Below are 57,473 nucleotides of genomic sequence, written 5' to 3' on the forward strand. Positions count from 1 at the left end.
GTAGTCACCGATCTCGGTGATGCCCGCTGCAGTGTTGGACACACCGAGAACGGGAACGCCAGCGTCCTGCGCGATCGGGTCTGTTTGCTTTGCCGTGTTCGACAGCGTCGGGCCGATGATGACACTAGCGCCAGCGCTAATGAAGCTATCGAAGACCTGGATGGCTTCCTTGGGGTCGGTCGCGTCGTCCTCGACAGTGAGGTCGTACGTGACGCCGCCAACCTCGTTGAGAGTCTTGACCGCAAGTTCGAGTGCATTCTTCTGACCAGCGCCGTACTGGGCAGCGGCACCGGTGAGGCTAAAGGAAGCACCGATGGGAATTGCAGAATCGATGACGCATTCTGCACCAGTACCGGTCCCGGTCAATTCGCCGCTAGCGGTCGATCCCGACTCTCCGGCAGCGCTGCAGGCGGTAAGAGCAAGCAATAGGGTGGAACCGCAGACAGCGGCGGAAAACAGTTTACTTTTCATAAGTGGACCTCCTTGGCCAAGGTGCATGAGCCACCTAACACCTAGGCAAACTCACCTGTGTGAGTCTAGCTTTTCCGCGCTTGCCCCCGAAACACCAGCCTCGCATTCGGGTTGTCAGCTTTTCGACAATTTTCACTGAAAGGCTCAGCAAATGACCGAACTGCTTATCGTGATCGTGGTCGCGCTCATCGTGATTGCCTCTGCGACTCTCCTCGGCCCTCGCTTCGGAGTTGCTTCACCCCTCGTTCTTGTTGCCATTGGTGTTGCGGCAAGCCTCTTGCCAGCATTCGATTCGGTGCAGATTGATCCTGAGCTGATTCTTCAGGGCATCCTTCCGCCATTGCTGTATTCGGCAGCGGTGTCCCTGCCGACCATGAACTTCCGGCGGGAGTTTGGGGCCATCGGCGGGCTGTCCGTGGTGCTAGTTGTGGGCACTGCGCTCATCCTTGGCGTGTTCTTCATGCTCGTGATTCCGGGGCTCGGGTTTGCGTGGGGGGTCGCCTTGGGCGCCATCGTGAGCCCCACGGATGCCGTCGCGGCATCCATCATCAAGAAGACACCAGTCTCGAAGCGGGTTATCGCCATGCTCGATGGCGAAAGCTTGCTGAACGATGCGACTGCCCTTGCGCTGCTGCGGGCCGCGATTGTGGCGACAGCAGCAACGTTCTCCTTTTGGGGTGCGGTTGGCTCCTTCTCCTATTCGGTCCTGATCGCCCTCGTCATTGGTGGTGCGGTTGGGTGGCTGAACCTTGTTGTTCGCAAACGCATTACTGATCCCACCGTCAACACGGCGATCTCGTTCACGGTTCCCTTTATTGCGTCGGTGCCTGCCGAGTTATTGGGTGCCTCGGGACTGGTCGCCGCTGTTGTTGCAGGAATTGTGACCGGCATCCGGGCACCACGATTGTTCTCGCCCCAGAATCGGCTTTCGGACACTCAGAACTGGCGCATGATCGAGCTCGTTCTTGAGGGCGCGATTTTCTTGATGATGGGTCTTCAGATTTCGGCCATTCTGACGGATGTCGAAAACGATGATGCAGGAATAAGAAATGCGGTGCTGATCGCGGCCGGGGCTCTCGTGATCACAGTCGTGGTGCGTGCAGCGTATGTCGCTCCCCTTCTCGCGTTCTTGGCCCGCCGTTCGAAACGGCACGAGTCAATGAAGTCGCGAATGGAGGTGGTGCAAGAGCGGCTGAATGCACCGAAGGACATTCAGGATGCGGCAGAGCGCGGCAGCAAACACAATCCGGCACGATCGGAACGCTATCTTCAACGCGTGACAGGTCTAGTCACTCGGTCGCTGGCCGATATCGAGTACTTTCGGCGTGAACCCTTGGGTTGGCGCGAGGGCACCACCGTGGTGTGGGCTGGCATGCGCGGCGCGATCACGGTGGCTGCGGCTCAGACGCTGCCCTCTGACACTCCTCAGCGTTCGACCCTCATTTTGATTGCGTTTGCGGTGGCAGCAATGTCACTGCTCGTTCAAGGTGGCACGATTGGCGCAGTCGTGCGACGGATCTCGCCGAAGGTCGATCAGGTAGCGGTCGCGGAGCGAGCACAGGAAGAACGCACCCGCCTCTTTGCCCTCCTGAAAGCAAGCGCGAGCACCATCCCGCCGCGGCTGGATGTTAACGGTGCTGTCGTTGATAGCGATGACGCCTACGCACCGCTGGACGCTGATTTTGATGACGAGAAACGCCACCGACTGGCGGTCATTGATGCTCAGCGCACGGCTCTGCTCGACGCGCGCGATAACGGCATTTTTGATGCCGACCTGTTGGAGAATGCGTTGGCGAATCTCGACGCGTCTCAGATCGCGCTCGAGATGCGCGGCAAGCCAACCGCCTGATCTATTCGGCGACAGCGTGCGTGAACGCGGTCACCATCTCGACGATGGGCGTACTGAGACCGTCAAGCGCATCATCAAGGGTGGGTGCTGGATACGACTCGGCCCCATTCCAATCCGATTTGAGGATGCTCTGCCCATCAGCCCAGAAGGTGTTTGTCACGTGACCGTCCAACACAAGTGACACTTTCTGCGCTGCGATTGAGTTGCTTCCCACCTGAATCTCTTCGGTCGCACCGCGAATGAACTGTGCAGCGACGACAGTGTCGGGGGCTCCCTCTGCGAACTGCCCGAAGTCACGGCTCTCTGCACGTGACTGGAGAAAGGAGGCGAGGAGCACGTGCGCTAGATAGCTGGGGATCGCTTCGCCGAACTCAGCATTGAGCGTGTTTTGTTGGCTCTCCAGCCACTTTTCGCGGGTGCTCTCGGTCTCGACTCCCGCGAGGTGGTCAGTGAAACGGAATTTGGTCCACTCCAAAGGAGATGGCGCGAACCACGTCGTTTGCTCAAGCTGGATGAGAGGCCCGTCTGGACTCTGAAATGCCAGCAGCGTGGTGATGCGGTCCGCGTTCAGGCGGCGAAGCAAGGCGCCCGACTTAACGCCGCCGACATAAAATGACTCGACTGCTACTGACATGGATGAAACGTAGCATTCCCTAGAATCGCCACAACAGTGTTGACGAGCGGGTGACGCGATCGTGAGCATTGTTGAGTATGGACTAAGCGTCACTTTTGGCGCATGCTGGCGTCATGGAACCAACCACTGCACGCCCCGATCGCACGCTCATCGTGATCCTTTCCGTCATCGCCGCAATCGTGGTGATTGCGCTCGTGGTGGTGTTCACTCGGGGCGGCGCTTCAGAAATAGACCCCACGACACCTGAGGGTGTCGTGCAGTCATACTCGCTGGCTGTTGTTGAGAGCGACTATTCGGCGGCACGCGATTTTTTGTCGACCGAGCTGCGAGAGAATTGCGAGAGCGCCGACCTGAACACGATTCAGGGGCTGCGGATGACCGTCATTTCGACAACCATCAACGAGGACACCGCGGTGGTGCGAGTCTCGATGGAACGCGGCAGCGGTGACTTCGGCGGCTCCGGCTACGTTTCTGAGGAAGTATTCACCCTCGTTCTCGAGAGTAGAACGTGGCGGATTGAAACAACTCCGTGGGATCTGACCCTGTGCTACAACCAAGGAATAGGCGAATGAGCTCGATGAGATCGACTCCCACTCCCCCGCCCAACGTGATTCCGGCGGTCGGCGGCGTGCAAACGGTGCGTCGCGTCATCACCTACCTTCTGCTCGCAACGACCGTGATCATCGCGGCGAGTGGTGTCAGCGGCCTTCTCGATCGACTGTTTTCGGCTAACCGCCTCGAGGTCAGTTTTGATAACTATGGCTTGGCGACCTCGTTGGCTTCTGCCCTGATCGCTGGCCCTCTTGCCGCGGTGCTGTGGTGGTTGATCTGGCGGGACGCAACGATGACCCGCGACCGGGCATCCGTCATGTGGCCTGTTTATCTCACGATCATGTCGACGGTGGCTCTGCTGGTGTCGACAATTGCGCTCTTCACGTGGGCAGCGGAAGCTTTTGTGAATGGCTGGCAGCCGTACGGGCTCGCTGTGGGTATCGTGTGGGCACTGGTGTGGCTGTGGCATTACTGGATGTGGCGACACCCTAGCAAGGCACCGACCCGACTGCCGGGTGCAGCCCCCGCAATCGCGTCCCTCGTTGGCCTGACTTACGCTGCCGGTGGTGTGGTGTGGGCTCTTAGCCAACTAATCGATTCTGCGGTTGATGCTGCACTCGGCTCAGTCGTGATCAGCGATCCGGTGTGGCAGCTGGTGTTGCAGGGGCTCGTATGGGCCGTCGGCGGTGCGCTGTTGTGGTGGTGGCATTGGTTCCGTGTTGGCGTGCGGGAGCAGGCTCAGGGTTTCTCGAATGTGCTGCTCGTCTTCATTGCGGGAATCGCGTCCATTGCGGTCTTCGCTGCGGGCATCATGGTCGCGCTCACCGCCATTCTTGAGCTGGTAACGGCGTCGACGCAGCCTTTCGCTGTCACGCTCGAGTCTCTCGGAATCGCAATTGCTAACGCGGTCGTCGGTGCTCTCGTGCTGGTTTATCACGCTCGTGTTGTCGCCGGACGTTCCGCCGGGGTGCGTTCAGCTACGCGGCTTGCGAGTGCCGGTGTTTCGCTGGCGTACGCGGCGTCAGGTGTTGGTGTGATGGTGAATGCGCTGCTCGCTACCTCGAGCAATTCGCTTATTGAGGGGAACATCCGCAGTCTGCTGCTGAGCGGTCTCAGCGCTCTGATAGTGGGCGGCGTGCTGTGGTGGATGTTATGGAAGCCACTGCAGGCGTCACTCCCTGAGCGCGTTTCCGCTCCAGGGCGCCGCGTCTATTTGGTGATCATTTTTGGCCTCAGCGCACTCGTGGCGCTCATCACGTTGCTCGTGATCGGCTTTCAGCTGTTCTCGTTCTTGCTCGATGGTGGCAGCGGTGAAAGCTTTGTTGAGCGTTCACGTCAAGCCCTTGGGCTGCTCACGGCCACCCTCCTCGTTGCCGCCTACCATTTCGCGATTTGGCAACGCGACCGCGCCTCCAGCGTCACTGAAGAGGTCGTTCGTCGAATCAGTCACGTCACGCTCGTGGCCTCCCACGACAACGCCGAGCTTGTGGATGCCGTGCGTGCCGCAACCGGAGCCCGCGTGACGGTTCTTCAGCGCGCAACGGCCTCGCCGCTTGAGCCCGGCAGCGCGGAAATCGTTGCCGCCCTCGACGGAATCGAGGCCAGCAACGTTCTCGTCGTGGCGGGCGCTAAGGGCAAGATTGCGGTCATCCCCCTGAAGGGCTGAAGCGTCGCTAGCTGAAGCGGTAGTCAGCCGAAGCGCTAGCCAGCTGAAGCGATAGTCGGCTAAGCCCGAACCGGTGGTTAGCGGAAGTTCAGCCCACCGTTGATGTCGAGAACCTGCCCCGTCACGTACGACGACAGATCAGACGCAAGGAATGTGGTGACGCCAGCGACGTCTTCCACGGTTCCCGCGCGCCCCAACGGCACACCGGCGATGATTCCGGGCTGCGCGCTGCTGGGCGTGAAGTTGTTGTGGAACGGAGTGTCACCGATGAAACCGGGCGCGAGCGCATTGACGGTGATGTTCGACGGGGCAAGCTCTTTCGCGAGGCCCCGAGTGAAGCCAACGATTGCTGACTTCGCGGTCGCGTAAGCAACAGCACCGGCGCCACCACCATTTTCAGAAGCAAGCGACGACATCATAATGACGCGGCCGGCGCTCGACTGCGTCAGGTACGGGATCGCAGCCCGAGAGACGAAGAACCCGCTCGTGGCGTTGACATCCATCACCTGGTGCCAGTGGTCATCGCTCATCTCGGCGATGGTGTGACGGCCCACGAGGTTCCCCGCATTGTTAACGATGATGTCGAGGCCACCAAGAGCTTCCGCAGCGGCGTCCACGACGGCTGTTGCCTGGGCAGAGTCGGTGAGGTCACCCTGCACCGCGACCGAAGTGCGGCCGAGGGCGACGATCTGGGCCACGACGTCGGCGGCTGCATCCTTGCTATTGGCATAGTGCACGACAACGTCGGCGCCCGCTTGAGCGAGGCCGAGCGCGATTGCGGCACCGATTCCTTGACCTGATCCTGTGACGAGTGCGCGGCGTCCGCTGAGGTTGATCTGCATGGTGTCTCTTTCTCTTGAACTTCGGGTCGCGTGGGCGAAGCTGTGCGCTCACACGGGTGCAATTGACGTACAAAAATCAGGCGAATACGGCGTGGTATATCGGTATAACAAGGCTACACGATGGCGTTTTGCTCACCGCTGCCAGTGTGCCCCAGCGAGCGTGTTCTGTCACTGGCAAGAACTAGAACGCCATCGATGCGGCGGGGAATCGCGGTGTAGTTCTCGCGAAGTTCCTCGGGCAGCACCGCTTCTGGCGCATCCTGAAACGCGATCGGTCGCAAGAATCGCCGGATCGCACTCACTCCAACCGAGCTGTGCTGCGAATTTGTCGACGGCCAATTGCCACCGTGGTGCTGGGCCCACGACACGCGCACCCCGGTCGGGAATCCGTTGAAAACGAGACGGCCAACGGTCGGCGCGATCTTGTCGCTCAGCTCCTGCACCACCTGAGGTTCGTCGTGACCGTGATGGATAGTGGCCGTCAGCGAGCCGGGCATCACGTCGATGGCACGGGACACCTGCTCAAGCGAGGTGTAGCGCACCACAACGAGAACGGGGCCGAAGGCTTCTTCTGCGGTAGCTGCAGTGAAGTCATCCGCCGAAATTTCAAGCAGGGTCGGCGTCGCACGGATGCCCGCATCACCGTTAGTGCCTGCAGCGATGATTCGCGCGCTACCGCCACCCGTGATCCGGCCGAGGATGTCGGTGAGCGAACTCGAGATGCGACTATTCAGCAGCACCAGGCCTCCAGCCGCGGTGGTTCGCTCACGGAGGCCGTCGAGGATCGCATCGCCGCTCGGTCCACTCGGCAGCAGTGCCACACCGGGTTTGGTGCAGAACTGGCCGGCGCCCAACGTAAATGATCCGAAGAGGCCCTCGGCGATGGCCGCCCCGCGCTCCTCGGCTGCTGCTTCGGTGATGACGAGCGGATTGAGGCTGCTGAGTTCGCCGTAGAACGGGATCGGCGTTTCGCGGGTGGCGATGATCTCCATCAGTGCTTCTCCCGCTCCGAGTGAGCCGGTGAAACCGACCGCCGCGATGTGCGGGTCGGCCACGAGATCACGCCCGGATTGCGTGCCAAAGATGATGGAGATGGTGCCGTCTGGGGCCCCGTAGCGCGTTGCGGCATCCGCCAGCGTACGGAACGACAAGCGCGAGGTGAGCGGATGCGAGCTATGCGCCTTGATGACAACGCTGTTGCCTGCTGCTAGCGCCGAGGCGGTATCGCCGCCGACTACCGAAAAGGCGAAGGGAAAGTTGCTCGACCCGAACACGGCAACGGGGCCGATCGGGATGAGCATGCGGCGCAGCTCCGGCCCGTGACCGAGCGGGGTGTCCCCCGCGTAGTCGATCGTTGCTTCGAGGTAGCTGCCTTCGCGGAGTGCTTCGGCGAAGAGGCGGAACTGAAACTGAGAGCGACCAAGTTCGCCATTCAAACGGCCCTCGCCGAGGCCCGTTTCGGCATCCGCCACGGCCACGAGTTCGGTGCGGCGCTCTTCGAGTCCGTCGGCAAGTGCTTCAAGCAGACCTGCTCGCCATTCCCGGCTGCTCGTTCTCAAAGTCTCGAACGCTGCCTGAGCGGATGCCGCCAGTGCCGCTGTCTCGGCCGCAGAGGTCAGCTCAATATCGGTGTCCTGCGTGATGCCAGTGGTGGGATTAGTCGTTGTCAGCATGATTCTCCAGGGTCGATTGTTGGCTGGTGTGCGGGAGCCGACGAAGCGCCAGTCGGCCCTAATTTGCCGCCGCACGCGTGTGTTCGTTTAGGCTGACCTCCATGACCCAGTCGCTCGACGCTACGTTTCCGTCCCCGCTGCCTCCGCAGGCGGACAGTCCCACGCGCACAGATCAGATCATTGACGCACTTCGGTCCGCGATCGTTTCGGGGGCGCTGGAGCCCGGTCAGGTGCTCGTCGAACGCAAGATCGCCGAGCAGCTCGGTGTCTCGAAAACACCGGTCCGTGAAGCGTTGATCGTGCTCGAGCGTTCGGGCTTGTTGGACGTTCAAGCTCGACGAATCTCGGTTCGCCGCTTGAGCTTCACTGACATCCGCCACATTTACGAAGAGCGCGTGCTGCTGGAGCCGTGGGCCATTCTGGACGCCGCACGAAGTGGACGAGAATTTACCGTCGCCGGGCAGGCCCTGGTCGATGCACGCACGTTCGCCGCCGCAAACGACAACGCGTCGACGGCGCTCGCCAACCGCCGCTTTCACCGCGGCATGTATGCCAATAGTGAGAACGAGTTCATCGTCAATTCGCTCGATCGCTTGCAAGATCTCACGGCTCTCGCCGTCGCCGCCGTGCTGTGGGAGAACTGGCCGCGACGCGAGATTGAAGCCAGCGAGCACGAAGCGATTTATGCCGCAGCGAGCAGCGGGGATGCCACCAAGGCCGCCCAGCTCATGAAGGACCACATCGGCGCATCTATCGACCGCGTCACGCAGCGCGAGCTCGGACTGTAACGGGTTCATTCCTACCCCGGCAGTAGTTCATGGTAGCTCTTGAGGAGCGCCTCGTCGGGCGGGTAGGTGCCGCGCAGCGGGCTGCCATCTTCCACTTTGGTGAGAATGAACTCCTCGAGCTTTTCTTGCTCGAGAGCGTCGCGCGCCACTGATTCGACGAGGTGTCGCGGGATGCACACCACGCCGTCGCGGTCGCCCACCATGATGTCGCCGGGATAGATGGCGACTTCGGCGCACGCGATGGGGATCTGAAAGTCGACCACGTGGTGTTGCGCAAGATTGGTGGTCGGCGAGGCGCCTGCCGAAAACGTGGGCAGGTCGAGCTCTTCAAAGCCGACCATGTCGCGGAATGAGCCGTCACTCACGATGCCGGCAGCGCCGCGAAGCTTGAGACGGGTAGCCAGGATGTGCCCGATCGAGGCCGCTCGCTTTTTGCCGCGCGCGTCAATCACGAGCACTTGGCCTTCGCTGACGGACTCAACTCCGATGCGCTGGGGGTGGTCGTAGTCCTGAAAGATCGACGGCACGTCAATGTCTTCGCGCGCGGGAATACAGCGCATCGTGAACGCCTCCCCCAGCAGTCGCTGTCGGGACGGGTTCGAAAACTCTAGGCCTTCGAGATACGTGTTGCGGAGCCCTCGCGCCATGAGCTGCGTGGTGATCGTTGCAGTGCTCACAATGCCCAGTGCGACTGTGGCCTCCGGGCTCAGAGGAGCGGTGGTTGCCTCCGGCGGTTTCCCGAATTCATTGCGATTCGCTGAATTGGTGTGCATTCTCAAAACCCTCCATTAGGCCGACATCCGGGCTCAGTATACCGATATACCAAGATGTCGTTCTACTGAACAGCGGAGGTGGGCTGCTCGATCAGGGTTGAGGAACGGTGATGCCCGGCTCTTTGGCTCCGAGTCGAGCCCGCACTTCGTGGGCGGCATCGACCAGCGCACGCACGACATCCGTTGGCCACTGCGAGCTCGTGCGCGACGCCGGCATCGTGACTGAAATTGCCGAATTGACCCCACCGGTAGCGCTCGTCAACGGCACCGCAACACTGCGCGAACCGGCGAGATACTCTTCATCGTCGACGGCATAGCCGCGCTTTTTCGCGACAGCGATTCGCTCCCGCAAAGCAGGCAAGTCGATCACGGTCTTGTTGATCAGACGAGGTTCCGGGATCGCCGCCAGACGCCTCCCCGCTTCCTCCGGCTCCAGGTTGCTCAGTAGCGCGATTCCTGGCGCTGTGGCGTGGGCAGCCAGCCGGATTCCCACCGACGAACCGAAGAGCGCGCCCTCGCTGGAATGCTGGCTAATCGCGAAGTACGCGCTATCGACACCGTCTAAGCGAGCCAATTGAACGGTCTCCCCCAGAGCGGTCGCGAGCTGGTCGAGCACGGGCTTGGCGGCATTCGCAATGTGATTGTGACCGGTGTACATCTGGCCGACTTGCCATGCCCTCAAACCGAGCGAATACTGCCGGGTTGACGGGTCATGTTCGAGCCAGCCCGACTTCTGCAGAGTGTTCAACAGACCGTGGGCACTTGAGCGCGGCAAGCCGAGCGAGGTGAGGATCTCAGTGAAGCTGACGAATCCCTTTGCCGCGACGAGGTCGACTATCGCCAGTGCTCGGTCGGCAGACTTCACCGAATGAGCTGTGGATACCGTGGGCTGGAGTTGCATGTTCCGGAGTTTACAGATGTGAACTCGTTGCCGCGCATTGTTGCGACACCGTGTCGAACGACCGCGAGAGAGGATTTAAAGACAGCGACCGATGTTGTGTGGTATCTTCGGCGTTCACAAGCATGAACGTGAATTAACAACAATGATTGGTTGGATATCAATGTCGATGTCAAAAATCGCCTCTAGCGGGCTCTTGCACAAGCCTTCGCGTCGCGTCAGGGTTTCGGGACTCGCCATAGCCGTCTCCGCGGGACTTCTCGTCAGTGGCTGTGCGCAGTCCGGCGAAACTTCTACTGATTCTGCCGCGGGCAGTTCGGGTGATGCGTGTGACATTTCGTCGACGTACCCGAGCGGTGCGATCGAATTCATCGTGCCGTGGGCTGCCGGCGGAGGCACCGACAGCGTCTCTCGCTTCGTCGGAATTCAGTTGTCTGACCGTTTGGGAGTTCCCGTCAACGTCGTCAACCGTGACGGCGGTGGTGGCGTTATCGGTCACACGGCCATCGCTAACGGCAACGCCGACGGCTCCGTGATCGGTATGACCACGGTGGAAATCACCATGATGCACTGGCAGGGTCTCACCGACCTCAGCTACGAAGACATCACCCCGATCGCTCAGGTCAACTCTGACCCCTCTGGCATCACGGTTGCCGCTGACGCCCCGTGGGACACGATCGAAGACCTTCTCGATGATGCCCGCGCTAACCCCGGCGACATCGTCGGCTCGGGAACAGCCATTGGCGGAATTTGGGACCTAGCTCGCGCCGGAATGCTCCTTGAAGCTGGCATGGATGTCAACGACATCCGTTGGGTACCGAGCGCTGGTTCCGCCCCCGCCCTTCAAGAGCTCGCTGCTGGCGGTATTGATGTCACGTTCGCCAGCCTCGCTGAGAACGCCACGATGATCGGTGCCGGCGAAGCTCGCCCGCTCGCCATTATGGGCGAAGAGCGCGACCCGAACTACCCCGACGTTCCGACTCTCAAGGAGGTCGGAATCGACTTCTCGATGGGTTCCTGGCGTGGAGTTTCTGGCCCCGCCGGAATGGACGAAGACATCGTTGCTGAACTCGAATGCCAGGTTGCCGACATCGTGGAGAGCGACGAGTACGTCGAATTCATGACGACTGCCGGATTCGGCGTTGACGGCAAGGACACAGCCGCGTTTACTGAGTTCATCGTCAACGAGGATGAAGCTAAGGGAACGATCATGGAAGCAGCAGGACTGACCGGATGACTTTCGACACCGCTCCGGAGGTAGAGGAGTCGGTGGGCAAGCCCGAAAACAGCTACGACCTCGCCAGTGGCGTGGTCGTAGTTGTTTTCGGCTCGGCCATCCTTCTCGCCGTTCGCGATTACCCCACACTGCCGAGCGGAGAGCTCGGCCCCTCGCTCTTCCCCGGCATTATTGGCGGGCTCATGATTCTCATGGGCGTGCTGCTTCTGGGGCGGTGGTTCAAAGCCCGCAAGACGGTTCGACCGGCGAAAGAAAAGGGCGAAGCTGTCGTCTGGAGCAGGTGGATCAATGCCGGGCTCATCATCGGTGCGGTCATCTTCTATCTTCTCGCCGTCGACTTCCTCGGTTTTCTCACGACCGTCAGTGTGATGACGGTCGGACTGATCTTCCGACTCGGCACGAAGTGGTGGGTCGCCATTACGGCCGGCGTACTCACCACGCTCGTGGTCTGGCTGATCTTCAACAAGGTACTTCTCGTGCCGCTTCCACTCGGATTCTGGGGTTAGAACATGGTCGACAATCTCTCCCAGGCGCTCAGCATGGTGGCGAGTTGGGAACTGCTCCTCGTCGTGCTTGCTGCCGGCGTCTACGGAATCTTCATCGGTTCTATTCCCGGCCTCACCGCAACCTTGGCTGCGGCGCTGCTCGTTCCCTTCGCATTCTTCCTCGACCCGCTTCCCGCCATTGCGTCGATCATCACCATGTCGGTGATGGCGATCTTCGCGGGTGACATCCCGTCGGCCTTGGTGCGGATGCCGGGCACACCGGCCAGCGCCGCCTACGTCGAAGATTCCTACCGCTTGACCCAGAACGGCCGGGGCGCTCTCGCGCTCGGAGTCGGCCTGCTGGCGTCGGCGACCGGCGGAATCTTCGGTGGGTTGGTGCTGATTTTCGCTGCACCACAGCTTGCCAAGGTGGCGCTGCTCTTCACGTCATACGAGTACTTCTGGGTCGCAATTCTGGGCCTGACGGCCGCGGTTATTATTTCTCGCGGTTCTCAAGTCAAGGGCACCATCGCGCTGCTCATCGGGCTCTTCGTGTCGACCATTGGTCTGGACATCTCGGTGGGCTTCCCCCGCTTCACGTTCGGCAGTAGCGACTTGCTGGGTGGCATCAACTTCATCCCGGCAATGATCGGTCTGTTCGGCTTGTCGCAGGTGCTGCGCAACGTCATCAGCCCTCCCCCGGCAGCGCTACCGATTCGGATCGAGTCGAAGGGTCTGCTGCGCAATGCCGCAAGCACCCTGTGGAACTACAAAAAGACAGCCGTGGGCGGCAACGTCATCGGCAGCGCGATCGGCACCCTGCCGGGCGCCGGCGGAGATATCGCCGCGTGGGTTGCCTACGCGGTTACCAAGAACGGCTCGAAAGAGGGCAAGAACTTCGGCAGCGGCAAGGGGCACATCCAACCGATTGTTGGTGCGAGTTCTGCCAACAACGCCGGAGTCGGCTCGGCCTATATTCCGACACTCGTATTCGGCATCCCGGGAGACACGATCACCGCCATTCTGCTCGGTGTGCTGCTCGTCAAGGGCGTACAGCCGGGGCCGTCGCTGTTCGATAGTCAAGCGCCCTTGTTGTACTCGATTTTCATCGTATTCATCGCGGCGAACATCTTGATGATCCCTCTCGGCTACCTCGCCATTCGCGGCAGCGGAATGCTACTGCGCGTGCCGAATTCGGTGCTCATGCCGATCATCGTGGCGTTCTGTGTTGTGGGTTCGTTCTCAATCAACAACGGCCTGCTCGAAGTGGGAATCATGCTGATCTTCGGCATCCTCGGCTATCTGCTGGAACAGGCGAAGTTCCCGCTCGCCCCGGTAGTGCTCGGGTTGGTTCTTGGGCCGATTGTGGAAAAGAACTTCATGCAGAGCGTCATCAAGACAGAGTGGGACCTTACGCAGTTCTTGACCCGCCCGATGAGCGCCGCGCTGATGATTCTCACGATCATCGTGTTGCTCTACCCCGTGCTGCAGAAGCTCATCGGCAAGCTGCTGCGATACCGCAAGCCCCTCTAGACCCGAGTAGTCCGCGACGCTAGACCCGAACAGTCGCCGACACACTCGCGAGCGAAAAGAAGCCGCCCACCCTCCAGCTGGTTACTGGGAGTGGGCGGCTTTTCGTTGCGCATCGGGTCAAGCGGTGGGATCAAGAAGCGTGGCGCCGGTGAATCTCTTCGATGATGCGAATCACTTCGACCGAGTCTCGAGGATCCACCGGAAGCGGCTGCCCCCGCAGCAAAGAGTCGGCGAGCAACCCGTAGTAGGTGTCGTACTGCCCGCGAACGGCAGGAACCTTCGACAGGTTATCTCCAATGCCACTAACACCCCACGAGCTCGACGGTTCGACGCCGTAGTCAGCATCGCTCGGCAGTGCGCCAGCGATAAGCGCTGGCTCTTGCCCGTCCAACCCCCACTTTGTGTACGCCGAGGCAGAGCCAAGGACATGGAATCGGGGGCCGACCTGGGCGGCAAGCCCATTCATCCACAATTGAGAACGAACCCCGGTCTGATGAAGCAGCGAGACGAAGACATCGTCGTCGGCAGCGCCACCCGGGCGCTGAGTTGCCACCTCTGAGTACACCTCGGTCACGCCCCCAAACAGCTGGATTGCTTGGTCGATGAGGTGTGCCCCCAAGTCATAGAGGATGCCGCCGCCTTCTGCCGGCGTTGCCTCTGCTTTCCACGACTTAGTGACGTCGGGCTTCCACCATTCGAAACGTGATTCAAATCGCCGGATGTCGCCAAGTTCGCCGGACGCGATGAGTGAGCGAAGCGTAAGAAAGTCACCATCCCATCGTCGGTTCTGAAACACAGTGATCGGGAGCCCGAGTTCTTCAGCCCGGTCGATGAGACCAAGTCCCTCCGCTTCGGTAACCGAGAACGGCTTATCGATGACAACAGCGAGGCCGGCATCGAGTGCGCTGTGCGCCAACGAGACATGTGTACCGGAAGGCGAGCCGATGATCACAAGATCGAGTTCGGCAGCAAACAGCTCATCAGCGGAGGCGACGATTCGAGCGTCGGGATAGAGGGACGCTGCGACTGCCGCCCGTTCAGCGTTGGCAGTCACGATGATATCGAGCGAGAAATCCGGGTTCGCTTCGATAAAGGGAGCGTGAAAGACGCGCCCCGACGTGCCGAACCCGATTACTCCGGTGCGCATAACGGTCATGCGGAGTACCGTCCCGGACGGAAGTCCTTGAGTAGTGGACTCTCGATGCCGAGCGCAATTTCGCGCGCGAGTAGCTCCGGCACAAATAGGCCCTGCGTCGCACCGCTATGGCTGAAGGCAACGAAGTATCCGGAGATTTGCGTGAGCTCACCAAACACAGGGTCACCACCGCCGGGGATCGGCTTGCGTCCGGCGCCAATTGACTCGACTTCAAGCGTGGGGTTTCCCTCCAGCACTTTGCTTGCTTCTGCGAGCAAGCCCTGCACGGTGGATTCCAGATATTCGAAAGTGCCGTCGTCATGCACGGTGATTTCTTCCTCCGACCATCCAGAATCGAGCGCAAGCCCGCCTTCTGGTGTGGGGCGCACTGCGATCCGCGGCGTATTCAGCACGGCCTTGAGTTTCGTGTCGACGGGCTTGGTGAACAGCAGAAGGGCGACTGGACTTTCGTCACCCATCGGAACTCCGAGGTCGCGCATCGCGTACGGCACTGACGGTCCCGTTGCCAAGAGTGCGGCATCCACGTCGATGACGTGCCCGTCGGCAGTCGCGACGCCGGTGACCTTGTCATCGGCAACCACAATGCGTGATTCTCCGGCATTCTCGATGACAGTGCCGCCCAACGCCACGAAGTCTTCGACAAGGAGAGCGATCACACGAGGCAGATCAACCCAACCCTCCCCCGGGTTGAAAACTGCGCCCTCTGCTGAGACGGCGGAGAGATCAACGCCGGGCGCAACGGTGGCGACCTCGTCGGCCGAGAGCCACCGCCCGTCGTAGCCAATGGAGTGCTCGTAATCGAGTACGGATCGCAGCTTGTCGCCGGCACCGTCGACCTCCCAGGTCAGACCGCCATCGAACTTCAGAAACTCTGCTGCCTCAGGGCGCTGAGCCAAGAAAGTCCGCCAGCGGTCGATGCCCATGACACGAAGCTCGTGATACTCCCGCGAGCGAAAATTCGCTGAGTTGAGCCAGGCAAGCGAACGGCCGGATGCGCCATTCGAGAGCGGACCGTCGTTGATAAGCGTGACTTCGACTCCGAGCTTCGCGAGCTGCAGGGCGGTCGAAACGCCGAAGATGCCTCCTCCGATGATTCCAACGCGTTTGGCTGTTGAGGAGAAATTCATGGTGATGTTGCCTTTCTGAGGCGGATACAAAAGTTGAAAGAAACGGCTAAAGCACTTCGGAAAGGAAGCGCTGCAGTCGCGGACTTTGCGGGTTGTCGAACAACTCCGCCGGAGGCCCGGCTTCGACTACTCGGCCCTCGTCCATGAAAACGACCTGGTCGGCGACCCGACGCGCAAAGTTCATCTCGTGGGTGACGACCACCATGGTCATCCCCCGCTTGCCGAGATCTGCCATGAGGTTAAGAACACCCTTAACCAACTCGGGGTCAAGTGCGCTGGTCACCTCATCGAAGAGCATTACTTCTGGCTCCATGGCCAAAGCTCTAGCGATGGCAACGCGCTGCTGCTGGCCGCCCGACAAGTCGCGTGGACGGTGGTCGCTGCGCTCCGCGAGGCCCACTTCTGCAAGACGGCGATTCGCAAGCTCTTTCGCCTGAGCCGAGGACATCTTCTTCACGTGACGAAGAGAAAGAGCAACGTTCTCCAACGCAGTGTGATCTGGAAACAGATTGAAGTGTTGAAACACGAGACCAATACGGCGACGCAGTTCGTCAGGCTTGACCGTCAGTGTGCTCTCGCTCTCCAACAGAACGTCGCCGCTCTTGGGCTCATGCAGCCGGTTGAGGCCGCGAAGGAGAGTTGACTTTCCTGATCCCGATGGGCCGATCACACACGTGGTTGTGCCGGGCGCAACCGTAAAGTCAACGTTCTTCACCACATCAATGGGACCGTACGCGAGCGTCAGGTCGAGGAGTTCGAGCCTGGACCCCCGAAACTGTTGAACGTCTCGTGGGGTGCTGGTGGCATCCGTTGTGCTCATCGTGTTGTCTCCTGGGGGTGGATGATCGTGGGGTCAAGTTCGTCTACTTCGTCAAGCCCGCTTCGTGGCGGAGTGGGCTTGCGCCTTCCGGTGCGGAAACGGTTGTCGAAGTAATTGACCAAGTGCGTCAGCGGAACGGTGATGATGAGGTAGCAGACGCCTGCCGCCACAAGCGGTGACAGGTTGCCGCTGAGAACCGCTGCGTCTTGGCCGACGCGGAAGAGCTCACGCTCTGAGACGAGAAGGCCGAGGAAGTAGACGAGGCTCGAGTCCTTGACGTTCGAGATGAACTGGTTAACAAGGGCGGGAAGTACTCGGCGGATTCCTTGAGGAATCACGACCAGTCGCATCGCCTTGCCGTAGCTCATTCCGAGAGCGCGGCAGGCTTCGAGTTGACCTCGATCGACGCTCTGAATACCCGAACGGAATATTTCACCGATGTAGGCGGAGGAGATCAAGCTGACCGCAAGAATTCCCAGCGGGTAGGGCGAGGGACCAAAGATCTCTTGGCTGATACGGGCGAAACCTTGACCGATAAGCAGGATGGTCAGGATCGCGGGCAAGCCGCGGAAGATGTCGGTGTAAATACGAGCGGGAATCCGAAGCCATTTAGACGTTGATACGCCCATGACTGCAATGATCATGCCGACGACCACACCGATGACGGTGGCGGCGAAGCTGATGATGAGGGTGTTCTTGAGCCCTGTTCCGAGCAGCTGCGGGAGAACCTGCAGCATGGCGTCGAAATCAAGGAACGTGCGGCTGATGGTGTCGAACCAGTCCATTACGGTCTCTCAGACGTGTCGTGGTGAAAGGGGACGTAGGGGCAGCGGGCGATCGCTCGCCACCCCCACGCGATGAACTAGTTAGCCTTCGTCTGTTCCGGTGCGCTCGGACTCAGGAAGGTACATGTCTTGCATCGGGGAACCCGGGAACCACTTTTCGTGCAGTTCCATCCACGTTCCGTCTTCCATCGCTGCGGCTAGTGCCACGTTGATCGCGGCGAGGAGTTCATCGTTCCCCTTTGCTACGACGAAGCCGGCGGGCGCATCAAAGGAGGGGATGTTGATGGCGAGGATCAGATCGTCGTACTGCTCGCCGTAGGTCTTGGCACTTTCGTAGTCAGCAAAGTGGCCCGCGATTGTTCCGCTGTTCAAGGCCGAGACGCCCGCGTTGTTATCGGGAAATTTCACCAGTTCACTTTCCGTGAAGTTGGCAACGGCGTAGGCCTCTTGAAGGGTGCCTTGGACAACACCGATCCGTTCGCCGGCGAGGTCCGCTTCATCTTGGATGCTGTCGTCGGCTGTGATGATCGTGAGGAAGCCAGCGAGGTAGCCGTCGGAGAAGTCGACAGTCTCTTTGCGCTCGTCGGTGGTGCCGATAGCTGCGGCGCCCACGTCGTACTGGCCGTTGGCGACCGACGAGAGAAGGCCGGAGAAGTCCTGGCCGGTGAAGACAACGTCGTAGCCCATGCGGTCTGCGACATCTGTGAAGAGTTCAACGTCGAATCCCGAGAATTCACCATTCTCATCGGTGAAGGTATACGGCTTGGCATCGCCAACGCTTGCTACCCGAATCTCTCCGGGAGTGATCAGGTTGAAACCGTCGTCATCTGATTCGCTCACGGCGGGAGTTGAGCCTGCGCTGCAGGCTGCGAGGGCGAGGACTGCGGTGGCTGCGAGGGCTACTAGGCCCGCACGCCGGCTGTGTGTGCTGAGTGTCATTGCGTGAATCCAATCTTGATGGCGGAAAGCCATTTGGTTGGCGGAACAGTCCCGGTTGGGCAATCCCGATGATCCTTGTTGCCTGCCAGATTTGTTATTCCGGCAACGATACAGACGGTGAACCCTTGCAGATCACCGTTGATCGTTTCTTACACATGCATTGTTGAGTCCGGTCTCAATTGGTAGGGTGAGACCGGACTCACTCAATTGAGTAGAGACGTTACGGTATCCATAGAGACGCGTCAACTCCCGCAATAGATTGTTAACAAACGAAGGACAGCATGAACGAACCGACCGGTCGTCGTCGAGACGTTACCGTCGCCGACGTTGCGCGCGAAGCGAAGGTCGCAAAAGCAACTGCTGCTCGCTCACTCGGCGGTTACGGTGCCGTCAGTGACGACGTACGTCAGCGCGTTCAGGCCGCGGCAGATTCTTTGGGTTACCACGCCAATGGACTTGCACGAAGCATGAATACCGGGCGGTCAAACACCATCGGCGTCATCGTCGGTGACATCGAGAACCCCTACTTTGGGTTGGCGATGAGAGGGATCACTGACACTGCCAAGGCAGCAGGCTACGACGTAATTCTTGCCAACACCGGTGAGCAGCTTGACGCTGAAATTGATGCAGCCCGGGTTTTCGTGGAAAAACGCGTAGATGGGTTCATCGTTGCGCCGGCCTCGTTCACTCTTACCGATCATCTCAGCGACATCGTGAGGTCGGGGCGACCACTCGTTCTGCTCGATCGCCACGTTGTCGACCTCGACGTTGACGTCATCGAGGTCGACAACGAGAAAGTAGCTCACGCGGCAGCGCAACACCTCATCGACCGCGGCCATGAACGTATTGCATTCATTACGACTCTCGAACTCGGATCCAGCCCGTATCAAGCCGGCGACGAACTCGGCGTTTCTTCTGTTTCAGCGCGCGTTAATGGCATCTTGGCTGCGATGAACACCGCCGGTGTCGACAACCCGGAACGCTATCTGCGATTTGGCGCAAACAGCGGTTCTGGCGTCAAGGGAGTGACCCGCGAACTCATGCAGCTCGCTGAGCCACCGACAGCCATAATCGCGTCGGACAGTTTGATCGCTATGGGAGTGCTGGGTGAGCTGCGCGAGCTCGGCCTCACGGTTCCCGACGACGTCTCATTCATCATGTTTGACGATTTCGAATGGGCAACTCTGATTTCTCCAGCGCTCACGGTGATCGCCCAGCCCGTCTACGAAGTAGGTGTCGCTGCGGCCACGAGACTAATCGCCCGAGTTGAAGGGCGCGTAACCGGGGAGCCGGTTCAGCTATTTCCCGCGGCTCTTGTCCACCGCGAGTCGGTTGCTCCGCCCCGAAACCTTTAGCGGTCGCCAGCCGCGATGACTTCGGCTTCTTCGGTGATGTCGATTTCTGCGCCATCCGCTTTCCGTAGGCGTTTGCGACCCAAGATCACGATGAGGGTCGCAACGAGCACGGAGCCCGCTGCGGCGTAGAACGGGGTCGCCGGTGAGATGGCGGCGGCAAGAATGGTGGCGGCGGGTGGGGCGATTGCTCCCCCGAGGAAGCGCACGCCCGAGTAGGCGGATGACGCTACCGAGCGTGGCAGGTCGGTGGCTTCCATGACGCATTCGGTGAGCACGGTGTTGAGCACGCCGAGCAGCATTCCGCCGACGACGACACACACGATGAGGCCGGGGCCGGAGCCGATGAAGAGCGCGGCCGCCACGAGGTCGAGCGCGAGCAGCGGCAACACGAGTCGCAGCACGAGGGTGCGCGGCAGGCGGTGCGTGAGCAGCGGCGCGACCCACACGGAGGTGACGGCGAGCGAGAGTCCCCAGCCGAAGAAGATGAAGCCGAGGGTCATGGCGCTGCCGAAGCCGAGTGGAACCAGGGCGAACGGCGTGTAGGCGAGCAGCACGAAGAACGCGATGTTGTAGAACAGCGCGGCGGCGGCAAGCACTCCGAGGGCCGGGTTGGCCAGAGCGCGGAAGGGTGCTGAGAGCGGCGTTGGGGTTGGACGCACAGCATCCGCCTTCATGACGGTCACAATGCCGATGAAACCGATGGCCATGAGGGTGGCGGTGCCGAAGAACGGGCCGCGCCAGCTGATGCCGCCGAGGAGGCCGCCGAGAAGTGGCCCGATCGCGATGCCCAGGCCGAGGGCTGCTTCGTAGAGGATGATCGCCGAGCTCGTGCCTCCGGATGCCGCACCCACGATGGTCGCCAGAGCCGTCGAAATGAAGAGGGCGTTACCGAGCCCCCAACCCGCGCGGAAGCCGATGACCCATTCGACGTTGCCCGACAGCCCTGCGGCGAAGGCGAACAGCACGACGAGCGCGAGGCCGATGAGGAGGGTGCGTTTGGCGCCGATGCGGCTCGAGATCCAGCTCGTGAAGAACATGGCGAGACCCGTGATGAGCAGGTAGCTCGTGAAGAGCATCTCGGTTTCGGTCGCTGTTGCCTGAAGGTCTTGGGCGATGGCGGGCAGGATCGGGTCAACGAGGCCGATGCCCATGAAGGCAATCACGGAGGCGAAGGCGACAGCCCAGACGGCACGCGGTTGGTGCAGGATGCTGCTGGTGGTGCTCGCGTTGGGGTTCACGGTTTCAGACGTTGGAGCGCCGGTGTCGGATGCGGTGGTGCGGGTCATGATTGTCCTTCTGGGGGTGCGGTGACGGGGGCGCCCGGTGCGAGGTCGGCTGCGGCATCCGCTCGTTGCCCAATGATTTCGACGGCGCGACGCAGCACGGCCACGTCGTCGGTGTCGAGGTCGGCGAAGAGCGGGAGCATGGCTCCGGCGAGTTCGTCGCGCCAGGCGATGAGGGCATCCGCACCGGCGGTGGTGACGGCGATCTGGGAGGCGCGGGCATCATCCGGATCGGCAAGGCGATTGATCCAACCGCGTTCGGTGAGGTTGCTGACGAGCTTGGTCGCGGTCGGCTGGGCGACGCGGCTGAGTTCGGCAAGTTCGCCGAGGCGCATGGGGCCGCCGGAGTTGAGCACACTGAGGGTGCGCCACACTGCGGGCGATTCGGAGCTGCCGGTGGCGCGCGCGGCTAACCGCGTGAGGCGCTGGTTGACCGAGACGAGGTCACCCAGCAGGGAGAGAAGCGAAGTTGGCATCCCCCCACTATACATAGCCCGGCTATGTATATAATTTGCGAGCTAGACAGTAAACAAAAAGTCTTTACACTCACCTCGGGGATCGTTGGGCCGAGCAATGCAACCACTTCCAAGTCTGGGGTCGCAAACAGACGCAAGTATCCGGAGACGTCACGAACGAGCGTTGGTGCCAAAGATTCTTCTGACGCAGCGCGAGAAAGAGAATCCGTCCTGCCGCGGCTGTGCATTGAGTTCGTCTTCAATCGCTCTCAACCAAACGTGGGCCATCCTCCGTCGCACATCCATATTCAGAGCGACTGCAAACCCCGCTAGCGCCAACAGAAGATAGAGGACACCCAAAATAACCACGACGACGAAGGCTGCACGGTCGCTTGCGGTCAAAATGGCCGCGATCGCTATCGCTATCCCGATAATTGAGACGATGACTGACGCAAGCGAAACCATCAACTGAGAACTCGCTGGCTCCGCCCAACGCCGCAAACCGGACAGAACGGCCAGACGGGCATCTGGCAGCACCTTGGTCGACTCCACGAAATTCTCTATCTGTGCACTAGTTGGCCAGTCGTTCATACCCGGCCAATGCTCAATCGCGTCCGCCGGAAATTCACTGGGCATCCAAGGCACGTACCGCCCAAAGCTTCGAGCGTCGCGCTTTCGTCGCTTGCGAGCGCTCTTAGACCCGCTCATGGTCTCCGGAGCAATATATTCAGCCATTTCGCAATCCCATTCTTGCCGAAACCCCAATAATCGTGACCGACTTCCGGGCCCTCGTAAGCGCAACATATAGATTCCTCGGATCCTCAAATTTAGCGAGATTCGCAATAATTACATGATCGTATTCGAGGCCCTTTACGAGCAGAGTCGTTGACGCGACCCGAGTCCCGTGCACTCTACCTGTATGCCGAATGCGATCTCGAATGAGTCCAAGTTCCACTAGCGGAGCGGCTCCGCCCTCGGAAGTGGCACGTATCGATTCCAGAGTGTCTCGCCAAGCCTCCCATCGATAAACTTTCGCCTTCGAATCGGCGACGATGCCCCGAGCTGCTTTAGCCAACTCGTCGAATGAAGGCTGTCGGCGCAGCAGGTCTAAGTGTTCAAGTGCTGAATCCAGTCCGTCTCGCTTGTAATGCGTCACCGACTCGTTGGACCGCAACTTGCCAAGGACAGCAGAGTCGATCCCACCCAAACCGATACAGCACGCTTTCGCAAAATTGGCGAGCCAATAAGCCATAAGGTGCGACGAAGGTTCTGGAAATGAGCTCAGGTGCTCGGCCATAAAACGACCGCCGATGTCTTCCATAACCGAAAAGGATCCGCCTAAACGGCTCGCATGAGCCGCCGCATCCGGGCGCCACTTGTCCAGCAGTACAACCGACTCCTCGAAATTTCGGTTGGCATGCGCTACTGCACCCAAGGCCCCTTGCCCGCTCGAAACGAACCGCAAACCTGGCACTTTCACTGATGTCAGATCGAATACCCCGCCACTGACCAAGCTAGGACGCAAATCCAACAGCCACCGCCCAAGTTCGGGATTAGTTTCGGCCCAACGATGAGGCTCATACTCCATGGTTTTTAGCGGGAAGTCGTCGAATACCTCAGCATCCCAGTCGACAAGTGTGTCCGAGAACCCGAAAATGCCCTGAAGGCGGTCTCCGAAAACTATGGTCTTGGGAATGGCCGTGCAGATGGACCGAATGAACGCGTGTTGACGCTCGCTGCAGTCTTGATACTCATCCACGAAAAATGCACCAAAACTATGTGAATGCATCTCTCGAATAGCCTTTGAATTTACAACTCTGGTCGCTCCGTCGATGTACTTGCCAGAATCAGACCAATCCGGAATCGACGGTACCGCGATGCCTCCTAGCGTGCCGTACGCGCGAAGGAGCTGAAATGCCCAGCTCGTGATCGTGTCTACATGAAATGCCGGTCTACCGACCTTCATCTTCTTCAATCGCGTTCTCAGAACATCAACTCCAGCATTCGTATGAGTCAGAATGAGAGAGCGCATTCCTAACTTGCTGGCAGCTCGAACGCTCGCAGCAAGCAAGTGCGTTTTACCCGTGCCCGCAGGCATCTCGAGCGAGCATGGTGCTTCGTTGAGGAGATTTTCTGCCGAAGCTTCGAGATCCAAATTACACGTCCCGCCCGGACAAAATTTCGGCGTTTGGCCCGTACGCGAAATCCCTAACCTCCAGCAATACATCGCCGAATCTGCTGCCGGGTGAAGCGAAATTGTGCTGGTAGATCCACTCGCCGAGAGCTCGACCACTATCTACACTCTTGAACCAACTAAACCTCACGGCGGCGTCCGCCACCAACTCACGAGCCCCCGGTAGATTTATTTCACCAGCCAGAAGCCACTCCTCGATGTCTATTGAGCGATAGATTTCTGGCAAATGGCAGCGATGAAGATCATCGAGAATCGCTTGTTCAGCCCCTCGGATCGATACCGCTAACTGCAACAACGATGAAAGGGCGCAGCCGTTGAGCGACTCAATAAGGGAAAGCTCAGTGTTTTTGCCTCTTGGCCAACGAATAATTTGAACGCCAGCGGCGAGAGCCTTGGCCACGGCGGCATCCACGTTCCGATCATCATTGTCAAGAAATGCACCGGAGTGGAATCCCAGCGCGTGCAATGCTGCAGCTCGGGGTGCCGCCTCAGACCCGCCTTGTCCATCTTGGACCACGACGCCTTCACCGGCCGACACCGAGAGCCCCTCCAGCACTCGATCACGATCCCAACATTCCAACAGCCCCTTCACTAGGCCCTCCTCGGTTTTCCCCTCCACTACAAGAACACGCTTTGCCAAAAAGGAAGATGGGCGTTGACGCCGAAGACGAAGAGCAGTGCCGCCGCTTGCAGGCAACGCGAGGACCCTGGTAGCGCCGTCCAAATTTCGAACGATCGCAAGGTTGGGCGTGGAAGCTTGCTCTACGACTACAGAAGAATGGGTGGTCATGAATATTTGGGAATAGGACGAATCCCCTCGAAGGTGCTGAATTAGCCGCACCACCCGGTGCGGCTCCAGGCCGTGTTCTATCTCATCGATCAGAAGCACAGTCCGGGCACCGGCAGCTAGTTGTTGAATCGCAATCCCTGCTAGACGTTTCGTACCAAGACCGTAGTTTGTTAAGGGCACAGCCCCTTCGAATAGGGCAAGATTTCCGCCGCTCGACATAGATGCATCAAGTCCCGGCATTATGTCGGTGAAGGTGCCGCTTCCCACCTCGTTCACCTTTGCTTGGATATTCTTGGTGAGATCGCTAAGGTCAGCGTCCTTGAGCGTAGCGATCGACTCTCGTGCGGCCCGAGCGGCGGCCGCAAGAGCGCTTTTTGCCTCGCCGTCGCTTGACGATAGTCGCCCCAACGCGGAGGTACGAGTCCAGCGCAGGTGAGAATCTACTCGATCATCGACCTTGAACGTGGCGAACTCACGGCGATGGTAAGCGCGCAGCTCGGCTGATTCGCCCTCATCATCCAACCGTTCGATTGTCCAGACAGGTTCGAGCGAATCGTCAACACGAAGCTGCACGATGAGGCACGGATCCGTGCCGTCGACTGGATCCTGCGTGACCGTGCCCGCGCCGTCGATCCCACTTAAATGCAAGCCGAAAGCGCTCTCCTTCAAAAGACCTCGCGGAAGGTCGGAAACCACTGCTTTGATGACGATCGGCGTGGATGCGTCGCTAGCGAAGAAATCGGTATCGTTCAGCGTAGGATTCCAGCGATCGCCTAGTACTAGGTGAATCGCGTCGAGAATCGTCGATTTACCCGAGTCCCCATTGCCTACTAAACAGACCAAGTTCGAGTCCTGAGGCACCAACCAGTTTAGAGACTGGATTCCACGGAAATTCTGAACTTCGAGCTTTCGCAATCGCACTGATAGTCCTCCGGCTCGAGCATCGCGACACATGAGTGATAGTCGAGAGCTTAGTGTCACGTGGAGGCACCTTGCGAGAGTGAAATCTCTCCGTTCGATGCTCGTCCAATTCAATGACTGATCCTCCAGAGCAGTACCATGCAACACATTGGCATCCCTCGCCCTGCCAGCAACTGCTAGGCGCGCTTCGGGAGATGAAGAAAATAGGCTCAAGATATGACGCAATTGATCGTGCTCGATACGGTATTCGATGCTCCTGTTGCTGAGGTGTGCGCGATGTCGTTGAGCGTGAAGGTGCACCTCGATTCGATGACGCACCACCGCGAAAGAGTCGTCGCCGGCCGCAACACTGGGCATTTCGTCGAGGGTGATGTCGTCACATGGTCGGCACGCCATTTCGGCCTACCTCTAAGCCTCACGGTGCAAATTTTTGATGTGGATGCTCCGCACCGGTTCGCGAATAAACAAGTCCACGGGCCGTTTGCCGCCTACCACCACGAGCACCTCTTCGAGGAGATCGACGGCCGCACCCACATGCAAGATCGACTGACCTTCGCAGCACCGTTCGGGCCGCTCGGGCGTCTCGTAGAGAAGCTGTTCCTTCGTCACTACATGCAGACGCTGCTCGATGAGCGCAATACTGCCCTACTTGATACAGTCACCCGCTAGTCGAAATTGCAAAAACTTCGAAGATGGTTCGGCAGAATCTTAGTTACCCAAACGACGCACAGTCCTCATGAGTGTGAAAGATTGACTGGGGCACCAAGGGCTACATGGATATCTACAGGAAAGACTTCATCGCGTCTGCTCGCTGTAATTCCCCGAGTTCCCATGACACTCGCATCTCTTGCAGAGGAACTACGCGAATCATCGCATCCTCGTCGACAATTGCCACACCGAGCGGTCGGAGCCCAGCAACCGGCAGGGTGGTTTCCGCTGAACTCCCAATTTTCCAGAAGAGGGCGATCGATGAAACCATTACAGACGGAAAGTGGTGTGGCCGACATAACGGATCAATGTCAATGTCGGCCACTAAATGGGGACCAAACACGAGGTGGTAAGGGTGGCTCGAGAGCCGATGTTCAGCTACAAGGTCTAGTCGTTAGGCATTGGCTGATCCACAAAGACTCCAAAAGTCCAGTCTGTCGTACGGGTGCTGTTATCTTCGACAAAAATCCGAGCTTTGCTTATGCGATGCGTCAAGATCGTGAACCAGATCGAAAGAATAGCGCTTGCCATGCCACTTACTGCCCAAACGGCGCCAACCACCCAACTCGGGAGCAATTCTTCATCTATCAGCAGGACTAAAGTCGCCAGAACTAGTGGCACGAGCGTAGAAAGCGCGATGCTTCGAAGGCTAGTCAGGAGACGCCGCCTCGCGGGGTGTTCGTTGTCTCGGATCACGTAAGCGACGAGCAAAGATGGGATCAGCACCAGAAGAGTCACTGCAGGATCAAGGTTGTTTCGAAGGTTTTCAACGAACCCCCACAGAAGGTCCGCAAAGCTACCAAGAAGGAGAAGGCTGGTGGAGATGTAGGAGAACCAGAGAATCGGCACGCTGAACCCGCGCATGTCGGGTAATAAGGCTGCAACCACATAGTGGTCCCCCGGCGAAACGCCTTTTGTGTAGAAGATGGCACGTTCTGTGGTGACTCGGGATGCGTATTGAAGGACGACCTGATCGCCCTGAGACGGAGGGGAGACCAGCAAGGCGAAAGCAACGAAGGTGCCTTCAGGCGCGACTACTCGGAGGTGCTCCCGGGCGGCTCGTCCCACATTCTGGGCACGAAGTATCACGGGATAGGAGGGCTTCGTTGGATAGAAAGGCCATCGTTTGGGTGAGAACCAATGCCTAGCGACTCGTTTCGATAAGAATTCGACGTTCGCGTCTCGTTCGTTCTCAAGGCGCCGATACTTGATAAGTATCCGATCAAACTCGCCGGCTCCACGTGCCGCAAGGATGAAGTTATCTGTGAACAGTTCGAGGTAGTCGCTTACGGTCTTGTCTGCACGTATCTGATCCCAAAGAGCTGCATCCGGGGAGCCGGGTTGAATTCCTGTTCGCGTTTCGCTTTCAGTCTCATAGTCTTCCTCGGGCTCCTCTGGGGCATCATCCGGAAACGAGTGTATGGCGGAATATATGCTCTGGTGAATGCTAACGGGAAGAGCTTGAGGAGAGAGCCTTAGCTTGTCCTGAATTAAGCACAGAATTATCATTTGGGCAATCAGGGAGTCTTCGTCCCTGTCTATAACCGAGATACTCGCCCCGGAGGAATCGTGTAAGTCGAAATCGAGTAGCAGGCCTTTAGGGATGATTGTCAACGGAATGAAAACTTCCGTTTCAATCTGATGAAGCTCCTTTCGACGCCTCAGCTCCAGCATATCGATGTCAACCGACACAGATCTTTCTCTGTGATCCAAATCGACGAGCTGGATTTTCTCTACCCGCCGACTAATCCAGCTAGGTGCCTCAAGAAGCTCAAGGTAAAACCTACCCAGCGACAGGTCAGTCGTTGGAGTCGGGGGAAGTCCTTGGCAAAGCTCCGATTGCGATTCCTGTCTGCTTTCTGAGCGACTCCATAGCCTTGCCAGCACCTGGACCAAAGCTCTTATTGATCGCACGAATTTCTTCCCTCGAGTACTTCTTCGCAGGCTCGCTTCGTCTAGGAGACCTTGAGATGCTAACCCAGTGCATATTAAAGACTCCAGACAATGCTCGACACCCAAGCGGATTTCCTGAAAAAGCCATTCGAAGTGGGCGTACATTTAACTCGCCACCGACCTCGCCCTCCGGCTCGTTTAGCGTCAGCTGACTTGAGGATATGTGCTTTGAAACTGCTTTTAGTAAGCATCAGGCCTTCAATACTGTCGACAGCAATCGATGACTCCCTTGGGCCGGAATTGTTGTTGAGCTCGGCAAAGAAAAATCGAGGATCCACCCTGAACTGATCTGGATTAGACATAATCCCATCTCTCTGGCGTGTCGTCAAACCAATCTGGCGTGTCGTCGAATTGACGCGGCGTGAAAAATTCCACTTTACAGCCATAATCGATGTTGATCCGGTTGCCGAATTTCATCGAAAGGCGCGCCGGAGTTGCCAAAAACTTATTGCGATGTTCCCGATTGAGCGACTACGCACCTCCGCGCCACGAGGGTCAAGATGAGCCTAGCTTCATCTCGATCAGTGGCGAACGCAGCAGGCTCCTTCGTCAGTTACTCAGCAAGACTCCCACACAAGTTGCCAAGGTGCCGCCCAAAAACGCAAGATCGGAAAGTAGATGGCTCTGGGCGACCTGCCATTGAAGAAAAGCTCGAGTTCACGACGGAGCGCCTCGAGCTTTGTACAGATACCGCGCTGATTGTCTCAGCCTGCTTGCTTATCCAGAACAGCTACATGGCAGCGCGCCCTACGCCACCGGTTGCGAGATGCTAACGGCCTGCTTCACACGCCTCGCGGTCTACGCCATTGACGATGGCGCCAAGCCTGAGTCGGAGCGAAACACGATTGACAATGCATGCCGAGACGTCTACGGGCGGGCGAACCGCGTCAGGACGCAGCCCGAAGCTGAGCCTGAGAAAGCAAAAGTTCCTCACACGAGTGCGAGGAACTCGACTGCGAGGTGATTGGAATCAGGTTACATGAACCATAATTTGAGCAACGGTTTTTTGCTGGGGTACCTGGACTCGAACCAAGAACAAAAGAATCAGAATCTTCCGTGTTGCCAATTACACCATACCCCACAGGATTCAGCCGCAGCCGAACCGATTTACTACTTTAGCGCATCCTGAGCGGGTTGTGGTTCACTCCTTGACGTCATATAGGACTTGTCCTATATTCGGAGCATGTCTCTCCTCCACGCGGTGCTCGGTTTCGTCGCGATTCAGCCCATGACTGGCTATGAACTTGGCAAAGCATTCTCGACGACCGCCGCACACTTCTGGCCCGCCGATCAGTCGCAGCTCTACCGCACCCTCCACCGCGCCGAAGCCAACGGCCTTGTTGAAAGCACCACCGTCGAGCAGACAACCCGACCCGACCGCCGCCTGTACACACTGCTCGAACCAGGCCGCGAAGCGTTGGACGCGTGGCTGGCCTCACCGCTTGAACCAGACAACTCCCGCGAACCTTTTCTCCTGCGGCTGTTCTTCGCCGCATCACTCGGCACCGCCGGCGTTATCGAACTGCTCGACCAACGTCGCTCCGCTGCCGTAGAACTTCTCACCACCCTCGACACTCTCGCCTCGAGCGCACCCCACAAACCCTCGAAAACCACTCTCGCCATCCAGCTGCAATACGCAACGCTCGAATCGGGAAGAGCCCACGCGCGCGCCGAGATCACATGGCTCGATGAACTGCGCGCTCAGCTCGCCGACCACAAGGAGCCCGCCCGATGAATAAGATCACCACCCCCATCCACCGCGCTGCGCGCATCGGCGCCACCATCGCTGCCGTGCTCTTCACCCTCGTCGCGCTCTTCCAACTCGCCGTCGTTCTCGGAGCACCGCTCGGCGAATACACCCAAGGCGGGGCGAACAAAGGCACGCTCCCCGCTCAGGGCCGCATCTTTGCGGGCGTCTCCGCCGCCCTCGTTCTCGTCATGGCGGCAGCAATGCTCGCTCGCGCCGAACGCGGTCCCCTGAGATTCGCTCCACGCCGGCTCATCGCCGTGCTCGCCTGGATCACCACCGCCTATGCGGGTGTGGGCGTCATCCTGAACCTCATCACGCCAAGCGCCGTTGAGCGAGCTGTCTGGGCCCCCGTCACCGCGGTGATGTTCGCGGCGTGCCTCGTCACCATGCTGCTGACGCGTGGCCGCGCCGCAAAGTGAGTTCTAGAGCAAGTCGCGGTTGATGACCGCGGCAACCTCAGCGCCGTCACCCGCGGCAACGATGAGCTGCTGGGGGCCGGGCGGGGTGGCATCACCAATCGCATAGGCTCCCGCCGTGCTGGTGCGGCCGGCAGCGTCCACGACAATCAGACCCTCCGCGTCGAGTGCGAGCTGCAAGCCCGCCGCAAAGCCGAGCGCCGTCTCATAGTCGGGGCGCACAAACGCGGCCTCGCGCGGGATCGTCTCACCGTCGGCGAGCACAACACCGTTCAGGCCATCGCGGTCGCCCGCGACATCCGCCACCTCACGACGATCCACGCGAACACCGCGCTCCGCGAGCATCGCCTCATCAGCGTCGCTCACGTGGCCAACGCCCTGCGTGAAGACAATCAGGTCGCGGCTCCACTGCGAGAGCAGGAGCGCGCGCTCGGCCAAATCATCCGTGTGCCCAATCAGCGCGATCGGCCGATCCGCATACTCGTAACCGTCACACTCCATGCACGAGTGGATGCTCGTGCCATAGAACGCGCGCAGCGTCGGCAGCTTCGGCAGAACCTCACGCAGCCCCGTCGCGATCAGCACGGTGCGGGTCGTGACCGCTCCCCCGCGATGCGTCACCATGAAGCCCGCGCCGACGGTCGCAGAAGCGGCGCCCTCAACAGCACTTCCGGCATCCTCAACATCGGCAGCAGCCAGAGGCTCAATGCCCTCAACAATCGTGCGCTCGAACGACACGTTCGGATACTGCTCAAGCTCCTCACGGCCCATCTTGCGAAGCTCGAGAGGAGAAATACCGTCGCGACTCAAAAAGCCGTGAGAGTGAAACGTCGCCGAATTGCGGGGGCGATTGCTGTCGAGCACGAGAGTGCGACGACGTGCCCGCGCCAGATTCAGGGCAGCACTCAGTCCGGCCGGTCCGCCGCCGACAATGACAACATCCCAGTCGAACTGCTCACTCATAGCTGGGCGCGCAACGCCTTCAGACGAACCAAGGTCGATTCCTTGCCCAACAGTTCCATCGATTCGAAGAGCGGCGGGCTGATACGGCGACCAGCAATCGCGCTGCGCAACGGACCGAACGCCAGGCGCGGCTTCATTTCCTTCACGTCAATAAGTTCGGCGCGCAGGGCCGCCTCGATTGCATCGTGCGTCCATGAGTCGAGATCGGTGAGCACCGCGATCGACGCATCCAACACCTCGGGGCCTTCGGCCTTCGGCATTGCATCGGCGTCAACCGTGAGGTCAGCATCCGGAGTGAACAAGAACTGCAACAGCGCCGGCGCATCGCCCAGCAACTGCATGCGCTCCTGCACGAGCGGCGCAGCAGCCGCGAGCATCGTCAGCTCAGCCTCAGTGGGCTCAGCCGAAATTACGTCAGCCACAACGAGGTACGGCACGAGACGTCCGGCGAACTCTTCTGCCGACAAAAGACGGATGTGATCGCCATTGAGCGACTCCGCCTTCTTCACATCGAAACGGGCCGGGCTCGGCGTGACGTTCTCAACGTCGAACGCCGCGATCATCTCTTCGACCGAGAACACGTCGCGGTCAGGAGCAAGCGACCAGCCGAGCAACGACAGGTAGTTGATGAGACCCTCGGGGATAAACCCGCGGTCACGGTGGTGGAACAGGCTCGCCTCAGGGTCACGCTTGGAGAGCTTCTTGTTGCCCTCGCCCATCACGTAAGGAAGGTGACCGAAGCGCGGGATGGCGTCGGTGAGACCGATCTCGATCAGTGCCGTGTAGAGGGCGATCTGACGCGGAGTGCTCGAGAGCAGGTCTTCACCGCGCAGCACATGCGTGATACCCATGAGCGCGTCATCCACCGGGTTCACGAATGTGTACAGCGGAGCACCGTTCGGGCGCACCACAACGAAGTCAGAGAACGACCCAGCGGGGAACGTGATGTCGCCACGAACCAGGTCGTCAAAGCTGAGGTCAGAGTCGGGCACGCGCAAACGTAGAGCCGGCAGACGGCCCACTTCTTTGAAGGCGGCGATCTGCTCAGCAGTGAGGTCGCGCTCAAAGTTGTCGTAGCCCTGCTTAGGATCGCGACCGTTGGCCACGTTGCGGGCCTCGATCTCTTCACCGGTTGCAAATGACTCGTAGAGGTGACCGGAAGCCTTCAGCTTCTCGATGACCTCAAGGTAAATGTCGGTGCGCTGCGACTGACGGTAAGGCTCGTTCGGCCCACCAGTCTCGACGCCTTCATCCCAGTCAAGACCCAACCAGCGCATCGCGTCGAGAAGCTGCAAATAGCTCTCTTCGCTGTCGCGAGCGGCATCCGTATCTTCAATACGGAACACCATCTTGCCGCCCATGTGGCGCGCATACGCCCAGTTAAACAGGGCAGTGCGGATCAGCCCAACGTGGGGCGTACCGGTAGGTGACGGACAAAACCGAACGCGAACGTCGGAAGCGGTTGCAGTAGAAAATGGCGCAGACATTGCCACCATTCTAAGCCGCAGAACCGCCCTCTGCAGGCGGTTCTGCGGCAGCGCCTACTTGGCGATAGATCGAACCGGGTTGCTCAGCGTGCCGATGCCCTCGATCGTGATCTCGACAGTGTCGCCGTGCACGAGCGGGCCAACACCGGCAGGCGTGCCCGTGAGAATAATGTCACCGGGCAACAGCGTGAATGCGGCCGAAGCGTAGACGATCTGCGCAGCAACAGAATGAATCATCTGGTCGACGGTGCCGTCTTGCTTGAGGTCACCATTCACCGTGGTGCGGATGCTCTGCGAGCCCACCTCGAACTCAGTCTCGATTACCGGCCCGAGCGGGCAGAACGTGTCGAAGCCCTTGGCACGTGACCACTGGCCATCAGACTTCTGCAGGTCGCGAGCCGTGACGTCGTTGGCGATCGTGTAGCCGAAGATCACACTGTCGACATCGGCTTCAGCAACGTTCTTGGCAATGCTGCCGATGATGACGGCAAGCTCTCCCTCAAACGCGACCTCGTCCGACTGCGGCGGCAACATGATCGCATCGCCGGGGCCCACGACAGACGTGTTCGGCTTGATGAACATCATGGGAGCATCCGGAACCTCGTTGCCGAGTTCCTTCGCGTGCTCGGCATAGTTGCGACCGAACGCCACAACTTTTGAACGTGGGATGACCGGCGCCAGCAGCTTGATGTCCGCGAGCGGCAAACGCTCATCGGTGGTCTCGAAACCGTTGAACATCGGGTCACCCGTCAGTACAACAATTTCGTCGCCATCGATGATCCCGTAGCGGGCTCCCGTGCCAGAACTGAACCGAGCTACCTTCATGCGTCAAGCCTCGTCATCCAGCCGTGCTTATCTTCGCGACGGCCATATTGGATGTCGGTGAGCTCTTCGCGCAGCGACATCGTCAGTTCGCCGGCGGGAGCATCCGCCGACCCAATTTCAAAACCGTCACCCTTGAGCAGAGCAATGGGGGTGATGACGGCGGCAGTGCCACACGCGAACACTTCGGTGATGTCGCCCGAGGCCACACCCTCACGCCACTCTTCGAGAGTGACGCGACGACGTTCAACCTTGTGACCGCGATCTTCAGCAAGCTGAAGCACCGAGTCGCGCGTGATGCCTTCCAGGATCGACTCCGACTGCGGGGTAACGAGGGTTCCGTCTTTCTTGACGAGAACCACATTCATGCCACCGAGCTCTTCGATATATTTGCCCTCTTCAGCATCCAAGAACAGCACTTGAGCACAGCCCTGAGCGGATGCCTCCTGCTGGGCCACGAGAGACGACGCGTAGTTGCCACCAGTCTTAGCCGCACCCGTTCCGCCCTTGCCGGCACGAGTGAAGTGCGTGGACACCCAGATCGATACAGGGGCAACGCCGCCGGCAAAGTAAGCGCCGGCGGGGCTCGCGATTACGTAGTAGTTGACCTTCTTCGCGGCGCGCACACCGAGGAACGCCTCTTTAGCGAACATGAAGGGGCGCAAGTAGAGGCTGGTCTCGGGCGCGCTCGGCACCCAGTCGCCATCAACCGCGATGAGCTGCTTGAGAGAGTTAACGAATTCGTTGACCGGCAGCTCGGGCAGCGCCATGCGGGCTGCAGAACGCTGCAGACGAGCACCGTTCGCTTCGGGGCGGAAGCACCAGATCGAGCCGTCTTCGTGACGGAAAGCCTTGAGACCCTCGAAGACTTCTTGGGCGTAGTGGAGCACAGCAGCGGCAGGGTCGAGCGCGATCGGCCCATACGGCTGCACACGGGGACGGTGCCAACCGCCCTGCTCCGACCAACAAATATCGACCATGTGGTCAGTGAAGTTCACCCCAAAGCCCGGGTTCGCCAGAATTGCTTCACGCTCTTCAACCGAGCGAGGTTCCTGGTTCTTCTTCACGAGGAACGAGAGGGGGCGATCAGCCAGCAGATTCTTCATCAAATGTCCTTAATGACGTACAGCCATAATGGCGGTGGGTTAATTCTGCGCTACAGCGTCGGCAATTGCACTGCCAATCTCAGCCGTGGACCGCGCGGTGTCGCCACGGGTGCTGAGATCGGCTTCAACGGCCGCAGTGACGCGGGCCGCGGCATCCGATTCGCCGAACTGTGAGAGCAGCAATGCAATCGACAGGATTGCCGCCGTGGGATCAGCGAGTTGTTTGCCCGCAATGTCGGGCGCTGAACCATGAACCGGCTCAAACATCGAGGGGAATGCCCCACTCGGGTTGAGATTGCCGGAGGCGGCCAAACCAATGCCGCCGCTGATGGCTGCTGCGAGGTCTGTAAGGATGTCACCAAAGAGGTTGTCGGTGACGATAACGTCAAATCTACTCGGATTTGTGACCATGTAAATCGTCGCCGCGTCGACATGCATGTAATCGACCTCTACGGCGGGAAATTCTTGCGCCACCCGGTCGACCGTTGTCTGCCACAAACCGCCCGCGTGAACGAGCACATTGGTCTTGTGAACGAGCGTGAGCTTCTTGCGGTCGCGCTCCATAGCGTGCGCGAAGGCGAAGCGAACAACGCGCTCAACGCCGAACGCCGTATTGATCGACACCTCAGTGGCGATCTCGTGCGGTGTGCCGGTGCGGATGCGCCCGCCATTGCCCACGTAAGGGCCCTCGGTGCCCTCCCGTACGACAACAAAGTCGACCTCGCCGGGGTTGGCCAGCGGTGACATCACGCCGGGGAAAATCTTGGTGGGACGCAGGTTGACGTGGTGGTCAAGCGCAAAACGCAGCTTCAGTAGCAGGCCGCGCTCGATGATGCCGCCCGTGAGGCGAGGATCGCGCGGGTCTCCCCCGACAGCGCCCAGAAGAATCGCGTCGTGCTTCGCGAGCTCAGCGATGTCGGAGTCTTCGAGAATGGTGCCCGACTCAAGGTAATGAGCGGCGCCAAAAGGAAACTCGGTGGGTGCGACATCCACACCGGTTGCCTTCAAAACCTTGAGGGCCTCGGCCACAACTTCTGGCCCAATACCATCACCGGGAATGACTGCAAGCTTGATCTGAGAAGGCATGTAAATACAGTACCGCTGCGCGGCTCTCACTCGCGTCGGAGCGCGGCACTCGATGCGCTAGCGGCGCACTGAATATCACTTTCCTGAACGTTGTCTGATTGCAAGCTGAATCAAGCACGCTAAAATTGGGCTCATGAGTATTGGAACCGGAATTGTCCTTGTCGTGATCGGCGCGATTCTTACTTTCGCGCTCGATTTCCAAGTCGAAGGGGTCAACCTTGACCTGATCGGCTACATCCTGATGGGCGCCGGTGTGGTGACGTTCATCATCGGACTCGTCCTGACGCTGCGTAACCGCACCTCGGTTACCACCGTGCACAACGGCACCGACGGAGCCAACGGCTCCATCAGCGAACGTCGCACCACCACAACGCCCGACGAAACCATCTAACGACCACCACGTTCTGAACGAACGAAAGGCGCGTCCCGATTGCTCGGGGCGCGCCTTTCGTGTCTTCACGCCACGAAGGCGCGAACGTAATGACTAAGCGTCGACGATGTCGATCGCGTGCACGTAGCGAGCGTCAATGCGCTCGGCCACAGTAGCGAGAACATCAGCGGATGCCTGCGAGTCGACGGTGAGCACCGACAGCGCGTTGCCGCCTTCGCTTTCGCGCGCGATCTGCATGCCAGCGATGTTGATGTTGGCCTCGCCGAATTCCTTGCCGAAGACGGCAACGATTCCGGTGCGGTCTTCGTACATCATGACGATGAGGTGATCCGCGAGCGGAACCTCGATGTCGTAGCCGTTGATCTCGACGATCTTCTCGAGCTGCTTGTTTCCGACCAGGGTTCCCGAAACAGAAACCTGCGAGCCGTCAGCAAGCGAACCACGAATGGTCAGCAGGTTGCGGTATTCGGAGCTCACGACATCCGTAATCAAACGAACCGTGAGGCCACGCTGCTCGGCAAGAACCGGAGCGTTGACGTAGCTGACCGTCTCGGAGACCACGTTCGTGAAGATGCCCTTGAGAGCAGCAAGCTTGAGTACGTTGACATCGAATTCGACGATCTCACCGCGAACCTCAATATCGACACTGGTGAGCGGGCTGTCGGACAGACCCGAGAAGACCTGGCCAAGCTTTTCCATGAGCGGGATGCCGGGGCGCACGCTCTGGTCGATAACGCCACCAGCAACGTTCACTGCGTCAGGCACCAGCTCGCCACCGAGGGCGAGTCGAACCGACTTGGCTACCGAAACGCCAGCCTTCTCTTGCGCTTCAGAAGTCGAAGCACCCAGGTGAGGGGTGACAATGACGTTCTCGAGCGACAGCAGCGGCGACCCTGTGGGCGGCTCGCTGACGAACACGTCAAGACCGGCGCCGGCAATGCGACGCGACTTGAGTGCCGTGTAGAGAGCGTCTTCGTCGATGAGGCCACCACGGGCAACGTTGACGATGTAGGCACTCGACTTCATGCGAGCAAACTGCTCGGTCGAAATCATGCCCGTGGTCTCAGGAGTCTTGGGCATGTGGATGGTGATGAAGTCCGAACGCTCCAACAGCTCGTCGAGAGACACGAGCGTGACACCCATCTGCTGCGCACGGGCAGCCGTGACGTAGGGGTCATAAGCGATGATGCTCGTGCCGAAGGCCTGCATCCGCTCGGTAATGAGACCACCGATACGACCGAGGCCGATGATGCCGATGGTCTTCTCGAAAAGCTCAGTGCCCGAGTACTGCGAGCGCTTCCACTGCCCCTGCGCGAGAGCGCTGGAGGCAGCCGGAATGTGACGCGCGAGACTCAAGATGTGCCCGACGGTCAGCTCGGCGGCCGAGATTATGTTGGAAGTAGGAGCGTTCACAACCATGACACCGGCAGCGGTAGCGGCCTTGATGTCCACGTTGTCGAGGCCAACACCGGCGCGCGCGATGACCTTCAGGCCAGGCGCAGCAGCAAGAGCATCGGCATCCATTTGGGTTGCTGAACGGATGAGAACGGCCTGCGCATCAGAGAGCGCAGACTTCAACGCGTCACGGTCAGTGCCGTCAACGTTTCGAATCTCAAAGTCGGGCCCGAGGGCGTCAACTGTTGCGGGGGAAAGTTCTTCGGCGATCACGACGATCGGCTTAGCCACAGATCTGATCCTTCAATTCGCGGGGACTTCGCGCTAACACAACGAAGGCTGCTTGAGTAGACAACTACTGCAACTTTAGCGGCGACGGGAAGCCCTCGTTGCCATGTGACAACTCAGTGCGACCATAGAGCCATCATGGATGCCGTTGAGATCGCCCAGTGGGCGTTGCGAATTGCCCTCGCGCTGGCTTTTATCGCGATGGGCGTTAGCCACTTTGTGGCCGCCCCTTCCCGCACGATGCGGGCAATGATCCCGCCAGCACTACGTCAGAAGTGGCTGCCCTCCCCCGGCGCCCTCGTGACCATCACCGGACTCTGTGAGATCGCTGGCGGTCTGGGGCTTTTGTGGGAACCGGTGCGACTCATCACTGGAATCGCACTTGTACTGTTTTTGATTGCCGTGTTTCCGGCCAATGCGTATGCGGCCAAACATCCTGATCGCTTTGGCAAAGCAGCCCTACCATTCTGGCCACGATTCGCCGGTCAACTGGTGCTGATTGTGTTAGTCGTGCTGGCTTCGCTGTAAAAGTTTTGAGCCTGCCCCAACGAAACCGCACAGCGCTTCGTCTACCTAGGTAGGAGGAAATAATGCCCACGAAATCAGTTCTCGCGAAGGTCACCCCGCTGCTGGCTGCTGGCCTGCTCGCTCTCACCGCGTGCGCTGGTCCCGCAACGCCGGTCGGCTCTGATGAACCGCCGATCGGCAGTGGTCCGGGCCTCGGCGAAGAGCAGACCCCGGGCGACTCCATGCCTGTTGACGGGATCGGCGGCACCTGGATCTATATCGATGGCACCGACGGCGCTGGCGATCTCGCCACGACGGCCGAGGTCACCATCATGATCACCGATGACGAGATTATGGGTGCTGGAGCCTGCAACAGCTACAGCGCAGCCCTCACGGGCGAACCTCAAAGTTTCGCGGTGAGCGACCTCATATCGACTGAGCGTGCGTGCACCGACAACGAACTCATGGGTTTTGACGAACGCTACTTTGCGGCTCTGGCTGTGACGACAGCCGCTATTCCCACCGGCGGAAGCCTGGTGCTGCAGGGAGACGGCGTGAACCTCAACTTCATGCCGTCGAGTTCGCTGCCCCTGGGGTAAGGTTCTGCCCCCACACGGGGCTACGTGCACGCTCCCAGAACCCCCAGTTCACGGGCAGAGCGCTGCGCCAGACTGTTTTTCGGGGCCACATTCAGGATCGCGGTGGAACAATCAGATCATGGATCAGCGGTTTAGCCGCCAACTCGCGCTAACCCACTTTGGCGAGACGGCGCAAAAGAATTTGGCGCGCTCACGCGTGCTCGTGATTGGCGCAGGTGGCGTCGGCAGCACGGTCATCCCGTCGCTTGCTGCAGCCGGCGTCGGAACCGTTGGTGTCATCGACGACGACCGCATTGAGCTCAGCAATTTGCATCGCCAGCACATCCATCGACTCTTGGATGTTGGCCAAAAGAAGGTCATATCGGCCGTCGAACGTGTAGCCGAAGTCAGCCCCGCGACGACCGTTATCGCTATCGATGCGAAGCTCACCCCCGAGAACGCGCTAGAAATCTTTGCCGATTATGACCTCGTTGTTGACGGCAGCGATAACTTTCCCACCCACTATCTCGCTGCCGATGCCGCCGAGATTGTGGGCATTCCGCTCGTGTGGGGTTGGGCGTGCGAGTTTCTCGCCGAAGCCAGCATTTCGTGGCCTGCTCGCGGTGCCGGTTTTCGGGATCTGTATCCGTCGCCGCCCCCGTTGTCCGAGGTAGACACCAATGTGATGCACGGCATCTTCCCCGGTGCTGTTCTTGTGATCGCCTCAATCGTGACGAGCGAAGCGATCAAGGTCGCGGCTCAGGTAGGCGACCCCCTGCTCAACAAAGTCACACGTTTCAACGCATTTACTAACGAATTCTGTGTCGACGAGTATGAGCGGCAGACTGATGCTCCCGCGATCACTGAACTCTCGGACTACCGCCACCTCTGCGGTTATACGCCAGCCGACGAATGGCCAACGGGCTAGCTGCAGCGAGCTAGCGCTGCAGATCCGCCACGCGGTCGCGAATCGACCAACGCGCCCAACGAGCCCGGCTAATGCCGATCAACACGAGCGCGATACCAATGATGAACGCGGCGATGCCGAGCACGTAGATGAGCACTCCGCCCCATCCGTCCGGCCCAGAGGGCTCCAAGAACGGGTAAGGGAACCAACCGTCGAGCAACCCGCGCACGATCGTGAAGGCCAACCAAGCGAGCGGATAGATGATCACGATGCGCACGTCGCGCATCCGCAACACCGGGCGTGACGGCGACAACAACCAGTCGAGCAGCAAGAACAACGGCACCCACACGTGGATGATTTCGTTCGGCCATTGAACGCCAACATAACCGTCGTCGGGCAGCCCCCGCAGCAGCACGTTGTAGACAACAGCCGTGACGACCGCATACGAGACGACGGATGCCCGCAGCACTCCCAGCAGCGTCGACTCAACGTGCCGGCGCACCGCCACCAGCCCGCTCAGCGCAAGAATCACAACGTTGATCAGACTCGACTGAATCGTGAAGTAGCTGAAGTATTTCACCGCCACGAAGTCATTGTGAATGGATTCGTCGATCACCTGAGTGGCGATGCTTGCCAGCACGAGGGCCGAGGCAATCAGCCGGAGTACGCCGACGAGCCGCAGCACTTTCGGCGGTCCGCCCACGAAAGCGAAATCTCGGGGTCGGGGGAACTTGCGCTGCACATTCGTCGTCACTCCGACAGACTAGTCTGCAGACGCCGGTTCGACAGAGGAGCTCAGCATGCCATTCACCGATTGTCACGGGAATGAATTGCGCAGCCTGCCTCTGGTCTACCGACTGGATCGCGACTTTCAGGTTGCCGAGCCGTTTTGCTGGCGTGACCCTCGCCCCGGTGGCGGAGTCTTCGAAGTGCCGGCGCACGACCCTTCGCTGCCGCCGACCGAAGGCAACAGCACCGATTTCGCTTCCGTGCCGCCGTTTCTCTGGGGGCTGATCGCGAGCTATGGCAAGCAAACGCTTGCCGCGATTCTGCACGATCATCTCACCCACCAAACCCGGCTCGCTCCCGTTGAAGACCGACTGGCCCTGCGCCGTGTCGCCGACGAAACCTTCCGCGTCGCACTCGTCGATAGCGGAGTGCACCAGTTGCGCGCCCGCGTCATGTGGGCTGCGGTGGGCATCGAACGCTACGTTCACCACGGCGGCGTGCTCGGGTGGCTCATCGTCGCTCAACTCGCACTGGGCATTCTGGCGCTCATCGCGGCCGTCGTGCTTGGCGTTCTCCTCCAGCCGCTCTGGTTGTTGCTCGCAGCGACCCCCGCTGCGCTGGCACTGGTCTGGGGCAAGAACGCGGATCTCGTTCTAGCCTCTACCTATTTGGGTGCGCTGTACGCGCCCCTTGTCGCGGCCGCATTCATCGGTTCCCGTCTGGAACAACTTCTCGCGACCGTCATCTGGGTCGGAACAGGCACTCCCGGCCCCGCCCCCAAGGCCGAGCCGACTCTGCGGTGGCCCGATCACGGTACGACGCTGCCACCCGCCTAATCGCGCTGCTTGTTCCAGCGAAAACTACGCCGTCGGCACTTCGCAGTCTTAACGCACAACGGCCGCCCCGCAGAAGCGGAACGGCCGTCGTAGTGACTAGCGAAAGTTAGCGTGCTGCTGAACCGTCGGTGTAGTCGGAGTCTTGCTGCTTCCAAGCGAAGAGCGCACGCAGCTCCTTGCCGGTTGCTTCGATGGGGTGGTTCTGGCCCTTTTCGCGCAGGGCGAGGAACTCAGCTCCGCCAGCATCCTGGTCCTTGATGAAGCGGTCTGCGAAGGCACCCGACTGGATGTCTGCGAGAACAGCCTTCATGTTTTCCTTGACCGAAGCATCGATGACGCGGGGGCCCGAAACGTAGTCGCCGTACTCAGCGGTGTCCGAAACGCTCCAGCGCTGCTTGGCGATGCCACCCTCCCACATGAGGTCAACGATGAGCTTGAGCTCGTGAAGTACCTCGAAGTAGGCGATCTGCGGCTGGTAGCCAGCCTCGATGAGTGTCTCGAAGCCGTACTGAACGAGCTGCGAGGTTCCACCACAGAGAACAGCCTGCTCACCGAACAGGTCGGTCTCGGTCTCTTCGGTGAAGGTGGTCTTGATGCCACCGGCGCGGAGTCCGCCGAGTGCCTTCGAGTACGACCATGCCATGTCCCACGCGTGACCGGTGGCGTCGTTCTCCACAGCAACGATGACGGGAACGCCACGGCCAGCTTCGTACTCGCGACGAACGGTGTGACCCGGTCCCTTGGGAGCTACGAGGATGACGTCTACGTCAGCAGGAGCGTCGATGTATCCGAAGCGGATGTTGAAGCCGTGTCCGAAGACGAGGGTGTCGCCCGCAACAAGGTTGTCCTTGATATCGGCGGCGTAGAGGCCACGCTGGTGCTGGTCGGGCGCGAGGATGACAACGACGTCAGCCCACTTCGCTGCTTCGGCGCTCGTGAGCACCTCGAACCCGGCGTCGGTTGCCTTCTGGATGCTCTTCGAGCCCTCCTTGAGGCCAACCTTGACCTGGACGCCTGAGTCGCGCAGGTTCAGCGCGTGGGCGTGGCCCTGCGAGCCATAACCAATAACGGCAACCTTCTTGCTCTGGATGAGGGCGAGGTCAGCGTCTTTGTCGTAAAAGATCTCGGTCACAGTAGTGATTCTCCTTTGTTGTTGTTCTGTTAGTTCTTGAAAACTCGGTCGGTGATGCTCTTCGAACCGCGGCCCATGGCCAGCAGTCCGCTCTGAGCAATTTCTTTGATCCCGTAGGGCTCGAGCACTCGGAGGAATGCTTGAATCTTGCCCGAGTCCCCCGTGGTTTCGATGATGAGCGCATCGGATGCGACATCGACCACACGGGCACGGAACAGGTTTACCGCTTCGAGAATTTGTGAGCGCGTCGTGTTATCCACGCGCACCTTGATGAGCAAGTGCTCGCGGGTAACCGACTGGTCAGGGTCGAGTTCCACGATCTTGATCACGTTGATGAGCTTGTTGAGCTGTTTGGTGACTTGCTCGAGGGGAAGCTCGTCGACATCCACCACAACGGTGATGCGCGAGAGACCCTCGATTTCGCTCGAGCCAACAGCCAGCGACTGGATGTTGAACCCGCGACGGGCAAAAAGCCCAGCGACGCGAGTGAGCAGACCTGGCTTGTCTTCTACCAGCAGGGAAAGTACGTGACCCATCGCTCTACTCCTCTTCCCACTCGGGGGCGTGATCGCGCGCATACTGCACGCTTGAGTTTCCGACGCCCTGCGGCACCATCGGCCACACCATTGCGTCACGGCTGACGACGAAGTCGATCACCACGGGGCGATCATTCGTGTCGAGCGCGAGCTGGATGGCGGCGTCGATTTCTTCCTTCTTCGTGACGCGGATAGCCAGGCACCCGTAGGCATCCGCCAGCTTCACAAAGTCCGGAATCATCACCGTGTCATGACCGGTGTTGAGGTCGGTGAACGAGTGGCGTCCGTCATAGAACAGCGTCTGCCACTGGCGAACCATGCCGAGGCTCGAGTTGTTGATGATCGCGACCTTGATCGGGATCTTGTTGATCGTGCAGGTGGCAAGCTCCTGGTTGGTCATCTGGAAGCATCCATCGCCATCAATCGCCCACACGGGACGATCGGGGTTCGCAACCTTCGCGCCCATCGCTGCAGGCACGCCGTAACCCATGGTTCCGGCACCGCCAGAGTTGAGCCACGAGTTGGGGCGTTCGTGCTTGATGAACTGCGCAGACCACATCTGGTGCTGTCCGACACCGGCGGCGAAAATGCCATCCGGCCCAGTGATTTCGCCGATGCGCTGGATCACGTATTGCGGCGACAGCAGCCCGTCATCAGGTTCGGTGAACCCGAGCGGGAACTGATTGCGGAGCGAGTTGAGGCGCTCCCACCACGCAGTGTAGTCAGGTTTCGTCGTAACGCTCGCGTCAGCAAACGCTGCTGTGAGGTCAATGATGACATCTTTTGCATCGCCAACAATAGGAACCTCAGCGGCACGGATCTTGCCGATCTCAGCCGGGTCGATGTCCACGTGAACGACCTTCGCGAGAGGCGCGAACTCACTCGGCTTGCCCGTGACGCGGTCGTCGAAACGAGCGCCGAGCGAGATGAGGAGATCAGACTCTTGGATTGCGAGAACGGCAGGCACAGAGCCGTGCATTCCCGGCATCCCGAGGTTCAGCTCGTTGGAGTCGGGGAACGCACCGCGCGCCATCAGCGTGGTCACGATGGGGGCGCCCACGAGTGTCGCGAGTTCAAGCAGTTCAGCTGAAGCGCCAGAGCGGACAACGCCGCCACCCACATAGAAGACGGGGCGTTCGGCCTCAGCCAGCATTTGCGCTGCTGCCTGAACCTGCTTGCCGTGCGCCTTCATGACCGGACGGTAACCAGGAAGGTCAACCTTGGGCGGCCAAATGAAGGGGGCGGATGCCTGCTGGCAGTCCTTCGTGACGTCAACGAGTACCGGACCAGGGCGGCCCGTTGTCGCAATGTGGTACGCCGCCGCGATAGTTGCCGGAATGTCTTCCGGCTTCGTGACGAGGAACGAGTGCTTCGTGATCGGCATCGTGATTCCCGAGATGTCGACCTCTTGAAAAGCGTCGGTTCCCATCGAGGTCGAAAACACCTGACCGGTGATCGCGAGCATTGGCACGGAGTCCATGTGGGCATCCGCAATCGCCGTCACGAGGTTCGTCGCTCCCGGACCCGACGTCGCAATGCAGACGCCGAGCTTTCCGGATGACGAGGCGTAGCCCTCAGCAGCGTGACCAGCACCCTGCTCGTGGCGAACCAAGATGTGACGAATGGCGGTTGATGCCATGAGTTCGTCGTAGAAGGGCATGATGGCGCCGCCGGGCAAGCCGAAAACGTCTTTCACGCCCAGCTTTTCCAGACTGCGCAGAATGGCACCTGAACCGGTCAAGATGTCCGGTGTCGTGCTCTTCGGCCGCGGTGCGGGTTCAGAGGACATGTGTGAATCCTTTTATGTGAATGGTGAGCTGGCGCTAACTGGTGACCGCACCGCGAGCGGCGGACTGCACAAGTTTCGAATACTTGGCGAGAACGCCTCGCGTGTAACGCGGAGGGAGTGGGGCCCAGCCTTTTCGGCGGGCTTCGAGCTCAGCTGAGTCAACAAGTAAGTCGAGCGAGCGAGCTGCGATATTGACCCGTATCAGATCACCATCGCGCACGAAGGCAATAGGACCTGCGTCTACTGCTTCGGGAGCTATGTGGCCGATGCACAGCCCGGTTGTGCCGCCTGAGAATCGCCCGTCCGTCAAGAGTAGTACATCTTTGCCGAGTCCAGCGCCCTTAATGGCCGCAGTGATCGCGAGCATCTCGCGCATACCCGGTCCACCCTTGGGACCTTCATAGCGGATGACGACTACCGAACCAGCCTCGATCGTGCCGGCGGTGAGAGCATCCAGAGCTTCACGCTCGCGCTCGAAGACCCGTGCAGGGCCCTCAAACTCAGAGAGGTCGAAGCCTGCGGTCTTCACGACAGCGCCCTCGGGAGCCAACGAACCCTTGAGGATCGTGAGGCCACCGGTGGGGTGGATGGGGTTGTCCAGAGTGCGCAAAACCTTGCCATCGAGAGGGTCAATATCCATCTCGGCGAGGTTTTCGGCAACGGTCTTACCCGTCACGGTGAGCGCGTCACCGTGAATGAGGCCCGCTTCGAGCAGCGCCTTCATGAGAACGGGGAGTCCGCCGTGACGGTCGACATCGTTCATGACGTACTGGCCGAATGGCTTGAGGTCAGCAAGGTGCGGAACCTTGTCGCCGATGCGGTTGAAGTCGTCGAGCGTGAGCTCAACTTCAGCTTCGCTGGCGATCGCCAGAATGTGCAGCACAACGTTGGTCGAGCCACCGAGAGCCATCGCCACGGTGATCGCGTTCTCGAAAGCCTTCTTCGTCATGATGTCGCGCGAGGTGATGCCCTTGCGCAGCAGGTTGACGACGGCTTCGCCCGAACGGTGCGCAAAATAGTCGCGACGACGGTCGGCGGATGCGGGGCTTGCCGAGCCGGGAAGGCTCATTCCTAGCGCTTCCGCGACGCTCGCCATCGTGTTGGCGGTGTACATACCGCCACAGGCGCCCTCGCCGGGAGCGAAAGCACACTCAATGCGCTTGGCGTCAGCTTCGCTCATCCGGCCAGCCTTGACGGCGCCAACAGCCTCGAAGGAGTCAATGATCGTGATGTCTTTTTCGGTGCCATCACTGAGCTTGACCCAACCAGGAGCGATTGAGCCCGCGTAAACGAATACGGAGGCGAGGTTGAGTCGTGCCGCCGCCATGAGCATTCCGGGCAGCGACTTGTCGCAACCAGCGAGCGTTACCGAACCGTCGAGGCGCTCGGCCTCCATGACGACCTCAACGGAGTCAGCAATGACCTCACGGCTCACGAGCGAGAAGTGCATGCCTTCGTGGCCCATGGAGATACCGTCAGAGACGCTGATGGTGCCGAACTGCAGCGGGTATCCCCCGCCGGCGTGAACGCCCTCTTTTGCGGCCTGAGCGAGACGGTCTAGCGACAGGTTGCACGGCGTAATCTCGTTCCACGAGCTCGCAATACCAATCTGGGGCTTATCCCAGTCGGCATCACCCATGCCGACAGCGCGAAGCATTCCGCGCGAAGTAGTGGCTTCAATCCCGTCGGTGACTGTGCGGGAACGTGGCTTGATATCGATCGAATCACTCTCAGACATGCTTCGAGTTTAGGGCGTACCGCTACATCAGTTTGCGCGCGCCGATACCACGGCTAGACGCTTGTCGGCCAGAACAGTCAAAAGTTCTGCGATTTCCGCTATTCCCGCGACGCGCAACCGGGCGACGGATGGCGCATCACCGACGCGCACTCCGAGGTCATCTGGCCCGAGAACAACCAGCGCATCCTCGTCAGTCGTGTCATCGCCGGCAAAGAAGACGGCATCGGCCCCCACGTAGTCCCGCAGGCGCGCGATCGCATCGCCCTTGTTGGCATCGTGGATAGCGAACTCGATGATGTTCTTGCCAAAACGAGTGGTGAGGCCCGGGATCTCGGCTTCAACCCGCGCGACCGACTCGGCTGTCAGCCGTTCTGCGTCTTCTGGCGACGTCATGCGAACGTGCAGAGCACGACCGGCCGGCTTTATTTCGACCCACGCACCCTCAGCGCTAGCGGCCAGCTCGTGCGTCAGCGCATCGAGGCGTTCAAGAGCAGCGGTATTTTCGGCGCTCATCGGCAAATGAGAGTCGCCCTCGTCGAGCCGGTATTCCAGACCGTGCGAGCCGCCGAACAGCACCCGGTCACCGAGATGCGCGACGTGCTCGAGGCTATCGAGCGCGCGACCAGAAACGAGAGCCACACGAGTGTCGGCGAGGTCGAGCATCCTCACCAACTCCTTTTGGGCAGCAGGGATGGCTCGGGAATCCAGCGGGTCATCGACTTCAGGCGCCAAAGTGCCGTCAAAGTCGAGAGCAATCAGGAGCGTAGGCGCCGAAACGAGGTGGTCAATGGCCGCCTCTATTTCGGGGGCAGTCGAGTACTTCACGGGCGTCTCACTCGCTTTCGTTCGATGGTCCACTCGACCTCTTCGGCCATTTCGAGTGGGGCAATACGGCGGTGACGATCAGAGCGCGTCGCCGCCAAGTTCTTCAAGAACGCATTCGACCAGCGCTCCACATCATGTTCAAGCACACGCTTGCGCATGGAACGCATCCGCAGTGCCCGATCAGCCTTGGGCATGTTGATGGCCTTCATCATCGCGTCTTTCAAACCGTCGATGTCGTGCGGATTAACAAGTAGTGCCTTGCGAAGCTCTTCTGACGCTCCCGCGAACTCACTCAGGATGAGTACACCATCGTTATCGAAGCGCGCCGCCACATACTCTTTCGCCACGAGGTTCATGCCATCACGAAGCGCCGTCACGAGCAGAACGTCTGCGGCGAGGTACAGCGCGACCATCTCCTCGCGAGGAAAACCCTGATGTAGATAGTTAATCGGCGCGTGGCTCAGCGTGCTGAACTCACCGTTGATGCGACCAACAGTTAACTCAATCTCATCGCGCAAGTGCATGTAGGCCTCAACGCGTTCGCGGCTCGGGCTCGCGACTTGAATGAGCGCAACATCGCCGACCTCGATCGAGCCATCCCGCAACAGTTCGCCATAAGCCTTCAGACGGTGGCGGATGCCCTTGGTGTAGTCAAGACGGTCAACACCGAACATAACCGTTTTCGGGTTACCGAGCCCCTTACGGATGTCGCGAGCACGTTGCTGAATCGCGGGATCGCGCGCCAGTTTTTCAAAACTGCGAGAGTCGATCGAAATCGGGAAGGCTTTCGCTACGACCCGACGAGTCGGCTGCCCCTCAATCGTGACCTCAATCGCCGGATTCTTGGTCGGATGATTCGTGAGACGGCGAACGGCTGACGAGAAATTCGAAGCATCAGCGGAGCGCTGAAAACCGACGACGTCGGCTCCGAGCATGCCCTCAATGATCTGGGTACGCCACGGAAGCTGCGCAAAAATCCCGTAGGGCGGGAACGGGATGTGGTTGAAAAAGCCAATCGTCAGATCGGGACGCATTTCGCGCAGCATGCGCGGCACGAGCTGGAGTTGGTAGTCCTGAACCCACACGACAGCACCCTCGGCGCTGTTGGCGGCTGCGGCATCCGCAAATCGCTTATTGACCGTTACATAGTCGTCCCACCACTCGCGGTGATAGGCCGGTGGCGCAATGACATCGTGGTAGAGCGGCCACAGAGTGTCGTTGCTGAAGCCCTCGTAATACTCCTCAATATCTTGGGAGCTCAGCGGCACCGGAATGATCTGGATGCCGTCTTGATGAAACGGTTCGATCTCGAGATCGGGGCGACCAGCCCACCCCACCCAGGCGCCGTCGGCCTTCTGCATCATCGGCTCGAGAGCCGTAACGAGACCACCTGGAGAACGCTTCCAGCTCAGTGACCCATCCTCTTCAACAGTGCAATCCACTGGAAGTCGGTTCGAAACGACAACGAAGTCGTACTCGGACGGGGAAGAATCATTCTTTGCTTCCATCATGTAGTTACGTTACCAGCGAGGCTTGCCGAGTGGCTGAGGGTGACGTTTCGAGGCGAATACTTTTCTCGCTAGAGGGCTCGAGAATCGGCCGCCGACAGAATTGCTGCTGTCGCGGTCGATTTTCGTATCCGCTTCACTGACAGCACCGACAGCGCAACACTCACCAACCCGAGAGCGAGCAGTGCGATCGCAGCGGTGATCGCAGATTGCGCGCTTCCGCCAGAAAGAATCGAATACATCCCGTCAACCGCATACGTCAGCGGCAGGAACGGGCTCACCGCTTGGAACGGCGCGGCAAGGGTCTCAATCGGATACACCCCGCCCGTCGACACCAGCTGGATCGCCAGCAGGAATAGCGACACCACAAGCCCCGCCTTGCCGAGGGCAGCAATCAGCAAGTAGTGGAACGCCGCAAACGACAGCGCCATCAGAAGGGCGAATCCTGCCGTAGCGGGCGCCAAAGCCCAATCGACTCCCACCACCACATGAAGCAGCAACACCAGCAGTACCGCCTGAACCACCGTGACGATGGATGCCCGAATCAAGGTTGACGCCACGATCCGACCATCGCGCGCCGTGGACGACAGCGAGCGATACGACGGCAGACTCAGCACTAAGAACACCGCAAGCGCCCCCAACCACAGCCCCAAGGGGATAAAGAAGGTCGCGATGGCCTGAGCCGGCTCTGTTACCTCGTTATCGGTTGTGACAGCGAGGGTGATTGGCTCAGAAACAATATCCGCATTAGAGGTTGTCTCGGTCGACTCATCGGTGCCCGGAACAAGTGCGGCCCCCTCGCTCAAACCAGTCGCGAGTTCGCCGGCACCCGATGCGAGCCCTTCAGCTCCCTCGTTGAGCGCGCCAGATCCGTCAGAGAGAGCGGACGCTCCCGACGCACTCTGAGAGATGCCGTACTGGATGCCGCCAACGGCATCCGAGGTTTGCGTCGACAGAGTGGCTCCGCCCGCATCCGCCTGGTTAAGGCCATCGACGACAGCCTGTAGCGTGCCCTTGAGTTGCGGGTCGGTGAGTTGCGCTTGAATGGCCGGGTTGATCGCCGCCAGGGTTGAGGCGAGTTGAGAAACGCTCGAGGTGTACTGACTCACTCCAGAGCTGAGCGACGAGAGGTTGCCTGCTCCATAGTTGAGATCAGAGAGACCCGAAGAGAGTGAATCTACACCTGTGGTGTACGTGTCGAGGCCGCTGGAGAAGTCCTTCGCACCATCTGACAGTTCCGTCGCTCCGTCAGCGGCATCGGCCAGTGCTCCCCCGAGCTCACCAACGCTCGCGTAGATGCCATCGATGTACTGCGAGGTGATTGCCCGACCGAAGGTGTCGGTCATGGATTGACCGACGACCTGTGCCACAGATCCGGTGAGGTAACTGTGCGAGTCGTCAGTGTGGATCGAGATTTGTGCCTGAGTGGGTTCCTCGGTCGACAGCGACAGAATTGACTCTGAGAACTCGGCGGGCACGGTCAGGATCGCATAGACATCTCCCCGGGCGAGGGCATCGTCGGCGTCCTCGGAGTTGGTGATCGTCCACTCAAAACCGTCGGCGCCCGTGAGTTCGGTCACCAATTGGCGACCAGCGAAGACGATCTGTTCGTCGCCATCGGTGGTGGTCGTTGTTTGCAACTCATCATTATTAACGAGCGCAACCGGGATGTTGTCGATCGCGTTGTCTCCGTCGCCCGCCGCGGCCACGAACAGCCCGGTGAAAGCGAGCGGCAGCACGGCCACGGCCGCGAACCCAATGACGGTCAACCATCGCCGGCGCGGCATTGTGACAGGCGGCACGGTGGGAGTCTGTGAGGCGCTCATCGAAGGAGTCCTTCCGGTGCGAGCAAATAGAGGTCGACGACGATCACGTTGCGTTCCCCGCGATCGATTGAGCTGGCAAGAGTGACGGGTCTACCTGTACCAAAAAGCAGCGTCGTGCTGGTGTCAGCAAGTCGGGTTATTGCGGTCAAAAACGCTGCCTCGTCTTCGGCTTCTGCGAACTGATCGAAGCGATCAAAGAAGACAATCTCGGTGCCTTCGGATAGCCCGACTGCCGCCAGTGCCACCGATCGCTCTAGTTGCGGCAGGGCGTTGACGTTAGTGTCGGCCGTCACGCGAACAGTGCGACGAGCGGTGACATCGCCAAGAACCTCATCGACCCGCGCTATCCAGTCACGCACTTTCGTCGCCGTATGTGGCGTGTGCTGCCAGCGTTGTGTCATTTCGATTCGCTCGCGCAGCATTGCCCCGAAGGATGCGGCATCTTCGCTGTAGGGCGTTCCGGCAACTTCCGCGAGCGCCACGCGCTTGTTCACGTGGTCAGCATGAGACGGCAGCGGATACCCCGCAACCTGAACCATTCCGGAGACCGGCGGCATGATGCCAGAAAGCGTTGCCCCTATGAGGCGACGATCGTGACGGTCCCCTGACGCGATCACGAGAGAACCACGAGGTACCGCTAGGGAAATAGGACCGAGCTTCTGGCGGTCGTCGCCGGCAATGAGGTATTCGGCGCTCATCGCAAGTTCCGTCTGAGTCGATGCCCAGTCAAGTTCGTGGCGGTGCTCGCGCAACTGCTCCCCTTCGATGTCCACGTTGGGAAGGAGTCTGTTGAGCCACCCCGGCAGCCACCAGGCGGCGTTTCCGAAGAGTGCCATCAGAGCGGGAACGAGAGTCATGCGCACCAAGAAAGCGTCGAAGGCGATACCCACAGCAAGACCGAGCGCAATGGGTTTAATGGTTCCGCTGCCCTCGGGAACGAAGGCGAAGAAGACAAAGAACATGATGAGCGCTGCGGCCGTAACCACGCGGGCGCTGCTCGCAAACCCATGGCGCACCGCGCCCATCGCATCGCGGGTCTTCACGTACTCTTCGCGCATTCCCGACACCAAGAACACTTCGTAGTCCATTGCGAGCCCGAACAGCACTGCCATGAGCAAAATCGGCATGAAGCTCAGGATGGGGCCAGGGTTTTCCACGCCAATCACGTCGGCAAACCATCCCCACTGGAAGACGGCAACAACGACGCCAAACGAGGCAACGACGGAAAGCAGGAATCCGGCGGCCGCCTTCAACGGCACCACCACCGAACGGAACACCATCATGAGTAGCACGACAGAGAGCCCGACCACGATCAGGCCGAACGGCACGAGCGCATTACTCAATCGGTTTGAGATGTCGATGCCGACCGCTGTTGTTCCCGTCACGAAGCTCTGGATGTCGTACTTGCGCTCCAGTTCCGGGGCAAGATCACGGATGGTCTGCACGAGCGCTTTTGTCTCTTCCGAATCGGGCGAACTCGAGGGCGTCACTTGGATGATCGCGGTGTCGAGTCCCTCATCCGGAAAGCCCTGGGAGACGAAATCAACGTCGTCAAGTTTCTCGAGGTCAGCGGCGATCGATTCGAGGTCATCCTGAATGTCGATAGTTTGCGTGATGTCGAGAGCAACCACGAGCGGTCCGTTGTAGCCGGGCCCGAAGCCATCGGTCACAAGATCGTAGGCGTCGCGCTGCGTGGAACCGGCTGGCTCAGAGCCGCCATCGGGCAGGCTCAGTTGCAGGCTGGCTGCCGGAATGGCGAGGGTGCCCAAAATGGCAACGACGGCAATCGCCGCCAACCACGGGTATGTCGTGACGCCGCGCACCCAGCGGGCGCCCATGCTCTTGCTCTCATCGGCGGATGCCGTGAAGCGACGCTGTGCACGAGATCCGTCCTTGGGGACCAGCCGCGCCCCCGCAAACCCCAGCATTGCCGGCAGCAGCGTCGTCGCAACTCCCATGGCGATGAACACGGCGACCGCCGCACCGATACCCATGACGCTTAAGAAAGGGATGCCAACAACGAGAAGCCCGAGCAGCGCAATAATCACGGTGACGCCCGCAAACACGACCGCGCTTCCCGCTGTGCCGACAGCCATCGCTGCCGATTCCTCTGGCTCTTCTCCGTGAGCCAATTGGGCTCGATGGCGGGACACGATGAACAGGGCATAGTCGATGCCGACCGCGAGCCCGATCATCAGAGCGAGCAGCGGTGCAGAACTCGACACTGTCGTAAACGCCGAGAGGATTGTGATGAGCCCCATCACGATGCCGACACCGATGAGAGCGCTCAACAGCGGCATCCCCGCAGCAAGCAACGAACCGAAGGTAATCACGAGCACAAGAGCCGCGAACACGACGCCAACCACTTCAGTCACGGTGACGCCAAACGAGGTGTCTTGAAACACGAGCCCGCCATATTCCACGCGTAACCCGGCATCCTCACCGATGCTGGCGGTATCGACGAGTTCTTCAACGGTGGCTTCGGTCACGTCGGTAACTGGTCCGTCAAACTGCACTCGAATAATCGCCATGTCGTGGTCGTCAGAGATTGCTTTTCCGGCGTACTCATCGAACGGGCTCACCGCCGAATCGACGCCGTCGATGCGATCGATGGCTGCTGTAATGCTCTCGATAACATCTTCGGAGGCCTCGATGCGTGATCCATCTTCAGCGACGATTACGGCGGTGGCGGATGCCCCAGCCACCGAAGGGAAGACCGACTCGAGTCGGTCAAGCGCCACTTGCGATTCGGTGCCCGGAATCTCGAATGACTCCTCTGTCTGCCCGCCAAGAGCAATTCCACCGCCGAGCGTGCCCGCAACGAGAAGAAACCAGACCACGAGTACACGCCACGGGTGCCGATACGAGAATCGGCCAAGTCGGTAGAGAAGAATTGCCACGGTGCTCCGGTTCTGGTGGGCTGCGCTGGTGCGGCTAGTTGCGCCGGTGAGATTGGTTGCGCTGGGTGGTGAGGCTCAGCGCCAAGCAGTTAGTTGCTGCGAACAGGAGCGAGCAGTTCGCTCATGATCGCGATGAGGGCTTGACGAGTGTCGTCGTCAGACTCGATGGGCAATGAGAGGTTCTCTGACGTGCAAAGCAAGTAGGCGGAGCCGCCGAGCGCGATCCCGAAGCGCATAGCGTCGTGGGGGTGTGATGTCGTCGCAGCAAAGACGTGCGCGAGTCTGCGCACAATGTCGTTCGCACGCTCGAGCACAGCTACCCCGACGAGCGAAGGCCCCTGATTGATGAACATGTGTACTTCTTGGCGACAGTCGAAGAGAAAGTCGACGAACTTGGCGAGGAAGGCTTCCCGCTTGTCGGGCTCCATCCCGCTGGTCTCGAGGGCGCTGACGAGAGAGCCGAGCCTTTCTATGGCGGGTGTGACGGCGGCTTCAAGGAGCGCTTCTTTAGAGGTGAAGTGATACAGAACGCTCGACTTAGAGAGCCCGGCGAGTTCAGCGATACGATGAATCGATGTTCCGGTGTAACCGGCAATAGAGAACTCGGTGAGCGCGATGCGTTGAAGCTGTTCTTGACTAGACACCCCATGAGCCTAACTGACCGATCGGTCAGGCGTCACATCCGCTGTGCTCTGTCAGCCAGAATTCGGCACTCCGCCGAATTCGGATGCCGCGCCTAGCGCCGGGTAGCCGCTTTCAGATTCTCACGCTAGCGTTGGAGAACACCAACCCACGGAGGAAAACATGCGCAAGTATTTGTTCAACGGCAGTCTCCTCAGTGCAGTCGCGGGCGGCTGGAGCATCTTCCAAACCACCAAGCAGGGTCCGCGCGACTGGCGCCTCATCCTTATGTGGATCAGCTGGGGACTCACGATCGCCATCGCCATCGGAACGATCGCCAAAGAAGCCAGCGACTCCTACGAGCTCGAAGACTAACGACGCGAGCGGCGCCAGGGCCGCTCTAGGCCAGTGAACGCTTGCCGCGATGCTTGGCCGCAGCCTCGACGACGCCACGGAACAAGCGGGCATCGTCTTTGGCATCCTCTTCTGGATGCCATTGCACAGCGACGCCAAAGTCCACGCTCGGCAATTCAACGGCCTGAATCACGCCATCGTCACCCCGCCCCGTGACAACGAGCCCGTCGGCGAGGGTGTCGATCGCTTGATGGTGGTACGACTTGACCGCCACGGAGTCATCACCGCCCAAGAGCGCCGACAGAGTGGTATCCGGTTCAACCGCAACGTCGTTGACCAAGAAAACGCCACCGCCTGCGCTGTAGCGAGTGGAGCCGATCACGTCGGGAAGGTGCTGAATGATCGTGCCGCCCAGAGCGACATTCAAGATCTGAGCGCCGCGGCAGATTCCGAGGAACGGCACGTTCTGCTTGATAGCGGCACGCACGAGCGCGTCCTCGAGGGCGTCGCGATCCTTGCGTGGCACGTCTGTCGTCGGATGCGGATCCTGACCGTAACGCGCGGGGTCTACGTCTTTGCCACCCGTGAGAATTAGGCCGTCAAGCCCCTGCACGATTGATGCAGCGATGTCGTCATCGACGGGCTGGGGAGGCAAGAGGACTGCGATGCCACCGGCATCCGTCACTGCTTCGAAGTAGATCTTCGGGAGGAACGATGCGGGAAGATCCCAGACGCCGGTCTGGGCTTGCTCAAGGTACGACGTGAGACCGATGATCGGTCGCGAACTGGTGCCCATTGGGCTCCTCCCCATCGAAGAAATAGAACGTTTGCCCCCAAAGGATATAGGGCGCACGGCCCGAAATGTTGCTCCCTGAGTGTCGTACTCAGGTTCGTCACGTAGTTTTGCTGACTTACTCGCCTGTCTAACCGCATCGAAGCGGTTTCGGCCAGTTGTGCTGTAGTCCGCACCAATCGTGCATTTGTCTCGCTCTTCCCCACGCCTCACCAGCGAGAGCGACACGCTTCGACCAGATTGTGCCTTCCCCTGACTCAGCCGCACCCTTCTGAAACAAACCAAGGAACGCTGTTGAAACGAACAATTACCATGCTCGCCGTAGGGGCGCTCCTCGTTGGCGGCACTGTTCCCGCTGCGGTCTTCACCTCTCAGGCTGACGACGACGTATTCCTCGCGAACGCCTCGCCCCTCGCCGAAGCGGCAGGCTCCGCCTCAGACGACACAGCCAATGATGATGTGCAGACGTTTGCCTCGCCTGCCACCGGTCTTCCCGCTCCAATCGTTCGTGACAGTTATGACGTCGAGCAAGTACAACAGCAAGTAGTGGTCACTGCTGCGGGCCTTTCTGGAACCGTCGAGCTGTTTCCCGCCGACGGTGAGATCAACGATGGTTTCGGATACCGCGGCGAGGGCGAATTCCATGGCGGCATCGACATCATGGCTGCCGAAGGATCCGACATCATTGCGGCATCCCCCGGCACAGTCGAGAGCGTCACCTACGGTGGCGGCTGGGGCCGTCACGTCATCATCGACCACGGCAACGGCATCAAAACTCTCTATGCCCACATGATCGAAGGCTCAGAAGCAGTCGTTGCTGGCCAGTGGGTGGCGGCGGGAACCGTGCTGGGATCAGTCGGCAATACCGGTTATTCCACTTTTCCCCACCTCCACTTCGAGGTCTACGTATTCGACACGCGCGTCGACCCCATGCCGTGGCTGCCCTAACCCCGACGCTGAATCACGCCGGGGCAGGACCACGCTGATTACGTGAGTTGAGCATCCATTCGGCGTCGCACCACGATCGCGGCGCCACCGAGCACAATCATGCTCAGAGGCAGCAACCACCAGGCGCCGGCGCTACCGCTACTGCCCGTGTACGCAAGAGTGGGCAGTTGAGCGGTCACGGCGTCAGTAGAGACGCAATCGGCACTGCTCGGCACGTCAAACCCGAAAACGGGCGGGTCGCCCCAGTCGAATTCAAGACCGTTGGGCTCCACCACCTGGGTAGTGACGAGCACCGAACCGGATGCGGCGACCGGGTACGTTCCGGCCACGATGCCTGCGACACCATTCACCGTGAAGGTAACGAGCGCGGCGTCATACCCTGCGGCCACACCGAGCGTGTAGCTACCGCTGACAACGCAGCTCGCTTGCGAGAACGTTACTGCCGGCATCACGAGACCCAAGGTCACCAGGTCACATTCAGGGCCGAATGGATCGAGCTGTGGATTGAGTTCTCCGGTAAAGAGCATCGTGGTTGAACCACCGGCTGCCCGGATTGCGGGGTCAACGGCGGGGAACTCGGCACCTTCGACTGCTGTTGCCGTGACGCTGTAGTCCGCCGGGCCATCGGGGTCGCTAATCTCACCCCAAGTGGCGTTGACCACGGAACCCAGAATCACTCGTTGCGGCGCTTCACACGTTGCTGGTTCAAAACTCACCGCAGCGGTCGCCACCATCGAATCGCCAACTTCAGGGCAACTCAAGGTCTCTTCGGCCGTGAGTTCGCGAGAAGTTTCCGAGCTGACCCCTTTCACCTTGATCGAGCCATAGAAAAACGAGCTCACGGTCGTGATCGTCGCGTAGCCGTCGCCGCTAGCGCTGGGACACACAACCTCGGTCGAGCGTTCATCCGTCATCGATGCACACAACGAGCTGTCGTCACTGGCCACAATGAACGAGGGCGTCTTTTCGTCGAAATCGCCCGTATCGTTCACGTCTGGCCCGAGGTCGCCCTCTGCCACGAGCACGGGTTGCGGGCCTTCTTGCAAGACCCAACCGCTCGGATGGCTAGCGCTCGCAACAAACTTACAGACGTAAACCTCAGTCGCTGGAGGGTCGCACGCGCGCAATTCTTCAGCAGAGAGGGGACGCGTGCTCTCTACCTGCGTCACGCTGACCTGAGCACTGCCGTAGAACAATTGTGTTGACGTCGTGACGTTAACGATTCCGCCATTTTGCTCAGTAGGACATATAAGCTCTTCGTCGACGCGCACTTCGGTGCGGGAACAGAGGCTCGCATCGTTACTCGCGACCACGAACGAGGGCTGACGATCATTGAAACTGCCCGTGTCATTGAC

At 59.8% G+C, this 57,473-nt stretch carries 53 protein-coding genes and 1 tRNA gene (2 of these 54 only partly in view); 18 read left to right on the forward strand and 36 right to left on the reverse strand.

Annotated elements, in window-relative coordinates:
• A protein-coding gene (locus I6E56_RS04135) for an ABC transporter substrate-binding protein (RefSeq protein ID WP_197136234.1) crosses the window boundary here: on the reverse strand, positions 1-471 show its start. The gene continues 705 nt to the left of window position 1, outside the view; the window shows 471 of its 1,176 coding nt (coding positions 1-471); its start codon is at positions 469-471; its stop codon lies off the left edge, out of view.
• Between the two features lie 151 nt (positions 472-622).
• On the opposite strand from I6E56_RS04135, the gene I6E56_RS04140 reads away from it, so the two are divergent.
• Positions 623-2,320, forward strand: coding sequence for a sodium:proton antiporter (locus I6E56_RS04140; protein ID WP_197136235.1), 1,698 nt, complete (start codon positions 623-625; stop codon positions 2,318-2,320).
• 1 nt (position 2,321) lies between these two features.
• On the opposite strand, the gene I6E56_RS04145 is transcribed toward I6E56_RS04140, so the two are convergent.
• On the reverse strand, positions 2,322-2,954 hold the full coding sequence (locus I6E56_RS04145) for a hypothetical protein (RefSeq protein ID WP_197136236.1): 633 nt from the start codon (positions 2,952-2,954) through the stop codon (positions 2,322-2,324).
• Positions 2,955-3,067: 113 nt separating this feature from the next.
• On the opposite strand from I6E56_RS04145, the gene I6E56_RS04150 reads away from it, so the two are divergent.
• Both I6E56_RS04150 and I6E56_RS04155 read left to right on the forward strand, forming a co-directional pair.
• Entirely contained in the window at positions 3,068-3,526 is a 459-nt protein-coding gene (locus tag I6E56_RS04150; protein WP_197136238.1) for a hypothetical protein, read from the forward strand.
• Entirely contained in the window at positions 3,523-5,172 is a 1,650-nt protein-coding gene (locus tag I6E56_RS04155) for a DUF5671 domain-containing protein (RefSeq protein WP_197136240.1), read from the forward strand. Before I6E56_RS04150 ends, I6E56_RS04155 begins: the two co-directional genes overlap by 4 nt.
• A gap of 77 nt (positions 5,173-5,249) precedes the next feature.
• Here I6E56_RS04155 and I6E56_RS04160 read toward each other — a convergent pair whose 3' ends face one another.
• Complete coding sequence (locus I6E56_RS04160; protein WP_197136242.1) at positions 5,250-6,014, reverse strand: SDR family NAD(P)-dependent oxidoreductase; 765 nt, start codon at positions 6,012-6,014, stop codon at positions 5,250-5,252.
• Between the two features lie 113 nt (positions 6,015-6,127).
• The gene (locus I6E56_RS04165) at positions 6,128-7,687 is read right to left on the reverse strand and encodes an aldehyde dehydrogenase (NADP(+)) (RefSeq protein ID WP_197136244.1); all 1,560 of its coding nucleotides are present in this window, start codon (positions 7,685-7,687) and stop codon (positions 6,128-6,130) included.
• Between the two features lie 101 nt (positions 7,688-7,788).
• Between I6E56_RS04165 and I6E56_RS04170 the strand changes: the two genes are divergently transcribed.
• Positions 7,789-8,475 carry a GntR family transcriptional regulator gene (locus I6E56_RS04170; protein ID WP_197136246.1) on the forward strand — a complete coding sequence of 229 codons (687 nt, stop codon included), beginning with the start codon at positions 7,789-7,791 and terminating at the stop codon, positions 8,473-8,475.
• Positions 8,476-8,486: 11 nt separating this feature from the next.
• Here the strand turns inward: I6E56_RS04170 and I6E56_RS04175 are convergent, their stop codons facing one another.
• Positions 8,487-9,248, reverse strand: coding sequence for a ribonuclease activity regulator RraA (locus I6E56_RS04175; protein WP_197136247.1), 762 nt, complete (start codon positions 9,246-9,248; stop codon positions 8,487-8,489).
• A 91-nt stretch (positions 9,249-9,339) separates the two neighbouring features.
• Positions 9,340-10,149, reverse strand: coding sequence for an IclR family transcriptional regulator (locus I6E56_RS04180; protein ID WP_197136248.1), 810 nt, complete (start codon positions 10,147-10,149; stop codon positions 9,340-9,342).
• 160 nt (positions 10,150-10,309) lie between these two features.
• Here I6E56_RS04180 and I6E56_RS04185 point away from each other — a divergent pair, with 160 nt between their 5' ends.
• Genes I6E56_RS04185 through I6E56_RS04195 form a run of 3 tightly spaced genes read left to right on the forward strand, consistent with a single transcriptional unit; the run spans position 10,310 to position 13,401 of the window.
• A complete protein-coding gene (locus I6E56_RS04185; RefSeq protein WP_197136249.1) occupies positions 10,310-11,383 on the forward strand; it encodes a tripartite tricarboxylate transporter substrate binding protein in 1,074 nt (357 codons plus the stop codon).
• Positions 11,380-11,889 carry a tripartite tricarboxylate transporter TctB family protein gene (locus I6E56_RS04190; RefSeq protein WP_197136250.1) on the forward strand — a complete coding sequence of 170 codons (510 nt, stop codon included), beginning with the start codon at positions 11,380-11,382 and terminating at the stop codon, positions 11,887-11,889. Before I6E56_RS04185 ends, I6E56_RS04190 begins: the two co-directional genes overlap by 4 nt.
• A 3-nt stretch (positions 11,890-11,892) precedes the next feature.
• Positions 11,893-13,401, forward strand: coding sequence for a tripartite tricarboxylate transporter permease (locus I6E56_RS04195; protein ID WP_197123758.1), 1,509 nt, complete (start codon positions 11,893-11,895; stop codon positions 13,399-13,401).
• 130 nt (positions 13,402-13,531) lie between these two features.
• Here I6E56_RS04195 and I6E56_RS04200 read toward each other — a convergent pair whose 3' ends face one another.
• The 5 genes from I6E56_RS04200 to I6E56_RS04220 form a co-directional block, all read right to left on the reverse strand.
• Positions 13,532-14,557: a Gfo/Idh/MocA family oxidoreductase gene (locus I6E56_RS04200; protein WP_197136251.1), complete on the reverse strand. Its 1,026-nt coding sequence runs from the start codon at positions 14,555-14,557 to the stop codon at positions 13,532-13,534.
• Positions 14,554-15,684, reverse strand: coding sequence for an FAD-binding oxidoreductase (locus I6E56_RS04205; RefSeq protein ID WP_197136252.1), 1,131 nt, complete (start codon positions 15,682-15,684; stop codon positions 14,554-14,556). The genes I6E56_RS04200 and I6E56_RS04205 overlap by 4 nt, the downstream gene beginning before the upstream one ends.
• Positions 15,685-15,730: 46 nt before the next feature.
• On the reverse strand, positions 15,731-16,504 hold the full coding sequence (locus I6E56_RS04210) for an amino acid ABC transporter ATP-binding protein (protein ID WP_197136253.1): 774 nt from the start codon (positions 16,502-16,504) through the stop codon (positions 15,731-15,733).
• Positions 16,501-17,289, reverse strand: coding sequence for an amino acid ABC transporter permease (locus I6E56_RS04215; protein WP_197136254.1), 789 nt, complete (start codon positions 17,287-17,289; stop codon positions 16,501-16,503). Before I6E56_RS04215 ends, I6E56_RS04210 begins: the two co-directional genes overlap by 4 nt.
• A gap of 81 nt (positions 17,290-17,370) precedes the next feature.
• On the reverse strand, positions 17,371-18,228 hold the full coding sequence (locus I6E56_RS04220) for an ABC transporter substrate-binding protein (protein WP_197136255.1): 858 nt from the start codon (positions 18,226-18,228) through the stop codon (positions 17,371-17,373).
• Positions 18,229-18,509: 281 nt separating this feature from the next.
• On the opposite strand from I6E56_RS04220, the gene I6E56_RS04225 reads away from it, so the two are divergent.
• The gene (locus I6E56_RS04225; RefSeq protein ID WP_197136256.1) at positions 18,510-19,583 is read left to right on the forward strand and encodes a LacI family DNA-binding transcriptional regulator; all 1,074 of its coding nucleotides are present in this window, start codon (positions 18,510-18,512) and stop codon (positions 19,581-19,583) included.
• Here I6E56_RS04225 and I6E56_RS04230 read toward each other — a convergent pair.
• From I6E56_RS04230 to I6E56_RS04250, 5 genes are all read right to left on the reverse strand, one after another.
• Entirely contained in the window at positions 19,580-20,869 is a 1,290-nt protein-coding gene (locus tag I6E56_RS04230) for an MFS transporter (protein ID WP_231606236.1), read from the reverse strand. The genes I6E56_RS04225 and I6E56_RS04230 overlap by 4 nt on opposite strands.
• Positions 20,866-21,342, reverse strand: coding sequence for a MarR family winged helix-turn-helix transcriptional regulator (locus I6E56_RS04235; RefSeq protein ID WP_197136257.1), 477 nt, complete (start codon positions 21,340-21,342; stop codon positions 20,866-20,868). The genes I6E56_RS04230 and I6E56_RS04235 overlap by 4 nt, the downstream gene beginning before the upstream one ends.
• Positions 21,343-21,492: 150 nt before the next feature.
• Complete coding sequence (locus tag I6E56_RS04240) at positions 21,493-21,912, reverse strand: hypothetical protein (RefSeq protein WP_197136258.1); 420 nt, start codon at positions 21,910-21,912, stop codon at positions 21,493-21,495.
• 136 nt (positions 21,913-22,048) lie between these two features.
• The gene (locus I6E56_RS04245) at positions 22,049-23,476 is read right to left on the reverse strand and encodes a UvrD-helicase domain-containing protein (protein WP_197136259.1); all 1,428 of its coding nucleotides are present in this window, start codon (positions 23,474-23,476) and stop codon (positions 22,049-22,051) included.
• Position 23,477: 1 nt separating this feature from the next.
• On the reverse strand, positions 23,478-25,226 hold the full coding sequence (locus I6E56_RS04250; RefSeq protein WP_197136260.1) for an ATP-dependent endonuclease: 1,749 nt from the start codon (positions 25,224-25,226) through the stop codon (positions 23,478-23,480).
• Between the two features lie 216 nt (positions 25,227-25,442).
• Between I6E56_RS04250 and I6E56_RS04255 the strand changes: the two genes are divergently transcribed.
• Positions 25,443-25,895: an SRPBCC family protein gene (locus I6E56_RS04255; RefSeq protein ID WP_197136262.1), complete on the forward strand. Its 453-nt coding sequence runs from the start codon at positions 25,443-25,445 to the stop codon at positions 25,893-25,895.
• A 426-nt stretch (positions 25,896-26,321) separates the two neighbouring features.
• Here the strand turns inward: I6E56_RS04255 and I6E56_RS04260 are convergent, their stop codons facing one another.
• Both I6E56_RS04260 and I6E56_RS04265 read right to left on the reverse strand, forming a co-directional pair.
• Positions 26,322-27,626, reverse strand: a complete 1,305-nt coding sequence (locus tag I6E56_RS04260) for a hypothetical protein (protein WP_197136263.1) — start codon at positions 27,624-27,626, stop codon at positions 26,322-26,324.
• Between the two features lie 1,270 nt (positions 27,627-28,896).
• A tRNA-Gln gene (locus I6E56_RS04265) sits at positions 28,897-28,968 on the reverse strand.
• 102 nt (positions 28,969-29,070) lie between these two features.
• On the opposite strand from I6E56_RS04265, the gene I6E56_RS04270 reads away from it, so the two are divergent.
• The gene (locus tag I6E56_RS04270) at positions 29,071-29,622 is read left to right on the forward strand and encodes a PadR family transcriptional regulator (RefSeq protein WP_197136264.1); all 552 of its coding nucleotides are present in this window, start codon (positions 29,071-29,073) and stop codon (positions 29,620-29,622) included.
• Positions 29,619-30,056, forward strand: a complete 438-nt coding sequence (locus tag I6E56_RS04275; protein ID WP_197136265.1) for a hypothetical protein — start codon at positions 29,619-29,621, stop codon at positions 30,054-30,056. The genes I6E56_RS04270 and I6E56_RS04275 overlap by 4 nt, the downstream gene beginning before the upstream one ends.
• 3 nt (positions 30,057-30,059) lie before the next feature.
• Here I6E56_RS04275 and I6E56_RS04280 read toward each other — a convergent pair whose 3' ends face one another.
• From I6E56_RS04280 to I6E56_RS04300, 5 genes are read right to left on the reverse strand one after another with little or no spacing between them, the layout of a single operon-like run.
• Positions 30,060-31,016 (reverse strand): NAD(P)/FAD-dependent oxidoreductase, encoded by a 957-nt coding sequence (locus I6E56_RS04280; protein ID WP_197136266.1) that lies wholly within the window; start codon positions 31,014-31,016, stop codon positions 30,060-30,062.
• Complete coding sequence (gltX, locus tag I6E56_RS04285) at positions 31,013-32,503, reverse strand: glutamate--tRNA ligase (RefSeq protein WP_374061372.1); 1,491 nt, start codon at positions 32,501-32,503, stop codon at positions 31,013-31,015. The genes I6E56_RS04280 and gltX overlap by 4 nt, the downstream gene beginning before the upstream one ends.
• Before the next feature lie 54 nt (positions 32,504-32,557).
• A complete protein-coding gene (locus I6E56_RS04290) occupies positions 32,558-33,328 on the reverse strand; it encodes a fumarylacetoacetate hydrolase family protein (protein WP_197136268.1) in 771 nt (256 codons plus the stop codon).
• Entirely contained in the window at positions 33,325-34,431 is a 1,107-nt protein-coding gene (locus tag I6E56_RS04295) for a branched-chain amino acid aminotransferase (RefSeq protein WP_197136270.1), read from the reverse strand. The genes I6E56_RS04290 and I6E56_RS04295 overlap by 4 nt, the downstream gene beginning before the upstream one ends.
• A 39-nt stretch (positions 34,432-34,470) precedes the next feature.
• Positions 34,471-35,517: a 3-isopropylmalate dehydrogenase gene (locus I6E56_RS04300; protein WP_197136272.1), complete on the reverse strand. Its 1,047-nt coding sequence runs from the start codon at positions 35,515-35,517 to the stop codon at positions 34,471-34,473.
• A 133-nt stretch (positions 35,518-35,650) separates the two neighbouring features.
• Here I6E56_RS04300 and I6E56_RS04305 point away from each other — a divergent pair, with 133 nt between their 5' ends.
• Positions 35,651-35,908 carry a DUF6458 family protein gene (locus I6E56_RS04305; protein ID WP_197136273.1) on the forward strand — a complete coding sequence of 86 codons (258 nt, stop codon included), beginning with the start codon at positions 35,651-35,653 and terminating at the stop codon, positions 35,906-35,908.
• 93 nt (positions 35,909-36,001) lie between these two features.
• On the opposite strand, the gene serA is transcribed toward I6E56_RS04305, so the two are convergent.
• Complete coding sequence (gene serA, locus I6E56_RS04310; protein ID WP_197106140.1) at positions 36,002-37,594, reverse strand: phosphoglycerate dehydrogenase; 1,593 nt, start codon at positions 37,592-37,594, stop codon at positions 36,002-36,004.
• 135 nt (positions 37,595-37,729) lie between these two features.
• Here serA and I6E56_RS04315 point away from each other — a divergent pair, with 135 nt between their 5' ends.
• The 3 genes from I6E56_RS04315 to I6E56_RS04325 all read left to right on the forward strand — a co-directional run bounded on the left by I6E56_RS04315 (position 37,730) and on the right by I6E56_RS04325 (position 39,604).
• Positions 37,730-38,119, forward strand: coding sequence for a DoxX family membrane protein (locus tag I6E56_RS04315; RefSeq protein WP_231606237.1), 390 nt, complete (start codon positions 37,730-37,732; stop codon positions 38,117-38,119).
• A gap of 62 nt (positions 38,120-38,181) precedes the next feature.
• Positions 38,182-38,697: an META domain-containing protein gene (locus tag I6E56_RS04320; protein WP_197136274.1), complete on the forward strand. Its 516-nt coding sequence runs from the start codon at positions 38,182-38,184 to the stop codon at positions 38,695-38,697.
• A 118-nt stretch (positions 38,698-38,815) separates the two neighbouring features.
• The gene (locus tag I6E56_RS04325; protein WP_197136275.1) at positions 38,816-39,604 is read left to right on the forward strand and encodes a HesA/MoeB/ThiF family protein; all 789 of its coding nucleotides are present in this window, start codon (positions 38,816-38,818) and stop codon (positions 39,602-39,604) included.
• A gap of 10 nt (positions 39,605-39,614) precedes the next feature.
• Here the strand turns inward: I6E56_RS04325 and I6E56_RS04330 are convergent, their stop codons facing one another.
• Positions 39,615-40,337, reverse strand: coding sequence for a Pr6Pr family membrane protein (locus I6E56_RS04330; protein WP_197136276.1), 723 nt, complete (start codon positions 40,335-40,337; stop codon positions 39,615-39,617).
• Positions 40,338-40,383: 46 nt separating this feature from the next.
• Between I6E56_RS04330 and I6E56_RS04335 the strand changes: the two genes are divergently transcribed.
• Positions 40,384-41,148: a DUF1353 domain-containing protein gene (locus I6E56_RS04335; protein ID WP_197136277.1), complete on the forward strand. Its 765-nt coding sequence runs from the start codon at positions 40,384-40,386 to the stop codon at positions 41,146-41,148.
• 106 nt (positions 41,149-41,254) lie between these two features.
• Here the strand turns inward: I6E56_RS04335 and ilvC are convergent, their stop codons facing one another.
• From ilvC to I6E56_RS04380, 9 genes are all read right to left on the reverse strand, one after another.
• Positions 41,255-42,280 (reverse strand): ketol-acid reductoisomerase, encoded by a 1,026-nt coding sequence (gene ilvC, locus I6E56_RS04340; RefSeq protein WP_197136278.1) that lies wholly within the window; start codon positions 42,278-42,280, stop codon positions 41,255-41,257.
• Positions 42,281-42,309: 29 nt separating this feature from the next.
• A complete protein-coding gene (ilvN, locus tag I6E56_RS04345; RefSeq protein ID WP_197106147.1) occupies positions 42,310-42,816 on the reverse strand; it encodes an acetolactate synthase small subunit in 507 nt (168 codons plus the stop codon).
• A gap of 4 nt (positions 42,817-42,820) precedes the next feature.
• Entirely contained in the window at positions 42,821-44,605 is a 1,785-nt protein-coding gene (locus I6E56_RS04350; protein ID WP_197136279.1) for an acetolactate synthase large subunit, read from the reverse strand.
• A 34-nt stretch (positions 44,606-44,639) separates the two neighbouring features.
• The gene (gene ilvD, locus I6E56_RS04355; protein ID WP_197136281.1) at positions 44,640-46,343 is read right to left on the reverse strand and encodes a dihydroxy-acid dehydratase; all 1,704 of its coding nucleotides are present in this window, start codon (positions 46,341-46,343) and stop codon (positions 44,640-44,642) included.
• A gap of 27 nt (positions 46,344-46,370) precedes the next feature.
• Positions 46,371-47,168, reverse strand: a complete 798-nt coding sequence (gene otsB / locus I6E56_RS04360) for a trehalose-phosphatase (protein ID WP_307842760.1) — start codon at positions 47,166-47,168, stop codon at positions 46,371-46,373.
• Positions 47,165-48,679, reverse strand: coding sequence for an alpha,alpha-trehalose-phosphate synthase (UDP-forming) (gene otsA / locus I6E56_RS04365; protein ID WP_197136283.1), 1,515 nt, complete (start codon positions 48,677-48,679; stop codon positions 47,165-47,167). The genes otsB and otsA overlap by 4 nt, the downstream gene beginning before the upstream one ends.
• Positions 48,680-48,747: 68 nt before the next feature.
• The gene (locus tag I6E56_RS04370; RefSeq protein WP_231606238.1) at positions 48,748-50,502 is read right to left on the reverse strand and encodes a YhgE/Pip family protein; all 1,755 of its coding nucleotides are present in this window, start codon (positions 50,500-50,502) and stop codon (positions 48,748-48,750) included.
• Positions 50,499-53,402 carry an MMPL family transporter gene (locus I6E56_RS15280; protein WP_197136284.1) on the reverse strand — a complete coding sequence of 968 codons (2,904 nt, stop codon included), beginning with the start codon at positions 53,400-53,402 and terminating at the stop codon, positions 50,499-50,501. Before I6E56_RS15280 ends, I6E56_RS04370 begins: the two co-directional genes overlap by 4 nt.
• Before the next feature lie 89 nt (positions 53,403-53,491).
• On the reverse strand, positions 53,492-54,046 hold the full coding sequence (locus tag I6E56_RS04380) for a TetR/AcrR family transcriptional regulator (protein WP_197136285.1): 555 nt from the start codon (positions 54,044-54,046) through the stop codon (positions 53,492-53,494).
• 160 nt (positions 54,047-54,206) lie between these two features.
• Between I6E56_RS04380 and I6E56_RS04385 the strand changes: the two genes are divergently transcribed.
• Positions 54,207-54,398 (forward strand): hypothetical protein, encoded by a 192-nt coding sequence (locus I6E56_RS04385; RefSeq protein WP_197136286.1) that lies wholly within the window; start codon positions 54,207-54,209, stop codon positions 54,396-54,398.
• A 25-nt stretch (positions 54,399-54,423) separates the two neighbouring features.
• Here I6E56_RS04385 and I6E56_RS04390 read toward each other — a convergent pair whose 3' ends face one another.
• Positions 54,424-55,173 carry a gamma-glutamyl-gamma-aminobutyrate hydrolase family protein gene (locus tag I6E56_RS04390; protein WP_197136287.1) on the reverse strand — a complete coding sequence of 250 codons (750 nt, stop codon included), beginning with the start codon at positions 55,171-55,173 and terminating at the stop codon, positions 54,424-54,426.
• 291 nt (positions 55,174-55,464) lie between these two features.
• Between I6E56_RS04390 and I6E56_RS04395 the strand changes: the two genes are divergently transcribed.
• The gene (locus I6E56_RS04395; RefSeq protein ID WP_231606239.1) at positions 55,465-56,118 is read left to right on the forward strand and encodes a M23 family metallopeptidase; all 654 of its coding nucleotides are present in this window, start codon (positions 55,465-55,467) and stop codon (positions 56,116-56,118) included.
• A gap of 38 nt (positions 56,119-56,156) precedes the next feature.
• Here I6E56_RS04395 and I6E56_RS04400 read toward each other — a convergent pair whose 3' ends face one another.
• Positions 56,157-57,473, reverse strand: the 3' portion of a protein-coding gene (locus I6E56_RS04400) for a hypothetical protein (protein ID WP_197136288.1). The gene runs 468 nt beyond the window's last position; 1,317 of the gene's 1,785 nt are visible here — the last part of the coding sequence; the start codon falls outside the window, past its right edge; it ends in the stop codon at positions 56,157-56,159.

Source organism: Salinibacterium sp. NK8237 (assembly GCF_015864955.1).
Lineage (GTDB): Bacteria > Actinomycetota > Actinomycetes > Actinomycetales > Microbacteriaceae > Rhodoglobus.

Bases quoted from the DNA above. Each gene is read 5' to 3' on its own strand.
- I6E56_RS04140 (WP_197136235.1), top strand. From the start codon at position 623: ATGACCGAACTGCTTATCGTGATCGTGGTCGCGCTCATCGTGATTGCC.
- I6E56_RS04145 (WP_197136236.1), bottom strand. From the start codon at position 2,954: ATGTCAGTAGCAGTCGAGTCATTTTATGTCGGCGGCGTTAAGTCGGGC.
- I6E56_RS04150 (WP_197136238.1), top strand. From the start codon at position 3,068: ATGGAACCAACCACTGCACGCCCCGATCGCACGCTCATCGTGATCCTT.
- I6E56_RS04155 (WP_197136240.1), top strand. From the start codon at position 3,523: ATGAGCTCGATGAGATCGACTCCCACTCCCCCGCCCAACGTGATTCCG.
- I6E56_RS04160 (WP_197136242.1), bottom strand. From the start codon at position 6,014: ATGCAGATCAACCTCAGCGGACGCCGCGCACTCGTCACAGGATCAGGT.
- I6E56_RS04165 (WP_197136244.1), bottom strand. From the start codon at position 7,687: ATGCTGACAACGACTAATCCCACCACTGGCATCACGCAGGACACCGAT.
- I6E56_RS04170 (WP_197136246.1), top strand. From the start codon at position 7,789: ATGACCCAGTCGCTCGACGCTACGTTTCCGTCCCCGCTGCCTCCGCAG.
- I6E56_RS04175 (WP_197136247.1), bottom strand. From the start codon at position 9,248: ATGCACACCAATTCAGCGAATCGCAATGAATTCGGGAAACCGCCGGAG.
- I6E56_RS04180 (WP_197136248.1), bottom strand. From the start codon at position 10,149: ATGCAACTCCAGCCCACGGTATCCACAGCTCATTCGGTGAAGTCTGCC.
- I6E56_RS04185 (WP_197136249.1), top strand. From the start codon at position 10,310: ATGTCGATGTCAAAAATCGCCTCTAGCGGGCTCTTGCACAAGCCTTCG.
- I6E56_RS04190 (WP_197136250.1), top strand. From the start codon at position 11,380: ATGACTTTCGACACCGCTCCGGAGGTAGAGGAGTCGGTGGGCAAGCCC.
- I6E56_RS04195 (WP_197123758.1), top strand. From the start codon at position 11,893: ATGGTCGACAATCTCTCCCAGGCGCTCAGCATGGTGGCGAGTTGGGAA.
- I6E56_RS04200 (WP_197136251.1), bottom strand. From the start codon at position 14,557: ATGACCGTTATGCGCACCGGAGTAATCGGGTTCGGCACGTCGGGGCGC.
- I6E56_RS04205 (WP_197136252.1), bottom strand. From the start codon at position 15,684: ATGAATTTCTCCTCAACAGCCAAACGCGTTGGAATCATCGGAGGAGGC.
- I6E56_RS04210 (WP_197136253.1), bottom strand. From the start codon at position 16,504: ATGAGCACAACGGATGCCACCAGCACCCCACGAGACGTTCAACAGTTT.
- I6E56_RS04215 (WP_197136254.1), bottom strand. From the start codon at position 17,289: ATGGACTGGTTCGACACCATCAGCCGCACGTTCCTTGATTTCGACGCC.
- I6E56_RS04220 (WP_197136255.1), bottom strand. From the start codon at position 18,228: ATGACACTCAGCACACACAGCCGGCGTGCGGGCCTAGTAGCCCTCGCA.
- I6E56_RS04225 (WP_197136256.1), top strand. From the start codon at position 18,510: ATGAACGAACCGACCGGTCGTCGTCGAGACGTTACCGTCGCCGACGTT.
- I6E56_RS04230 (WP_231606236.1), bottom strand. From the start codon at position 20,869: ATGACCCGCACCACCGCATCCGACACCGGCGCTCCAACGTCTGAAACC.
- I6E56_RS04235 (WP_197136257.1), bottom strand. From the start codon at position 21,342: ATGCCAACTTCGCTTCTCTCCCTGCTGGGTGACCTCGTCTCGGTCAAC.
- I6E56_RS04240 (WP_197136258.1), bottom strand. From the start codon at position 21,912: ATGAACGACTGGCCAACTAGTGCACAGATAGAGAATTTCGTGGAGTCG.
- I6E56_RS04255 (WP_197136262.1), top strand. From the start codon at position 25,443: ATGACGCAATTGATCGTGCTCGATACGGTATTCGATGCTCCTGTTGCT.
- I6E56_RS04270 (WP_197136264.1), top strand. From the start codon at position 29,071: ATGTCTCTCCTCCACGCGGTGCTCGGTTTCGTCGCGATTCAGCCCATG.
- I6E56_RS04275 (WP_197136265.1), top strand. From the start codon at position 29,619: ATGAATAAGATCACCACCCCCATCCACCGCGCTGCGCGCATCGGCGCC.
- I6E56_RS04280 (WP_197136266.1), bottom strand. From the start codon at position 31,016: ATGAGTGAGCAGTTCGACTGGGATGTTGTCATTGTCGGCGGCGGACCG.
- gltX (WP_374061372.1), bottom strand. From the start codon at position 32,503: ATGTCTGCGCCATTTTCTACTGCAACCGCTTCCGACGTTCGCGTTCGG.
- I6E56_RS04290 (WP_197136268.1), bottom strand. From the start codon at position 33,328: ATGAAGGTAGCTCGGTTCAGTTCTGGCACGGGAGCCCGCTACGGGATC.
- I6E56_RS04295 (WP_197136270.1), bottom strand. From the start codon at position 34,431: ATGAAGAATCTGCTGGCTGATCGCCCCCTCTCGTTCCTCGTGAAGAAG.
- I6E56_RS04300 (WP_197136272.1), bottom strand. From the start codon at position 35,517: ATGCCTTCTCAGATCAAGCTTGCAGTCATTCCCGGTGATGGTATTGGG.
- I6E56_RS04305 (WP_197136273.1), top strand. From the start codon at position 35,651: ATGAGTATTGGAACCGGAATTGTCCTTGTCGTGATCGGCGCGATTCTT.
- I6E56_RS04315 (WP_231606237.1), top strand. From the start codon at position 37,730: ATGGATGCCGTTGAGATCGCCCAGTGGGCGTTGCGAATTGCCCTCGCG.
- I6E56_RS04320 (WP_197136274.1), top strand. From the start codon at position 38,182: ATGCCCACGAAATCAGTTCTCGCGAAGGTCACCCCGCTGCTGGCTGCT.
- I6E56_RS04325 (WP_197136275.1), top strand. From the start codon at position 38,816: ATGGATCAGCGGTTTAGCCGCCAACTCGCGCTAACCCACTTTGGCGAG.
- I6E56_RS04335 (WP_197136277.1), top strand. From the start codon at position 40,384: ATGCCATTCACCGATTGTCACGGGAATGAATTGCGCAGCCTGCCTCTG.
- ilvN (WP_197106147.1), bottom strand. From the start codon at position 42,816: ATGGGTCACGTACTTTCCCTGCTGGTAGAAGACAAGCCAGGTCTGCTC.
- I6E56_RS04350 (WP_197136279.1), bottom strand. From the start codon at position 44,605: ATGTCCTCTGAACCCGCACCGCGGCCGAAGAGCACGACACCGGACATC.
- ilvD (WP_197136281.1), bottom strand. From the start codon at position 46,343: ATGTCTGAGAGTGATTCGATCGATATCAAGCCACGTTCCCGCACAGTC.
- otsA (WP_197136283.1), bottom strand. From the start codon at position 48,679: ATGATGGAAGCAAAGAATGATTCTTCCCCGTCCGAGTACGACTTCGTT.
- I6E56_RS04370 (WP_231606238.1), bottom strand. From the start codon at position 50,502: ATGAGCGCCTCACAGACTCCCACCGTGCCGCCTGTCACAATGCCGCGC.
- I6E56_RS04385 (WP_197136286.1), top strand. From the start codon at position 54,207: ATGCGCAAGTATTTGTTCAACGGCAGTCTCCTCAGTGCAGTCGCGGGC.
- I6E56_RS04390 (WP_197136287.1), bottom strand. From the start codon at position 55,173: ATGGGCACCAGTTCGCGACCGATCATCGGTCTCACGTCGTACCTTGAG.